Here is a 57,671-nt window from a genome sequence, read left to right as displayed (position 1 = left end):
TCGTCCGAGAAGTGCCGGAAGCGCGCGAGCATGAAGAACGAGCCTTCGCTCGGCAGCAGCTCGAAGCGCGAACCGGCCAGCTCGCGCGCGAGCAGGTCGCGCTTGGCCTGGTAAAACGCCGACAGGCCGAGATAGCTTTCCGGCCGCGCGAGGATTTCCGCGAACGCGACCTGCATCGGCGTATCGGCCGAGAACACCATGAACTGGTGCACCTTGCGGATCTCGTCCATCAGTTCGGCCGGCGCGATGCAATGGCCGACCCGCCAGCCCGTCACGTGGAACGTCTTGCCGAACGACGACACGATCACGCTGCGCCCGGCGAGCTCACGGTGACGCGCGACGCTCTGATGCTGCGCGCCGTCGAACACCACGTGCTCGTAGACCTCGTCCGACAGGACCACGATGTCGGTATCGCGCGTGAGCTGCGCGAGCCGTTCGAGATCGTCGGCAGAGAACACCGTCGCGGTCGGGTTGTGCGGCGTGTTAACGATGATCATTCGCGTGCGCGGCGTGATCGCCGCGGCGACTTCGTCCCAGTTCACGCGGAAATGCTCGGGCGACAGCTTGATCGCGACCGGCGTCGCGCCCTGCAACCGCACGATCGGCGCATAGCTGTCGAACGACGGCTCGAAATAGATCACTTCGTCGCCCGGATGCACGAGCGCGCTGATCGCCGCGTAGAGCCCTTCGCTCGCGCTCGCGATCACCGTGATCTCGGTGCCCGGGTCGTAGCGCGTGCCGTACAGCGCCTCCGTCTTCTCCGCGAGGCGTTCGCGCAGCGACGCGACGCCGGCCATCGGCGCGTACTGGTTGTGGCCGTCGCGCATCGCGCGCGCGACGCCCTCGACGAGCGCCGGATCGGGCGCAAAATTCGGCGCGCCCTGCGACAGGTTCAGCGCATCGTGCTGCGCGGCGAGCTGGCCGATCACCGTGAAGATCGTCGTCCCGACGTCCGGCAGTTTCGAGCGGGGCGTGGTGGCGCTTCGCATGACTCCTCCTTCAGATGTCCTTCGGACCGGCCCGCGCGACGCGCGCGGCCCGGCTCATGACGCATGATTTAGCCCGAGCCAATAAGGGCGGACAATCGAAAGTTCGTCATGGCGGCCATGCATTTTTCTCATGATCGGCCATCCGCAATGCTCGATGCCAAGGCCGTGTGGCCGGCAATGCATGCGCATCCGGCATTTCCCTTAGGCCCAGGTCGCGCTCGCGGCGGGCTTGCGCCGGATGCTCGGCCGCACGGCCGCGCCGCGCGTCACGCGCCCGCGGCCGCCAGATAGGCGGCCAGCACGGCCTGCAACTCGCCGCGCAACGCGGCGAAGTCGAGCGCCGGCCCGAGCGTGAGCAGCGCCTGCGACACGCCGCCGTAGCAGACGGCATGCGCCATCCGCGCGATCCCGTCGAGCCGCGCGGCCGGCGGCGGATCGCTGCACTGCGCAAGCGCGTCGCGCCACAGCGCGACATACGCGTCGTAATGGCGGCGGTATGCGGCGAGCGGCGACACCTGCCGCTCCAGCGCGAAGAACGCGCTCCACGACGCGGCGTCGGCGGCGATCGCATCGACCTGCAGGTCGACGAGCGCGGCCGCGAGCGCGGCGCGCGGCATGCCGCGCAGCCCGTGCGCCGCTTCGCGCAGCCGGTCGGCCAGCGCCAGCACGCGCCGGTGGATGCACAGCGCGGCGAGGCTCTGCTTGTCGCCGAAGTATTCGTAGAAGGTGCCGACGCTCACGCCCGCGACGGCCGCGATTTCGCGGATCGTCGCCTTCGCGTAACCACGCTCGAGCAAAAGCTGAACGAAGGCCTGCTGAAGCGCGTCGGACGTGGCCTGCGCGCGCGACTGGCGCGGCCGGCGGCGCAACGCGGGCGCGGGTTGCGCCGCCGGCTGGCCGGGCGGCGCCGGAACCTGAACATGTCGCGGCGGCATATTTGCTACTCTGAAATTCAGCGGAAACGCGTTTGACCGGCAGACCGCGAAGCACGAGACCGGAGACAGCCCGATGACCGAATCGACCCATGCCGTCACGAACCAGTTCGACGAACTGGTCGACTATAACCTCTTCGCCACCGACGTCGCGCTGCGCGAGGCCATCGCCCGCGCGGGCGCCGGCTGGGCCGTGCCGCAGCTCGACGCGTACGGCGCGCGGCTCGGCAGCGCCGACACCGCGCAGCTCGCCCACGAAGCGAACCGCCACACGCCGGAACTGAACGCGTTCGACCGCCGCGGCCGGCGCATCGACCGCGTCGACTTCCATCCGGCGTGGCACACGCTGCTCGGCATGTACCGCAACGAAGGCTTCGTGTCGCTCGCGTTCCGCGATACGCGCCCGGGCCGCTGGGCCGCGACCGCGGCCGGCTTCTACCTGCACGGCCAGATCGAGGCCGGCACGCTGTGCCCGGCGACCATGACGCAGGCCGCGATTCCGGTGCTGCAGAAGGAACCCGCGCTGTGGGACCTGCTGCGCGACAAGCTGTACAGCGACGACTACGATCCGCGCGACGTGCCGGTCGCCGACAAGCGCTCGATCTGGTTCGGCATGGGCATGACCGAGAAACAGGGCGGCTCCGACGTGCGCGCGAACACGACGCTGGCGAGCGCCGTCGGCGCGGGCGGACGCGGCGGCGAATACCGGCTGCGCGGCCACAAGTGGTTTTTCTCCGCGCCGATGTGCGACGCGCACCTGGTCGTCGCGCGCACCGAAGCGGGCAGCCCGTCGTGCTTCTACGTGCCGCGCTGGCGGCCCGACGGGACGAAGAACGCGGTCGAGATCCAGCGGCTGAAGAACAAGGTCGGCAACCGCAGCAACTCGAGCAGCGAGATCGAGTTGAACGACGCCTGGGGCATCATGCTCGGCGACGAAGGCCGCGGCATTCCGACCATCATCGAGATGGCCACGCACACGCGGCTGAACTGCGTGCTCGGCAGCGCGGCGATGCTGCGCCAGGGCGTCGTGCAGGCGATCGCGTACACGCGCCAGCGCCACGCGTTCGGCCGCGCGCTCGCCGAGCAGCCGTTGATGCGCACCGTGCTCGCCGATCTCGCGCTCGAAAGCGAAGCCGCGCTCGCGCTCGCGATGCGTCTCGCCGATGCGTTCGAGCGCGACGACTCGCCGCGCGAACGCGCGTGGAAGCGGATCGTCACGCCCGCCGCGAAATTCTGGGTGTGCAAGCGCGCGGTCGAGCTGACCGGCGAGGTGATGGAAGTGTTCGGCGGCAACGGCTACGTCGACGACGGTCCGATCGCGCGGCTGTTCCGCGAAGCGCCGGTCAACTCGATCTGGGAAGGCTCCGGCAACGTGATGTGCCTCGACGTGCTGCGCGCGGTGTCGCGCGAGCCCGACGCGGCCGCGGCGCTCTTCGCCGAACTGACCGACCTCGGCGCGGGCGAACCGCGCATCCGCGCGGCGCTCGATGCGCTGCGCGCGATGCTCGCGGCACCGGCCGATACGCTCGAGGCGTCGGCCCGCGTGTTCGCGCAGCGGCTCGCGCTCGTCGCGCAGGCCTGCCTGCTGCGGCGCGACGCGCCCGCGGCCGTCGCCGACGCGTTCATCGCGACGCGGCTTGCCGCGCCCGACTGGGGCCGCATCGCGGGCGGCTTCGATCCGCACGCGCTCGACGTCGCCGCGCTGCTGCAGCGCGCGTACCCGGCCTGACGGGCGCCGAGCCCGCCGCCGACGCCAAAGAAAAAGCCACCGGACCCGACGGCCCGGTGGCTTCTTTGCATGGTGCCCGGCGCGGCGCCCTTCGACGCCGCCGGCGACTCACGCCATGCTTACTTGCCGCCGATGCTCTTCAGCGGCTTCCACTCGCCCTTCTCGACCTTGTACATCGTGATGCCGCCGTTCTTCAGGTCGCCCTTCGCGTCGTACGCGACGTGCGACGACGTGACGCCGGCCATGTCGGTCTTCGCGAGCACCGGCAGGTACTTCGCCGGATCGGTCGAATCGGCCTTCTTCATCGCGTTGAGCATCGCCATCGCGCCGTCGTACGCGTACGGCGAGTACGTCTGCACGTCTTCGCCGAAGCGCTTCTTGTACTTGTCGGCGTAGGTCTTGCCGCCCGGCATTTCCTCGAGCGGCAGGCCTGCCAGCGATGCGATCGTGCCGTCGGCCGCGTTGCCCGCGATCTTCAGGAAGGTCGGCGTCTTCACCATTTCGCCGCTCATCAGCGGTGCGGTGATGCCGAGCGTCTTCATCTGCTTGACCATCGGCGCTGCCTGCGAATCCGCGCCGCCGTAGTAGACGAGATCCGGCTTCGCCGCCTTCAGCTTGGTCAGGATCGCCTTGAAGTCGACGGCCTTGTCGTTCGTGAATTCGCGGTCGACGATCGTCGCGCCGCCGGCCTTCGCGGCCTTCTCGAACTGGTCGGCGAGACCCTGGCCGTAGGCCGTGCGGTCGTCGACGATCGCGATCTTCTTCATGCCGAGATCCTTCGCCGCGAAGGTGCCCGCCACCGAGCCCTGCTGCGTGTCGGACGTCATCATGCGGAAGGTCGTCTTGTAACCCTGCTGCGTGTATTCCGGCGCCGTCGCCATCGCGATTTCCGGAATGCCGGCGTTCGCGTAGATGCGCGAGGCCGGAATCGTCGTGCCCGAGTTGAAGTGACCGAGCATGCCCTTGATGCCGTCGTCGACGAGCTTCTGCGCAACCGTCGTGCCGGTGCGCGGGTCAGCCTGGTCGTCCTGCGTCTCGAGCACGAACTTCACTGCCTTGCCGCCGATCTTCGGGTTCGTCGCGTTGAAGTCTTCCAGCGCGAGCGCGATCCCGTTCTGCATATCCTTGCCGTAGTGAGCCTGGGCGCCCGTCATCGGCCCTGCGTAACCGATCTTCACGTCGTCCGCATGGGCCGTCCCCGCAAGCGACATGACGGCGACGAACGTCGCGCCTGCCAGCTTTTTCATCGTGTGTTGCATAGCATCTCCTTGGTACCAGGGTAAATGGAGCGGCTTCGGGATCGCCTTGCCGCTTCCTTTGTTTGATCCGAACGGCAAGGATGGTCAGCCGATCGTCATCAAATTCGCATTGCCGCCCGCCGCGGCCGTGTTCACGCTCACCGAGCGCTCGGTCAGCAGGCGCTCGAGCGCGTAGTCTTCCGCGTCGCCGTTCTCGAACGCGCCCGCCGACACGCCCTGCACCGACACGATCGGGCCCGGCCGCTGCGCGACGTCCTTCACGAGCGTCTGCAGTTCGTCGCTGTCGCCTTCGAACAGCACCGCGTCGAACGGCGCGTCGGCCTGCTTGCGCACGGCCGCATGCGCCTTCAGCGCAGCCGGCAGCGCGGCGACCAGCGCCTCGCCCGCCGCGCCGACGAACAGCGCGCGGTTGCCCGTCGCCAGCACCGCCGCGAACTGCGCGCGCGCGCCGCCCGGCGTGGCCGCGACACACAGCACCGTGCCGCGCGGGCCGAGTGTATACGTGTTTCGCTCGCCCGTCGGCCCGGTCAGCACCGCGGTCGCACCGGCCGGCACCTGCGCCAGATAGCCGTCGCAACGTGCGGCCAGCGCCGGCTCGCGCTGCTCGATCAGCCAGTCGCGCAGCGCGGTGAGCGCCGCCGCCGGGTTGCTGCGCTGTTCGCCGTCAACCGCGCCGTCCGCGATCAGCGTCTGCGCGAGCGAACGCGGCAGGCCCGACGGACGCGTCGCGAGCAGACGCTGCAGGTACAGCGCGCCGCCTGCCTTCGGACCCGTGCCCGACAGCCCTTCGCCGCCGAACGGCTGCACGCCGACCACCGCGCCGATCACGTTGCGGTTCACGTAGATGTTGCCGACGTGCGCGTTCGAGATCACGTGCGCGATCGTCTCGTCGATCCGCGTGTGGATGCCGAGCGTCAGGCCGTAACCCGTCGCGCGGATCTGCTCGAGCAGCTTGTCGAGCTGGCTGCGGCGATAGCGCACGACGTGCAGCACCGGGCCGAACACTTCACGCTTCAATTCGTCGATGCTGCCGATCTCGATCAGCGTCGGCGGCACGAACGTGCCGTGCGCACAGGCTTCCGGCGACGGCAGCTGCGTGACCGCGTGGCCCTTCTCCTTCATCGCCGCGACGTGCGTGTCGATCGTCTGCTTCGCTTCGGCGTCGATCACCGGGCCGACGTCGGTCGACAGACGGTCCGGGTTGCCGAGCGCCAGCTCGTGCATCGCGCCCTTGAGCATCGTCAGCGTGCGGTCCGCGACGTCGTCCTGCAGACACAGAACGCGCAGCGCCGAACACCGTTGACCGGCCGAGTCGAACGACGACTGCATCACATCGGCGACGACCTGCTCCGCGAGCGCCGACGAGTCGACGATCATCGCGTTCTGGCCGCCCGTTTCCGCGATCAGCGGAATCGGCTTGCCGTCCGGGTCGAGGCGCGCGGACAGCGTCTTGTTGATCAGGCGCGCGACTTCGGTCGAGCCGGTGAACATCACCGCGCGCGTGCGCGGATCGGCGACCAGCGCCGCGCCGACGGTCTCGCCGGTGCCCGGCAGCAGCTGCACCGCGCCGGCCGGCACGCCGGCCTCGCGCAGCAGGCGCACGGCCTGGGCGGCGATCAGCGGCGTCTGTTCGGCCGGCTTCGCGAGCACCGTGTTGCCGGCCGCAAGCGCGGCGGCCACCTGGCCCATGAAGATCGCGAGCGGGAAGTTCCACGGGCTGATACAGACCACGGGGCCGAGCGGACGGTGCGTGTCGTTCGAGAATTCGTCGCGGATCTGCGCCGCGTAGTAGCGCAGGAAGTCGACGGCTTCGCGAATTTCGGCGATCGCGTTCGGCAGCGACTTGCCGGCTTCGCGCACGATCAGGCCCATCAGCGTGTGCATCTGCGCTTCGAGCAGGTCGGCCGCGCGCACCAGGCAGTCGGCGCGCGCATCGACGGGCGTCGCCTGCCAGATCGGCGCGGCAGCCACGGCATGCGCGAGCGCCGCGCTCACGTGTTCGGCCGTCGCTTCGCTGACGGTGCCGACCAGGTCGCGCTGATCGGCCGGGTTGCGCACGTCGCGCGCCGGGGCGTCGGCGAGCGCGTCGTCGGCGAGCATCGGCGCCGCGCGCCACGGATGGTGCGCGCTCGCGAGCAGCGCGGACGACAGCGACGCGAGACGATGTTCGTTCGACAGGTCGAGGCCCATCGAGTTGGGACGCTCGTCGCCGTACAGGTTGCGCGGCAGCGGGATCTTCGCGTGCGGCGCGCCGAGCGGCACGACCTTCGACGCCTCGTCGACCGGATCGGCGACCAGTTCCTTCACCGACACGGTTTTATCCGCGATGCGGTTCACGAACGACGTGTTCGCGCCGTTCTCCAGCAGGCGGCGCACGAGGTACGCGAGCAGCGTTTCATGCGTGCCGACCGGCGCGTACACGCGGCACGGACGGTTCAGCTTGTCGCGGCCCGTGACTTCCTCGTACAGCGGCTCGCCCATCCCGTGCAGGCACTGGAATTCGTACTGGCCGGGGTAGTAGTTCTGGCCGGCCAGGTGATAGATCGCGGCCAGCGTGTACGCGTTGTGCGTCGCGAACTGCGGGTAGACGGCGTCGGGCGCCGCGAGCAGCTTCTTCGCGCACGCGAGGTACGACACGTCCGTGTAGATCTTGCGCGTGTAGACCGGATAGCCTTCGAGGCCGTCGACCTGCGCACGCTTGATTTCGGTATCCCAGTACGCGCCCTTCACCAGACGGATCATCAGGCGGTGACGGCTGCGGCGCGCGAGGTCGATCAGGTAGTCGATCACGAACGGGCAACGCTTCTGATAGCCCTGCACGACGAAGCCGATGCCGTTCCAGCCCGCGAGTTCCGGGTCGAAGCACAGCGCTTCCAGCAGGTCGAGCGACAGCTCGAGACGGTCGGCTTCTTCAGCGTCGATGTTCAGGCCGATGTCGTAGCGGCGCGCGAGCAATGCGAGCGCGCGCACGCGCGGCAGCAGCTCGCTCATCGTGCGGTCCTGCTGCGAGCGCGAGTAGCGCGCGTGCAGCGCCGACAGCTTGATCGAGATGCCCGGGCCTTCGTAGATGCCGCGGCCGCCGGCCGCCTTGCCGATCGCATGGATCGCCTGCTCGTACGATGCGTAGTAGCGTTGCGCGTCCTCTTCGGTCGTCGCCGCTTCGCCGAGCATGTCGTACGAGTAGCGGAAGCCGCGCGCTTCGTACTTGCGGCTGTTCGCGAGCGCTTCGGAAATCGTCTCGCCGGTGACGAACTGCTCGCCCATCAGGCGCATCGCCATGTCGACGCCCTTGCGGATCAGCGGCTCGCCGCCGCGGCCGATCAGGCGCGTGAGCGCCGACGACAGGCCCGCTTCGCTGTTGGTCGTCACGAGCTTGCCGGTGATCATCAGGCCCCAGGTCGCCGCGTTCACGAACAGCGACGGCGCATGGCCGACGTGCGAGCGCCAGTCGCCCTTGCTGATCTTGTCGCGGATCAGCGCATCGCGGGTCGCGCGATCGGGAATGCGCAGCAGCGCTTCGGCGAGACACATCAGCGCGACGCCTTCCTGGCTCGACAGCGAGAACTCGTGGATCAGCCCCTCGACGCCGCCGCCCGAGCTCTTCTCGCGCAGCGCCTCGACGAGCTGCGTCGCGAGCGTCTGCACGTCGGCCTGCAGGTTCGCGGGCAGGCGCGCCTGGCCCAGCAGGAACGGCACGCATTCCGGCTCGGGGCGGCGATACGCGGCCGTGATCGCCGCGCGCAGCACCGATTGCGGCTGCACGTTCTGGGCGAACTCGAGGAACGGATGCGGCGAGTTGTCGTCGTCGCCGTCCACCGCCTGGCCGTCGGCAAGCTCCGTCACGCCGCTGCTGCCCGACAGTTCGGGCGGCAGCTGGCCGTGCTCGATCCGCTCGAGATACGCGAAGATCGCCTGCTTGATCAGCCAGTGGGGAGTGCGCTCGAGACGCGCCGCCGCGTCTTTCAGGCGCGAGCGGAGAAGGTCGTCGACTTTGACGCCGAGAGTCGTGCTTGCCATGGTGGGTTCGTGCGCCGGTGCGAGCCCGGCAATGTGGTGTGAGAGGATGCGCGAAATCCTACGGCACGCAATAAAAAGGTGCAACCGAATTGATGGATTGGTTGCACCCACAAGTTATTCAATATAATCAGCCACTTATGAGGTTGCAACCTAGGGGTTGCCCGTGGTCGGCGGATCGGTGTTTTCCCTGATCGGGTCAAGTTGGCGCACTTGGGCAACCCGTGGCGTGCACCACCAAGGGGAAAAGCGGGTTGCACTGTGCGTGGCGGCGGGTAATGCAGGCGGGTGTGGGACGGGCCGGGAGGAGGATCGCGCGGGTCGGTGGGTCCGGCCGGCTCGATATCGGCATGCGGCACGGCGGCCGCACGCGCACCGCTCAGATATCGAGCGGATCGACCTCGACGCTCCACCGCAGCACGCCCTTCAGCGCGCGCAGTTCCGGCTGCCATGCGCGCAGCGCATGCTGCAGTGCCGCCCGCGACGCGCTTTCCAGCAGCAACTGCGCGCGGTGGACGTTCGCGACCTTGACGATCGTCATCGGCACCGCGTCGTAGACGGTCACGCGATCGGCGCCCGGCAGCCCCGGCAACGCGGCCGCGGCCTGCAGCAGGAACGCGAGCGCCGCGTCGAGCGTGCGTCCTTCGGCGCGCAGCAGCGCCTGGTAGACGAACGGCGGCAGGTGCGCGTCGCGGCGCTCGCCGAGCGTCGAATTCGCGAAGCCGACGTAATCCTGCCGGCCGAGCGCGTGATACAGCGCGTGACGCGGATAGCGCGTCTGCACGAGCACCTCGCCCGGCAGTCCGGCGCGCCCCGCGCGGCCGCTCACCTGCATCAGCTGCGCGAACAGCCGCTCGCTCGCGCGGAAGTCGTGCGAGAACAGCGCGGTGTCGGCATTGAGCACGCCGACGAGCGATACGCGCTGGAAGTCGTGCCCCTTCGCGATCATCTGCGTGCCGACCAGGATGTCGACTTCACCGGCGTGCACATCCGAGAACAGCGCCTGCGCACTGCCCTTGCGTCGCGTGCTGTCCGCGTCGATCCGCAGTATCCGTGCGCCCGGCACGGCCTCGGCGAGCGCCTCCTCGATGCGCTGCGTGCCGCGCCCGAGCGGCGCGATATCGACGTTCCCGCATTCCGGGCACGACCGCGGAATGCGCGCTTCCCAGCCGCAGTGATGACAGCGCAGTGCATGTTCAGGCTTGTGCAGCACGACGTAAGCGCTGCAGCGCGGGCAACCGGCGACCCAGCCGCATGCGTCGCACGCGAGCTGCGGCGCGTAACCGCGCCGGTTCAGGAACACGAGGCTCTGTTCGCCGCGCTCGAGCCGTGCCTTCAACGCCGCGACGAGCGGCCCCGACAGCCCGCCCATCGACGCGCGCCCGCGCCGCCGTTCCTCTTCGAGATCGATGAGCCGCACGGTCGGCAACGTCGCGTCGGCCACCGCGCGGCGCGACAGCGTGAGCCGCGTATAGCGGCCCTGATCGGCCTGCCACCAGCTCTCGAGCGACGGCGTCGCCGAACCGAGCACGACCGGAATGCCAAGATGCTTCGCGCGCCACACGGCAAGATCGCGCGCCGAATAGCGCAGCCCTTCCTGCTGCTTGTACGCGGGTTCGTGCTCCTCGTCGACGACGATCAGTGCGAGCGTCGGCAGCGACGCGAGCACCGCGAGCCGCGTGCCGAGCACGATCCGCGCGCGGCCCGTGTGTGCGGCGAGCCAGTTGCGCGCCCGCTCGCCCTCCGCGAGCCCGCTGTGCAGCGTGACGATCGCGTCGTCGGCGAGCGTGCCCGCGAAGCGTGCGCGAAACGCGGCCTCGAATTGCGGCGTCAGGTTGATTTCGGGCACGAGCACGAGCGCCTGCGCGTCGGGCCGCGCATCGAGCAGCGCGGCGAGCGCATGCAGATAGACCTCGGTCTTGCCGCTCCCGGTCACGCCATGCAGCAGGAACGGCGCGAAACCCTGCGCGGCCCGGATCGCGTCGAGTGCCTCCGCCTGCTGATCGGTGAGCGCCGGCGGCACAGTTCGTCCACTGGTTGTCGACAGGTTATCCACAGCTTTGGGCACAGGCGCGTCGGCCCAGCCGATTTCCTCGACAGCGACCCAGCCGCGCGCCGCCCAGTCGTCGAGCGTGGCGGCGGCCTTCGGATGCAACGCACGCGCATCGGGCAACGTCATCGAATCGGTGTCGGCGAGCGCCTGCGCGAGCCGCCGCAGCGCGGCCCCGCGCGCCGGCAGTGCGTCGGGCAGCGCCGCGCGGCCGGCTTCGGTCAGCCGGTAGCGCACCTCGGGCGCCAGCAGCCGGCCCCAGCGCTCCGCGTCGCGCAGCGCCTGCGGCAACGCCGGCAGCGCAACTTCGCCGCGACCGCGCTGGTAGTAATCGGCCGCGAACGACACCAGCGCGAGCCAATCCGGCGCGAGCGGCGGCAGCTCGGTACAAATCGCGTCGATCGCCCGCAACCGGGACGGCGGCACGTCGGTGTGAGTCGTCACTTCGCAGACGAGACCGACAACCTGCCGCTTGCCGAACGGCACCTGCACCAGGGTGCCGGGCTCGGGCGCCGGCTGGACGTCGCAGCGGTAGTCGAACAGGGTGGCGAGCGGATGGTCGAGGGCGACCCTGAGGTAAGTGCCGTCCATCACCGCGCTCCGGCGACAGCGCGAGGCGCACCGACGGCTTGCACCCGGGCCCGCGCCACGGTGGCGAACTTAAAGTAAAACTTCAGATTCGGCGCTAAGTTTTGGATTCGCATTAGGAATCGCCGTATACCCTGACCAGCCTGTGGATAACTTTGTTGAGAACTCGCCGTTCAACAGCCGCGAAGCGCGCGGGGCCGTGCTTTCCGCTGTTTTCGGCCGCCCTCGACCGCGCCCCGCGGAGCCTTATTCCATAAGGCTGCTATTCAAATTACGAAACCATAGCGAGACAATTCGACCGATACAGAGCTCTACCGCGCTGCAACGTGGAAAATGTGTATAAGTCAAGTCTTGACAAGCCTTGAATCGGCAACCGGTGCGGGGTTGCGCCCTGTTTAGCGCCGACAGCGAAACGCCGTCACCCCGCAGTGCAGCATGACACCACTTGCGCTCAGCCCGCCGCTCCGCTACGGATCTTGCGGCTGTGGGTGTGCACTTCGTCGACGAGTTCGGCGACGTGGTCGGGCGACGTGAACTGCGAAATGCCGTGGCCGAGGTTGAATACGTGCCCCGGATGATTGCCGTAGCTGTCGAGCACCGCGCGCGCCTGCTCGCGCACCACGGCCGGCGGCGCAAACAGGATCGTCGGGTCGAGGTTGCCCTGCAGCGCGACGCGCCCGGCGACGCGTTCGCGCGCGGCGCCGAGATTGACGGTCCAGTCGAGGCCGACCGCGTCGACGCCGGTCGCCGCGATTTCCTCGAGCCACAGCCCGCCGCCCTTCGTGAACGTGATCACCGGCACGCGCTCGCCGTCGTGCTCACGCTTCAGTTGCGCGACCACGCGACGGATGTAGTCCAGCGAGAAGCGCTGGTATGCGCCGTCCGCCAGCGCGCCGCCCCACGTATCGAAAATCATCACGGCCTGCGCGCCGGCTTCGATCTGCGCGTTCAGGTACGCGGCCACGGCCTGCGCGTTCACGTCGAGGATCCGGTGCATCAGGTCGGGGCGCGAATACGCCATCGACTTCACGGTGCGGAAATCGTCCGACCCGCCGCCTTCGACCATGTAGCACGCGAGCGTCCACGGGCTGCCCGAGAAGCCGATCAGCGGCACGCGCTGACGGCCCTGGCCGTCGGTCAGCGCGCGGCGGATCTCGCGCACGGCGCCCGTCACGTAGCCGAGCGTCTCCTCGATGTCCGGCACCGCGAGCTTCGCGACGTCGGCCTCGGTGCGCACCGGATGCGCGAACTTCGGCCCTTCGCCGACCTGGAAGTCGAGGCCGAGACCCATCGCGTCGGGGATCGTCAGGATGTCCGAGAACAGGATCGCGGCGTCGAGCGGGAAGCGCTCGAGCGGCTGCAGCGTCACTTCGGTCGCGTAGTCGGGATTCTTCGCGAGGCCGAGGAAGCTGCCGGCGCGCGCGCGCGTCGCGTTGTATTCGGGCAGATAGCGGCCGGCCTGACGCATCAGCCAGATCGGCGTGTAGTCGGTCGGCTCGCGCAGAAGCGCACGCAGGAAGGTGTCGTTGAGCAGGGTATGGGCCACGGTAGGAGCGACGATGCGAAGGCAAAGCGGCATTTTACCGGAGCGCGGCCGCACGGCCGCGTATGCCGATGCGATGGCGGCCATATGACGCGCGCGATGGCTCCGCTATGATCGGACGCTGATATCGAATCGAACGAAGGAGGAGACCGATGAAGACATTCGCCACGCTGGCCACGCTCACCGCTGCGATGCTTTGCTGCGCCGCCGCGCACGCGCAGGGTACGACCGCGACGGCGGCCCCGACCGCCGCAGCCGTCGGCTCGCGGCTCGACGACGTGGTCGCACGCGGCACGCTGCGCGTGTGCACGACGGGCGACTACAAGCCGTATTCGTACCACCGGACGGACGGCCGTTTCGAGGGCATCGACATCGACATGGCCGAGTCGCTCGCGAAATCGCTCGGCGTGAAGGCCGACTTCGTGAAGACGAGCTGGTCGAACCTCACCAACGACTTCGTCGCGAAGTGCGATATCGCGGTGGGCGGCGTGTCGACGACACTCGAGCGCCAGAAGCGCGTGTTCTTCACGCAGCCGTACGTGGTCGACGGCAAGACGCCGATCGTGCGCTGCGCGGATGCCGACAAGTACCAGACCGTCGCGCAGATCGACCGGCCCGAGACCCGCGTGATCGTGAACCCGGGCGGCACCAACGAGCGCTTCGCGAAGCAGTTCTTCACGCATGCGAACCTGAGCGTCTATCCGGACAACGTGACGATCTTCAAGCAGATCCTCGCGGGCAAGGCGGACGTCATGGTGACGGATGCGTCCGAGACGCTGCTGCAGCAAAAGCTGAATCCGGGCCTGTGCTCCGTGCATCCGGACAAGCCGTTCCAGTTCGGCGAAAAGGCGTACATGGTGCCGCGCGACGACGTCGTGTTCCAGCAGTACGTCGACCAGTGGCTGCACCTGGCGCTGTCGTCCGGCGAATACCAGGCGATCTCCGACAAGTGGCTGAAGTGAGCACGAGCGCTCGCCCAACAAGCGGCCGATAACCGGCAGGGACGCCGTCATTGCCGCCGGCCGGGCGCACCGCCGTTACACATCGGCGTGGCGCCCGGCCGGCGCGAAATCGCGAAAACCGGCCGAATGGCCGACTATCGCGTGCCCCAATCACGTTTCAAAATCTTTCCGACGAATGATTCGTCGGATGCGGTATCTGCCGCGCGATGCGCATTCCAGCGTGTAAATCGGCAATTCATCGACTTCGATACGCATGAAAAACGCATTACGCGCACCCGATGAAAACTCTGCGGAAAAGATGGGTAAATATGACCTTTTTCAGGACCCCGAAAACAGCAAAAAATCCCGGAAAGCCTTATCTGGCGGGCGTTACAACCTGAAACACTTTGTTACCGCGAGGGGTCATTAATTCGCCCACAATGGCCTCAACGGTTTCAACACGGATGCGGTCTCGTGTGCCAAGTGTGAGCGGACGCGAAGCGCTGCGAGCCAGTCGGTCACGTACCGAAGCCCTTCCGAGGGGCATCCCTGTTGGAGTCGTTTCCGGCCCCCGCCGGACTCGGTTTCATCTTTGGTCTCCTCGCGCTAACCCCGTAGCGTGTGGTTTTTAGCGGGCTAATAAGCCCGCTTTTTTTCGTCCATCGAAAACGCAACGGCCCGCAGGCCGTCGCGTTCGTCCCGCCGCCGGGCCGCTCGGTCGTTTCAAGCGGTCTTCTGCACGTCGAGCTTCAGTTCGTCGATCATCCGTTCGCGCATCACGAACTTCTGCACCTTGCCCGTCACCGTCATCGGCAGCTCGTCGACGAAGCGGATGTAGCGCGGAATCTTGTAGTGCGCGATCTGGCCGCTGCAGAACGCGCGCACGTCGTCCTCGGTCATCTGCTCGTCCGCGCGCAGCACGATCCACGCGCACAGCTCCTCGCCGTATTTCGCGTCGGGCACGCCGAACACCTGCGCGCTCTGAATCTTCGGATGCCTGAACAGGAATTCCTCGATCTCGCGCGGATACACGTTCTCGCCGCCGCGAATCACCATGTCCTTCAGCCGGCCGACGATGTTGCAATAGCCGTCGGCGTCGAGCGTCGCGAGGTCGCCCGTATGCATCCAGCCGTCGACCAGCACCTCGCGTGTCTTCGCGTCGTCGTCCCAGTAGCCGAGCATCACCGAATAGCCCTTCGTGCACAGCTCGCCGGTCGCGCCGACCGGCACGATCTCGCCGTTCGGGTCGACGATCTTCACCTCCAGGTGCGGCTGGATGCGGCCGACCGTCGTCGTGCGCTTTTCGAGCGGGTCGTCTGTCGAGCTCTGGAACGACACGGGGCTCGTCTCCGTCATCCCGTATGCGATCGTGATCTCGGACAAATGCATCTGCGACACGACGCGCTTCATCGTCTCGATCGGGCACGGCGAGCCGGCCATGATCCCGGTGCGCAGCGTCGACAGGTCGAACTTCGCGAAGTCCGGATGATCGAGCTCCGCGATGAACATCGTCGGCACGCCGTGCAGCGCGGTGCAGCGCTCGTCGGCGACGGCCGCGAGCGTCGCGACCGGATCGAACGCCTCGCCGGGGAACACCATCGCCGCGCCCTTCGACACGCACGCGAGCACGGCCAGCACCATCCCGAAGCAGTGATACAGCGGCACCGGGATGCAGAGCGAATCCTGCTCGGTGAAGCGCATCGCCATCGCGATCGAGCGCGCGTTGTTGACGACGTTGCGGTGCGTGAGCGTCGCGCCCTTCGGGCTGCCGGTCGTGCCGCTGGTGAACTGGATGTTGATCGGATCGGTGGCCGCGAGCGTCGCGCCGATCGCGTCGAACCGCGCGACATCGAGCGTGCCGCGGCCGCGCGCCATCACGTCCGCGAAGCGGAACATGCCGGCCGGCGCGACCTCGCCCATCGACACGACCGTGCGCAGGCTCGGCACGCGCGCCGCATGCAGGTCGCCCGGCGTCGCGCTCGCGAGTTCCGGCGCGATGGTCTGCAGCATCTCGACGTACGCCGATGTCTTGAAGCGCTCGGCCGCGATCACGGCCTTGCAGCCGACCTTGTTCAGCGCGTATTCGAGTTCCGCGAGCCGGTAGGCCGGGTTGATGTTGACGAGGACCGCGCCGATGCGCGCGGTCGCGAACTGCGTGAGCAGCCATTCGCTGCGGTTCGGCGACCAGATGCCGACGCAATCGCCCTTCACGATCCCGAGCGCGGCGAGGCCCGCCGCGAGCACGTCGACCTCGTGCGCGAACGCGCGCCAGGTCCAGCGCACCTGCTGTTCGCGGAACACGACGGCCGGGCGATCGGGAAAGCGGCCCGCCGTGTCGAGCAGGAACCGGCTGATCGTCGCGTCGGATAGCGGCACGTCGGTCGCGCCGCGCACGTACGACAGTCCGTTTTCGGGCGCGATCAGCGCCCCCTTGCCAAGGTCTGCTGCCATCGATGTCTCCGTCCGTTTTTGTCTGATCGGCCCGGCACGCGGCTGACGCGCGCGCCTGCTCCGCCGCGATCGCGGCGGACTGCCTCTGCCCGGATGATGCCGCGCTCTGCTGACGCCACTCTGACATCAAATCGCGGCGGGCGGATGAAATAGCACGACCGGACGATACAATGCGGCCCGCAAAAAAACAGACGAAAACGACGGACGAAAAAAAAGCAGCCCGCAGGCTGCTTTCTTTCGCGGGATACGCGCGCGCGGCTCAGTGCCGGCTGCGAATCTTCGCCAGACGCTGGATCGCTTCGAGCTGCGCCATCGCGGTCGCGAGCTCGGATTGCGCCTTTGCGAGGTCGAGGTCCGACTTCGCGTTCTGCAGCGTTTCCTCGGCACGCTTGCGCGCTTCCTCGGCTTTCGCCGCGTCGAGGTCCTTGCCGCGGATCGCGGTATCGGCGAGCACCGTCACGGCGCCCGGCTGCACTTCGAGAATGCCGCCTGCGACGAACACGAATTCGTCGTTGCCGCCCTCGACTTCGATGCGCACCGCACCCGGACGAATCCGCGTGATCAGCGGCGTGTGACCCGGCAGAATACCCAGCTCACCCGTTTCGCCCGGCAGCGCGACGAATTTCGCCTCGCCCGAGAAGATCTGCTCTTCCGCGCTGACGACGTCTACTTTGATGGTTGCCATATCGACTCCTGGTTGAGCGTATTACGTGGGCGCCCGCCCGTGAAAAGATGCCGTCGAGACATCCTTCACGAACGCACGGGCGCCCGCTGCGTTACACCCGACCTTTACTGGATCTTCTTGGCCTTTTCGAAGGCTTCGTCGATCGTGCCGACCATGTAGAACGCCTGTTCCGGCAGGTGGTCGCACTCGCCGTCGACGATCATCTTGAAGCCACGGATCGTTTCCTTCAGCGGCACGTACTTGCCCGGCGAGCCCGTGAACACTTCAGCGACGTGGAACGGCTGCGACAGGAAACGCTGGATCTTACGAGCGCGCGCGACCGACAGCTTGTCTTCCGGCGACAGTTCGTCCATGCCCAGAATCGCGATGATGTCGCGCAGTTCCTTGTAGCGCTGCAGCGTCTGCTGAACGCGACGGGTGATCGAGTAGTGCTCTTCACCGATCACGTTCGGGTCGATCTGGCGCGACGTCGAGTCGAGCGGGTCGACCGCCGGGTAGATACCCAGCGAAGCGATGTCACGCGACAGAACGACGGTTGCGTCCAGGTGGCCGAAGGTGGTTGCCGGCGACGGGTCGGTCAAGTCGTCCGCAGGGACGTACACGGCCTGGACCGACGTAATCGAGCCCTTCTTGGTCGACGTGATGCGTTCCTGCAGCTTGCCCATTTCTTCAGCCAGCGTCGGCTGATAGCCCACTGCCGACGGCATACGGCCGAGCAGTGCCGACACTTCGGTACCGGCCAGCGTGAAACGGTAGATGTTGTCGACGAAGAACAGCACGTCGAGGCCTTCGTCACGGAAGTGCTCGGCCATCGTCAGGCCGGTCAGCGCGACGCGCAGACGGTTGCCCGGCGGCTCGTTCATCTGGCCGTACACCAGCGCGACCTTGTCGAGAACGTTCGAGTCCTTCATTTCGTGGTAGAAGTCGTTCCCTTCACGGGTACGCTCGCCCACGCCCGCGAACACGGAGTAACCGCCGTGTTCCTTCGCGATGTTGTTGATGAGCTCCATCATGTTGACGGTCTTGCCCACGCCAGCACCGCCGAACAGGCCAACCTTGCCGCCCTTCGCGAACGGGCAGATCAGGTCGATGACCTTGATACCCGTTTCGAGCAGTTCGGTCGACGGCGACAGTTCGTCGAACGCCGGAGCCTTCTGGTGGATCGAACGCGTGTGTTCGCTTTCGATCGGGCCGGCTTCGTCGATCGGACGGCCGAGCACGTCCATGATACGACCGAGGGTCGGCTTGCCGACCGGCACCGAAATCGGCTTGCTCGTGTTCTTCACGGTCAGGCCGCGGCGCAGGCCGTCGGATGCACCCAGACAAATGGTACGGACCACGCCGTCGCCCAGCTGCTGCTGGACTTCGAGCGTCAGTTCCGAGCCATCGAGAATGAGCGCGTCGTAGATCTTCGGCATGCTGTCGCGCGGGAATTCCACGTCGATAACGGCGCCGATGCACTGTACGATCTTGCCTTCTACCAAAGCAGCAGTACTCATCGCTTTTCCTTTAAATACCTGATTCTTTACTCGCGCAAAGGCGCAGTTGTCGTCCCGGGCGCGCGCTTAAACAGCGGCTGCGCCGCCGACGATCTCCGACAGTTCTTTCGTAATCGCGGCCTGGCGGCTCTTGTTGTACACGAGCTGCAGTTCGCTGATCACCGTCTTCGCGTTGTCGGACGCGGCCTTCATCGCGACCATCCGCGCCGATTGCTCGGACGCCATGTTCTCCGCGACGGCCTGGTACACCAGCGCCTCGACGTAACGCACGAGCAGTTCGTCGACGACTGCCTGCGCGTCCGGCTCGTAGATGTAGTCCCACGACGTGGCCGGCGTACCGTCATCGGCTTCGAAGTGTTCCGACGACAGCGGCAGCAGCTGCTCGATCACGGCTTCCTGCTTCATCGTGTTGACGAAGCGCGTGTAAGCGATATAAACCGCCGACAGCTTGCCTTCCGAGTACAGATCGAGCTGCGTCTTCACGGCGCCGATCAGCTTGTCCAGATGCGGGGTGTCGCCGAGGTGCACGACCTGCGACATCACCTTCGCGCCGAAGCGGTTCAGGAACCCGAGGCCCTTGCCGCCGATCGCGGTGGCTTCGACCTTCTGGCCCTTCTCTTCCAGCTCCTTGAACTTCTGCACCGTCGCACGCAGCACGTTGGTGTTCAGACCGCCGCAAAGACCCTTGTCCGTCGTGACGAGGATGATGCCGGCCGTCTTCGCGCCGTCGTTTGCCACCATGAACGGGTGGCGGTACTCCGGGTTCGCGCGGCTCATGTGCGCGGCGATGGCACGGACCTTGTCTGCATACGGACGAGCGGCGCGCATGCGTTCCTGCGCGCGACGCATCTTCGATGCGGCCACCATCTCCATCGCCTTCGTGATCTTGCGCGTGTTCTGCACGCTCTTGATCTTGCCGCGAATTTCCTTCATTCCAGCCATAGCTTGCTCCTTGACCGAAGCGGCGCGGGCGCATCAGCACCCGCGCGGCCTCAGTGTGTCACTCGCGGATCAATAGGCACCGGACTTCTTGAAGGATTCGATCGCCGAGCGCAGTGCGCCTTCGTCGTCCTTCGAGAGATCCTTGGTGTCTTCGATGCGCTTGATGAGGTCAGCGTGGCTGGTCTTCAGGTTGTCGCGCAGGCCCTTCTCGAACGACAGCACTTGCTTGACGTCGAGATCGTCGAGGTAGCCGTTGTTCGCGGCGTACAGCGACACGGCCAGTTCCCACACCTGCAGCGGCTGGTACTGCGGCTGCTTCAGCAGTTCCGTCACGCGGCGGCCGCGCTCGAGCTGCTTGCGGGTCGCTTCGTCGAGGTCCGATGCGAACTGCGCGAATGCGGCCAGTTCACGGTACTGCGCGAGGTCGGTACGGATACCGCCCGACAGCTTCTTCACGACCTTCGTCTGAGCGGCGCCACCGACTCGCGACACCGACACGCCGGCGTTGATTGCCGGGCGGATGCCTGCGTTGAACAGGTCGGTTTCCAGGAAGATCTGGCCGTCGGTAATCGAGATCACGTTCGTCGGAACGAACGCGGTCACGTCGCCAGCCTGCGTTTCGATGACCGGCAGTGCCGTCAGCGAGCCGCTCTTGCCCTTCACTTCGCCGTTCGTGAACTTCTCGACGTACTCTTCCGACACGCGAGCAGCACGCTCGAGCAGACGCGAGTGCAGATAGAACACGTCACCCGGATATGCTTCACGGCCCGGCGGGCGGCGCAGCAGCAGCGAGATCTGACGGTATGCCCATGCTTGCTTGGTCAAGTCGTCATAGATGATCAGCGCGTCCTGGCCGCGGTCGCGGAAGTATTCGCCCATCGTGCAGCCGGCGTACGGTGCGAGGTACTGCATCGCTGCCGAATCCGAAGCCGAAGCGGCGACGACGATCGTGTATTCCATCGCGCCCGTTTCTTCGAGCTTGCGAACCACGTTCATGATCGACGAAGCCTTCTGGCCGATCGCGACGTAGATACAGATCAGGTCTTTGCCCTTCTGGTTGATGATCGCGTCGAGCGCCACCGCGGTCTTGCCGCACTGACGGTCGCCGATGATCAGCTCACGCTGGCCACGGCCGATCGGCACCATCGCGTCGATCGACTTGATGCCCGTCTGCACCGGCTGCGACACCGACTTACGCCAGATCACGCCCGGGGCGATCTTTTCGATCGCGTCGGTCAGCTTCGCGTTGACCGGGCCCTTGCCGTCGATCGGGTTGCCGAGCGCGTCGACCACGCGGCCGACGAGTTCCGGACCGACCGGGACTTCCAGAATGCGGCCCGTCGTCTTGACGATGTCGCCTTCCGAGATGTGTTCGTATTCGCCGAGAATCACCGCGCCGACCGAGTCGCGCTCGAGGTTCAGCGCGAGGCCGAACGTGTTGCCCGGAAACTCGAGCATTTCGCCCTGCATCACGTCCGACAGGCCGTGGATGCGCACGATACCGTCGGTCACGGAGATCACGGTGCCCTGGTTGCGAACGTCTGCGCTCGCTTCAAGGCCCTGGATCCGGCTCTTGATCAGCTCGCTGATCTCAGAGGGATTGAGTTGCATTATTCGCTCCTGATAGTCAATTCTGTTGCGTGCCGGCGTGGCGCTCAGGCGGTCAAGGCAGCCTGCATCGATGCGAGGCGCGCGCGAACCGAGGTGTCGAGCACTTCGTCGCCGACCGTCACGCGCACGCCGCCGATCAGCGACGAATCGACTTCGACCGTCGGCTTCAGCTTGCGCTTGAACTTGCGTTCGAGGCCAGAGACGAGGCTTTCGAGATCCGCGCCGTTCAGCGGGAACGCGCTCACGATCTCGGCGTCGGCTGCACCTTCGCGTTCGTTCTTGAGCGCCTCGAACTGCTCGGCGATTTCCGGCAGCAGCGCGATGCGATGATTGTCGACCAGCATCTGCACGAAGTTCTTCGCTTCGGCGCCAGCCGCGACCGGCGACTTCACCGCAGCAAGCAGCAGCTCGGCCACTTGCGTGCGCGTCACCTTCGGGCTCGACGCGACCGACAGCACTTCCGGCAGACGCGCAACCTGGGCCAGCTCTTGCACGAGCGTGGACCAGGCGGCGATGTCACCTCCCTCGGCCACGCGGAACAGCGCTTCTGCGTAAGGGCGGGCGATGGTTGCAAGTTCGGCCATGATCAGAGCTCGGCTTTCAGTTGATTCAGCAGTTGGGCGTGGGCCGTTTGATCGACTTCGCGCTTCAGGATCTGCTCGGCGCCCTTCACGGCCAGCGCGGCGACTTCGCCACGCAGCGCTTCGCGCGCCTTCACGATTTGCTGTTCTGCTTCCGCTTTCGCCTGGGCGACGATGCGGGCGGCTTCAGCCTGGGCGTTGGCCTTGATTTCCTCGGCGACCGCCTGGGCACGCTTTTCAGCGTCGGCGATGCGCTGCTGGCCGTCGTTGCGGGCCTGCGCGAGTTCCTGGTCCACGCGCTTGTGCGCTGCGTCGAGTTCCGCCTTGCCCTTCTCCGCGGCGGCGAGGCCGTCGGCGATCTTCTTCGAACGTTCGTCGAGGGCGTTGATCAACGGCGGCCACACGAACTTCATCGTGAACCACGCGAGGACCAGGAACACGACCATTTGCGCAAACAGAGTTGCGTTGAGATTCACGGTGTTTCCTTATCTGCTATTCCGGAAAAATGAAACGGTAAGGCGCTCATCGAGTTGCATTCGATCAGCGCCCCAAGTCTCCGTTCCGCCCTGCGCCGGCTTACGCCGGGCGCATATTTCCGAGGAACCTTAGCCTGCGAGCTTCGACAGGAGCGGGTTCGCGAACGCGAACAGCATTGCGACACCAACGCCGATCAGGAATGCAGCGTCGATCAGGCCGGCCAGCAGGAACATCTTCGTTTGCAGCGGGTTGATGAGTTCCGGCTGACGTGCGCAGGCTTCGATGTACTTGCCACCCATCAGCGCGATACCGATACAGGCGCCGATTGCACCCAGGCCGATGATGATGCCGATACCGATGGCGGTCAGACCCTGGATGTTGGCGATGTAAGCTTGCATGATCACTCCTTTGTGAAAAGACTTGGAACTGAGATTTAAAAAACTAAAACGGAAACTCTTTTTTGCACGCCGCGCTTAGTGCTTGTCGTGCGCCTGGCCGAGATACACCAGCGTCAGCATCATGAAAATGAATGCCTGCAACAGAACAATCAGGATGTGGAAGATTGCCCAGACGCTACCCGCGATCACGTGACCAATGAAGCCGAGGAACGTTGCGTCGCCACCGAAGCTCCACATGCTGCCGAGCAGGGCGATCAACAGGAACAACAGCTCACCCGCGTACATGTTGCCGAACAGCCGCATGCCGAGGGAAACGGTCTTTGCGAGATATTCGACGATGTTCAGCGCGAGGTTCGGGATCCACAGCAGCGGGTGGGCGCCGAACGGGGCCGACAGCAGCTCATGCACAAAGCCGCCCGCGCCCTTGATCTTGATGCTGTAGTAAATCATCAGGACGAACACGCCGAGCGCGATGCCGAGCGTGCCGTTCAGGTCGGCCGTCGGGACGATGCGATGGTGGGAAATCACGTCCGACAGACCGAGCAGGCCGATGACGCGGCCCGGCAGGTCGACGGGGAGGAAGTCGAGGGAGTTCATCAGCGCGACCCACACGAACACCGTGAGGGCGAGCGGAGCGATGAAGGTGCGGTTGCCGTGGACGATGGCCTTCGATTGATCCTCGACCATTTCGACGAGCATCTCGATCGCACACTGGAAACGGCCCGGCACGCCCGAGGTCGCCTTGCGGGCGGCCAGACGCAGCAGGACGATCGTCACGATACCGCACACGATCGACCAGAACAGCGTGTCGAGGTTCCAGACGTGGATGTCGAAAATCGACGTCTGATGCGAGGTGGAGAAATTCTGCAAGTGGTGCGCAATGTACTCGGACGGATCCGGACCGCGCGTGCCTTCGCTAGCTGCCATATCGTTAATGCCACCCAAATTGTCGAAAATCGTTTTGCCCCGTTCCGCAATACGCTATTGCGGGAACGGGCCGGTGCGGTTCGTTGTCGAAACCGCACGCTGCTTGTTGCTTACCGCCAGGCCAGCGCGATCCAGTACGTCTTCAGCACGACGAGGTAGGTGACGAGGAGCGCCGGCCAGTGCACGCCGGCATAGCCGTACGCCACTGCGGCGAACATCCCGATCGTCACGCCGAGCTTCAGGGCTTCGCCCATCACCCAGCTCATCACGGTGGCCGAACCACCTGCCTTCAGTCGTGCCACGAACAACGCGCTTGGCACCCAGCCGATCGCCCCGCCCAGAAACGCGGATTGCGCAGCGGCGCCCGGCGACTTTGAAAACAGCCACCACGCCAGCGTTGCAACCAGGGACAAGACCACCTGCGCGATCACCACCTTGTAGGGGGTCACGCGCGACGGCTTGCTCACGTTCGGACCGAACAGCCTCTCGGCTTCCGTCCGCGTGAGCGGAACGATGTTGTTATCTTGCAGCTCGGCATCCCAGTCGTCGTCATCGGACTCGCGCCGCTCGCCGGCCGCTGAAGCGGTGCGTTGCGCTCGGTGATCATCGTGCCTGTCGTTCGGCGCCTGACCCGCCATCGCAATCTTCCGCAAAATCCTTGAACCCGGCCCCAAGCTTTCCGAAAGCTTTCAGGGGTGCCTAGCTAACAAATCCGGGCGATTGTAAGCGATAGTTGCAGGTGATTCAAGGCTTTAGACGCGACAAAAACCAGCGTAAAACGACGCCTCATCATGTGAAAAACGCGCGCGTCGATGACGTACGATGACAGTTGTAAGGTCGGTTTTTCGTACCGGCATTTCTCGCCCAAAAAATGCGGACGCAACGAAATGACGTGACGGCGACGTGCGGTGCGGGCGCCGCCGACGTGGCGCGATGGCAGCAGGAATTCTGCTGTGACGCGAACACGGGAAACGATCCGACGCAGCGATGGGCAATAGAGGAAACACTGTGGCCACAGCGTCGAGCGCGATGCGCGAAATACGCTCGAACCTAGCGCGCCGATGCCCGCAATCAGTTGTTGCGCCGCCACAGTCGAACGACTGTGGCGGCGCAACACTTATCAACAGGCCCGGCCTCGCAACGACAAGGAACGCTGTGCGCCCTCCCCGCCAGGCTTGCGGCACGCGTGCGCCGCACTGATCCGCATCGCTCAGCCGTGAACGAGCAACCACGCACCCAGCGCCGCGCTCACGAGCGCGAACGGAATCGACACGAGGTGAAACGGCAGCCACATGCGCGGCTCCTTCGCGAGACGCACCGCGATCAGGTTCGCGAGCGAACCGATCGCGAAACCGAAGCCGCCGACCGATACGCCGAACGCGAGCGCCCGCCAGTCGCGCGTGAATTCCGACAGCAGGATCGCCGCCGGCACGTTGCTGATTCCCTGTGACACCACCGCGCCCGCCGCGAACACACGCAGCGGCGAATCGAGATGGGTTCGCGCGATCGCATCGTGGACGACGGGCAGCGCGGCCGCGCTGCGCAGCACAACGAACATCAGCACGAAGATCAGCAGCAGCAGCCAGTCGATCTTCAGGACTGCGTCACGTCTCGCCAGCAGCAGCGCGATCACGACGCCGATCAGGCCCGGCACGGGATTGTGCGCATCGGCGAGCAGCACGAACGCACCGAACAGCACCGCCGCAAGCAACGCATGCATGCGCTGCACGGGAACGGCCTGGACGTCTCCCGACAGATCGAGCGGCTTCGCGCGAAATGCGCACGCCGTCAGCACGAGCAGCAGCGCCATCAACGCCAGTGCAAGCGGCCCGAGCGTGACGACGAAGCGGCCGAACGACACGCCGCTCAATTGCCACAGGAAAAGGTTCTGGGGATTGCCGAGCGGGGTCGCGACGGACCCCGCGTTGACGGCCAGCGCGACCACGATCACGAGCCGCCGGAACGGCAGCGGCGTCAACGTGCGCAGCGATACCATCAGCGGCACGACGACGAACAACGCGACATCGTTGGTGAGCCACATCGCGAGCGCCGCCGCGAACACGACGAGCAGCATCGCGAGCCCGCGCTCGGAATGCACGTGATGCACGATGCGATGCGCGAGCCACATCAGGCACCCGGACAGCTCGAGCGCCTTGGTCAGCATCAGCAGACCCGCGAGCGTCGCGACGGTCTGCCAGTCGACGAGACCGACCAGTGCGCCAACTGGTTGCGGACGCAACCACTGCAGCACAATCAGCGCAAGCGCCAGCACCGTCAGTACGGGTTCCTGCAAAAGCCAGCCAAGCCACCGGCGCGGCGCCGGCGCGCCCGTGTTTTCCATCGATCGTGCCTCGTTATTCTTCGGTCGCGACGTTGCCGCGCAGACGCGCAAGAATACCCTCGAGCGCGTCGAGGTTGCCGAAGTCGATCATCACCTGCCCTCGCCCGCGGCGGCCGAGCTTGATCTTCACCGTCGACGCGAGCAGGTCGGACAACTCCTCCTCGAGACGACGCGTGTCGCGGCCGCCATCGTCCTTCGCGCGCGCCTTCACCGCCGGCGCTTCCTTCGTCGTATGCGCGACCAGCTTCTCGGTCTCGCGCACCGACATGCGCTTGTTGACCACCTGGTGCGCGAGCGTGATCTGCGTGGCGGCATCGACCGCAAGCAGCGCACGCGCATGGCCCATGTCGAGGTCGCCGGCCAGCAGCATCGTCTGCACCGGCGCCGCGAGGTTCAGCAGGCGCAGCAGGTTCGATACCGCGCTGCGCGAGCGGCCGACCGATTCGGCCGCCTGTTCGTGCGTGAAACCGAACTCATCGAGCAGGCGCTGGATACCGTGCGCCTCTTCCAGCGGATTCAGATCCTCGCGCTGGATGTTCTCGATCAGTGCCATCGCGGCGGCAGCCTGATCGGACACGTCCTTCACGAGCACCGGCACTTCGTCGAGGCCGGCCAGGCGTGCCGCGCGGAAACGCCGCTCGCCCGCGATGATTTCGTATTTGTCAGATGAAATAGGTCGTACCAGGATCGGCTGCATCACGCCTTGCGCGCGAATGCTGGCCGCCAGCTCCTGCAGGCTGCCCTCGTCCATCCGCGTCCGCGGCTGGTACTTGCCGGCCTGCAGCTTGCCGAGCGCGAGCGTGTTCGGCGCCCCTTCTATCTTCACCGCTTCGGTGATGTCCGCACTGCCGCCGAGCAGCGCTTCGAGGCCACGTCCCAAGCCCTTCTTCTTTGGTACCGCGTTCATGTCTTTCTTCCTCGCTTCGCTCATGTCCGGATCACGACACCTCGAACGCGCGCACGCGATCGATCATCTCGGCACCAAACTGGAGATACGCCTGCGCACCGCGCGAGTTACGGTCGAATACGACGCCCGGCAACCCGTAACTCGGCGCTTCCGCCAAGCGCACGTTGCGCGGAATCACCGCGTCGAACACCTTGTCGCCGAAGTGCGCTTTCAGTTGATCGGAAACTTGCTGCTGCAGCGTGATGCGCGGATCGAACATCACGCGCAGCAAGCCAATGATCTTCAGATCGCGGTTCATGTTCGCGTGAACCTGCTTGATCGTATTGACGAGATCCGACAGCCCCTCCAGCGCGAAGTATTCGCACTGCATCGGGATCACGACGCCATGCGCCGCGCACAGCCCGTTCAGCGTCAGCAGCGACAGCGTCGGCGGGCAATCGATCAACACGAAGTCGTAGTCGTCGGCCACGTGTTCGAGCGCTGCCTTCAACCGTCGCTCGCGGTTATCGATGCTGATCAGCTCGATCTCCGCACCGGACAGTTCACGGTTGGCCGGCAGCACGTCGTACGTGACACCTTCCGGACGCACGCGCGCGTCCGTCACCGAGACGCCGTCGACCAGCACTTCGTACACGGTCGACTCGCAGGCGGCCTTGTCGATCCCGCTGCCCATCGTCGCGTTGCCCTGCGGGTCGAGATCGATCAGCAGGACTCGTTGCTCCTGCGCTGCAAGGCTTGCGGCGAGATTGACCGATGTCGTCGTCTTGCCGACGCCCCCCTTCTGGTTCGCAACGCAGAAGATCTTTGCCATCGTTGGTGTGTTCCCTTTACCTTCAAACAAACGGCGCGCTACCGCGCACCTTCAATTCGCCTCGTCGACGGTGACCTCGATCAGATGCCGTTCGGCATCGAGCATCGGTACCGCCAGCCGCATCGTCTGCTTTACGTGACTGCCTTCCGGCAGCCGTGCAATTTCGTCGTCCGGATGGACACCCTTCATTGCCCAGATCGATCCGCCGGGCGCGACGAGATGTCGAGCAAGTTTAACGAAGTCGGATAGATCCGCGAAAGCGCGGGATACGATCATGTCGAATTTTTCCGGCACTTCGACACCCGGCTGCAGCGATTCGACCCGCCCGGTGACGACAGACAGGTTCGCGAGCTTCAGCTCGGCGCGCATCTGCGTCTGGAATGCAGACTTCTTCTGCACGATATCGTTCAGCGTGACCCGCCAGTCCGGCTGGACGATCGCCAGCACGATACCGGGCAATCCGCCGCCCGAACCCACGTCGAGCACGCGCGCCGATGTACGGGCGCGCAGATGCGGAACGATGGAGAGCGAATCGAGAATGTGCTGGATCAGCATCTGCTTCGGGTCGCGGATCGCGGTCAGGTTGTAGACCGCGTTCCACTTGCCGAGCAGCGCGACATAGTCGAGCAGCTGGTTGCGTTGTGCATCCGTCAACGTGATGTCGAGCGCGGCCGTGCCGTCGACGAGCATCTGTTCAAGTACGTCCCGATTAACCGCCGGCGCGCGACGCGCCGTCATTGTTGCGTCGGGACGGTGCCGTCCCCCTGTTCCGTCACTTCCGCGGCGGCGCCGTTACGACGGCCGAGGCCGCGGCGTTTCAGGTGCACCATCAGCAGCGAGATCGCAGCCGGCGTGACGCCCGAAATCCGCGATGCCTGGCCGATCGTTTCCGGGCGGAACTCGTTCAGCTTCTGGCTCACTTCGAACGACAGGCCGCGCACCTCGCGGTAGTCGATACCGTCCGGCAGGCGTGTGTTCTCGTTCGCATCGTTGCGCTCAATCTCGCTGGCCTGCCGCTCGATATAGCCCTGATATTTGATGCCAATCTCGACCTGCTCCTTGATCTGCTCGAGCAGCACCGGATCGTCGGCCAGCGGCTCCACAGGCGCACATTCACCGCCCTTCAGGCCGCACACACCGTCGTAGCTGATACCGGGGCGGCGCAGCAGTTCGGCGAGGCTGTACTCGTGATCGATCGCCTTGCCGAGCAACGCAGTCGCCTCTTCAGGCGGCAGCGTCTTCGGCGTGACCCACGTCGACTTCAGTCGTTCGGTTTCACGTGAAACAGCGTCGCGCTTCCGACTGAACGCATCCCAGCGCACGTCGTCGACGAGGCCCAGCTCGCGGCCAATCTCGGTCAGGCGCATGTCCGCATTGTCTTCACGCAGGCTCAGACGGTATTCGGCACGACTCGTGAACATCCGGTACGGCTCGGCCACGCCACGCGTGACGAGGTCGTCGACCAGCACGCCAAGATAGGCCTGATCGCGACGCGGGCACCATGCGTCCTTCTCCTGCACGTAGCGGCCTGCATTCAGGCCGGCCAGCAGCCCTTGTGCGGCCGCTTCTTCGTAGCCGGTCGTGCCGTTGATCTGGCCCGCAAAAAACAGCCCGTTGATCGCCTTCGTCTCGAGCGACGCCTTCAGCGCGCGCGGGTCGAAGTAGTCGTATTCGATCGCGTAGCCGGGGCGCAGGATGTGCGCGTTCTCGAGGCCGCGCATCGAGTGCACGAGATCGAGCTGCACGTCGAACGGCAGGCTCGTCGAAATCCCGTTCGGATAGAACTCGTTGGTCGTCAGCCCTTCCGGCTCAAGGAAGATCTGGTGCGATTCCTTCGATGCGAATCGGTGGATCTTGTCCTCGATCGACGGGCAGTAACGCGGGCCGACACCTTCGATCACGCCTGTATACATGGGCGAACGGTCGAGGCCGCCGCGAATGATGTCGTGCGTGCGCTCGTTCGTGTGCGTCACCCAGCACGGCAGCTGCTGCGGATGCTGCTCCGCACGGCCCAGAAACGAGAATACGGGGATCGGATCGAGGTCCCCCGGCTGCTCGTCCAGCTTCGAAAAATCGATCGAGCGGCCATCGATACGCGGCGGCGTACCGGTCTTCAGGCGGCCCTGCGGCAGCTTCAGCTCCTTCAGGCGGGCCGACAGCGACACCGCCGCCGGATCGCCCGCGCGACCGCCCGTATAGTTGTTCAGGCCGACGTGAATCTTGCCGTCGAGGAACGTACCGGCCGTCAGCACGACCGCACGTGCGCGGAAGCGGATGCCGATCTGCGTGACGGCGCCGACCACGCGGTCGCCTTCGACCATCAGGTCGTCGACAGCCTGCTGGAACAGCCACAGGTTCGGTTGGTTCTCGAGCCGATGGCGGATTGCGGCCTTGTACAGGATGCGGTCAGCCTGCGCACGCGTCGCGCGCACGGCCGGGCCCTTCGACGAGTTGAGGATCCGGAACTGAATACCGCTCTCGTCCGTCGCGGCGGCCATCGCGCCGCCGAGCGCATCGACTTCTTTGACCAGATGGCCCTTGCCAATGCCGCCGATCGACGGATTGCAACTCATCTGGCCGAGCGTTTCGATGTTATGGGTCAGGAGCAGCGTCTTCGCACCCATACGGGCCGATGCCAACGCGGCTTCCGTGCCGGCGTGCCCGCCACCGACGACGATGACGTCAAATTCTGTGGGAAAAAGCATGGTGGATTCCGTGCGCAGGACTGCGCACGAACCTATCTGAGAAATGTATGGGCCGAATTATAGCGGGTTCGCTTTTCACCCGAAGACCGTCCGAATGGTAGGGCCGGTTCATTTGGTCGTTTTTTTCGCCCGATCGTGCAAACTGTGCCGTGCGGCCTGCTTCGGCCGGCGCTGCCGCAGCCTCAGCGCACATCGTCAGGCTGTGCAAAATCGCACACCCGGCAGTTGTTTGCGAAACCCGCAGTCGCTGCGCCATCACAGCATTTCGGATCGACCTTCCTGCGCTTATCCCCTGTGCCGTTTGGCCCGTGTCGATAGAACACCGTCGCGCGTACCGCGCTTACTACCCTGTGCAACCCGACGTGATGGGGTCTCACTCGTCACAGGGCTTCCGCTTGTTGCTCCGGCACTTATCCCCACGCCCGACTCACCGACGTATCGCCCTCTTCCAGAAAACAAAAGCGGCGTGTTTCACGTGAAACACGCCGCCCGTTTCCCGCCGACCGCTCCACCGATCAAGCCGTTTTTTTCACCAACCCCAGGTATGTTTCGATCACGCGCGGATTTTGCGCCAGCTCGGCCGCCGGCCCTTCCAACGCAAACTCCCCCGTCTCCAGTACATAGCCGTAGTCCGAGATCTGCAGCGCGGCCCGGGCATTTTGCTCGATCAGCAGCGTCGCGACGCCTGTGCCGCGTAACGCGCTGATGATATGAAAAATCTCCTTCACGATCAGCGGCGCCAAACCGAGGCTCGGCTCGTCGAGCATCAGCAGGTCGGGCTTGCCCATCAGCGCGCGGCCCACCGCGAGCATCTGCCGCTCACCACCCGACAGCGTGCCGGCTGCCTGCTTGCGCCGCTCCTTGAGCCGCGGAAACAGCGCAAACACATGATCGAGCTGGTCGAGGAAGTTCGACTCGCCTGCGAGCTTGCGGCGATACGCGCCCAGCACAAGGTTATCCTCGACCGTCATCGTGCTGAACAGCTCGCGCTTTTCCGGCACCAGGCACATTCCCCGCGCGACACGCTGTTCGACCGGCAGTGCGCCCACGTCCTTGCCGCGGTACACCACTGCCCCTGACGCATGCCCGGTCACCGGCAACGCGCCCATGATTGCGTTCAGCAGCGTCGACTTGCCGGCCCCGTTGGGGCCGATCACGCTGACGATCTGCCCGGCACCGACCTTGATCGCCGCGCCGTGCAGCGCCTCGACCTTCCCGTAACGCACCGCCAGACCGCGCACGTCGAGAATCGGCATCGTCGTATCCGTCATCACTCCACCCCGCCCAGATATGCTTCGAGCACCGCCGGATCCTGCTGCACGTCCTGCGGCAGCCCTTCCGCGATCCGCGTGCCGAATTCCATCACCACCAGCCGGTCGGTGAGGTTCATCACGAAATCCATGTCATGTTCCACGAGCAACACGCTCATCCCTTCCGCCTTCAGGCGCCGCAGCAAGTGGGCGAGTTGCTGCTTCTCCTGGTAGCGCAGCCCGGCGGCCGGCTCGTCGAGCAGCAGCAGCGTCGGATCGCAGCACAGCGCGCGCGCGATTTCGAGAATCCGCTGCTGGCCGAGCGCGAGGCTGCCTGCTTCGTCGTACATGTGCCGCTCCAGGCCGACGCGGCGGATCTGGCGTGCCGCCTCGGCCAGCAGCTGCGCTTCCTCGTGCGCATTGAGCCGCGCGATGCTGCGCCACACGCCCGTATGGCCGCGCAGGTGCGCGCCGATCGCGACGTTCTCGAGCACCGTCATCGTCGGCAGCAGCTTCACGTGCTGGAACGTACGACCGATCCCCCGCCGGACGATCTGGCGCGACGTGAGCCCGTCGATCCGCTCGCCGCGGAACGTGATCGTGCCGGCGGTTGGCTGCAGCACGCCGGTCACGAGGTTGAACGTGGTCGACTTGCCGGCGCCATTCGGGCCGATCAGGCCGATGATCTGCCCCGCTTTCACGTCGAAGCTGACGTCATTGACGGCCACCAGGCCGCCGAACTGCTTGCGCGCGTTATCGACGACGAGCAGCGCTTCGCCCGCCACCGGCTTCGCGCGCTGCGACAACGGATCGGCATGGTCCGGCACATGTGCGCGCGGCCCGCGCGGAAACAGCTTCGCGACGAACGGCCACACGCCCTGGCGTGCGTACTGCAGCAGGAGCACCATCAGCACGCCGAACACGATGATCTCGAAGTTGCCTTCCGAGCCGAGCAGCTTCGGCAACAGCGTCTGCAGATAGTCCTGCAGCACCGTGAGGATCGCCGCCCCGAGCACCGCGCCCCACACGTGCGACACGCCGCCGACCACGGCCATGAACAGGAATTCGATCCCGTGGTTCAGGCCGAACGGGGTCGGGTTCACCGCGCGCTGCAGGTGCGCATACAGGAAGCCCGAAACCGCCGCGAGCACGGCCGCATAGACGAAGATCACGACGCGCATCCACGCGGTGTTCACGCCCATCGCCTCGGCCATCACGCCGCCGCCGCGCAATGCGCGGATCGCGCGGCCCGGCCGGCTGTTGAGCAGGTTCTGCACCGACACGATCGCGGCCAGCACGACGGCCCAGATCAGGAAGTACAGGCTTCGGCCGCTTCCCAGCTCGATGCCGAACAGGTTCAGTGCCGGAATCCCGTTGATCCCGTCGTACTTGCCGAGCAGTTCGAGGTTGCCGAACAGGTAGAACAGCGCGAGGCCCCACGCGATCGTGCCGAGCGGCAGGAAGTGCCCGGACAGGCGCATCGTGACCGCACCGAGCACGAGCGCGACGAGCGCCGTCAGCACGACGCCGACGATCAGGGCGAGCCACGGCGACACGCCGTAGCGCGTCGTCAGGAACGCGGTCGCATACGCGCCGATGCCGACGAATGCGGCCTGCCCGAAGCTCGTCATCCCGCCGACGCCCGTCAGCAGCACGAGTCCGATCGCGACGATCGCGTAGAGGCCGATGTAGTTCAGCAGCGTGATCCAGTATTCGGGCACCTGCAGCGCGCCGGGCAGCACCGGCAGCGCGAACAGCGCCACGAGGAACACCCAGAAGGTCTTGTTGCGTACCATCGTCTTCATCGCGTCACTCCTCTTCCTCTTCCGTGTGCGGCGTCGCGAAACTGCGCCACAGCAGCACCGGGATGATCAGCGTGAACACGATCACTTCCTTGTACGCGCTCGCCCAGAACGACGAATACGATTCGAGCACGCCGACCAGCAGCGAGCCGGCGGCCGCGAGCGGATAGCTGACCAGCCCGCCGATGATCGCGCCGACGAAACCCTTCAGGCCGATCAGGAAGCCGGAGTCGTAATAGATCGTCGTCAGCGGACCGACGAGGATGCCGGACAGCACACCGAGCCCGGCCGCCAGCGTGAACGCGAGCCGCCCGGCTTCGGTCGTGCCGATACCGACGAGCCGCGCGCCGAGCCGGTTCACCGACGTCGCACGCAGCGCCTTACCGGCGATCGTGCGGCCGAAGTACACGTAGAGCGCACCGATCAGCACCAGCGCGGTCACGACCACGAGGATGCTCTGCACCGACACCGTCATGCTGCCGACCGACAGCGACGCATCCGCGAAGCCGTTGGTGCGCGAACCTTCCGCCCCGAACATCACGAGCCCGAGGCCGACCATCGCGAAATGGACGGCGACGGACACGATCAGCAGCAGCAGCGTCGTGCCTTCGGCGATCGGCTGATAAACGAGCCGGTAGACGAACGGCCCCATCGGCACGACGATCGCGAGCGTCAGCGCGATCTGCGCAAGCATCGGCATCGGCTGCGCGGCGAAGCTGCGCGTGATCGCGAACACTGCGAGCGGCAGCAGCACGTAGCGGCTAGCGAGCGTCGCGAGCGTGCGGCCGAGCTGATGGCGGCGTTCGCGATGGCGGATCAGGCCGCCGACTTCCAGCAGGAAGCACGCGATGCCCATCACGAACAGCAGCCAGCAGGTGGCGGGAAATTTCTGCGCCTGCAGCGCTGCAAGCGTGAGCGCACCGTAAGCGACGAATTCGCCCTGGGGAATGAAGATCACCCGCGTGACGGAAAACACCAGCACGAGCGCCAGCGACAGCAATGCATAAATGGCGCCGGTCGTGATGCCGTCTTGCGCGAGGATCGCCGCAATCGAGAGATCCATACGTTTCGTGTATCGAGAATGCTGCGGAGAAACGAAAGACGGGAATGGCCGCGGCGCACGAACGGCAAGATCGGCGCGTCGGGTGCCACGCGGCGGGCCCCGGTGATTCCATGCGGCACGGGAGCGGCCCGTCAGGCCCGCTCCGCTGCCGACGGCGCGCACGACGCCGTTCGCGCCGCGCCCGCCGGTTTCACGTGGTGCTTATTCGGCCTGCAGCTTCCACTTGCCGTCGACGATCTGCACCATCACGCGCGCACGCGTGTCGAAGCCGTTGTGATCGGTCGGCGTCGTGTTGATCACGCCGTGCGACACGGGCAAATCCTTCACGCTCTCGAGCGACGCGCGCAGCGCCTCGCGGAACGCCTCGGTGCCCGGCTGGCCCTTCTTCAGCGCGTCGGGAATCGCACGCTGCAGCAACAGCCCCGCATCCCATGCGTGGCCGCCGAAGGTCGACAGCGAACCCGCGCCGTACGCCTTCTCGTACGCGGCCTTGTAGCCGAGCGCCGGCTTCTTCACCGGGTTCGAATCGGGCAGCTGGTCGGTCACGAGCACCGGGCCGGCCGGCAGGATCTCGCCTTCGCAATCCTTGCCGCACACGCGCAGGAAGTCGTTGTTCGCGACGCCGTGCGTCTGATACACCTTGCCCTTGTAGCCACGCTCCTTCAGCGTCTTGGCGGGCAGCGCGGCCGGCGTGCCGGACCCGGCGATGAGCATCGCGTCGGGATTCGAGCCCATCAGCTTCAGCACCTGCCCCATCACCGACGCGTCGGTGCGGTTGTAACGCTCGTTCGACACGAGCTTCAGCCCGTTCTTCTCGGCCGCCGCGCTGAACGTCTTGTACCAGCTGTCGCCGTACGCATCGGCGAAGCCGATGAAGCCGACCGTCTTCACGCCGTGCTTCGCCATGTAGCCGGCGATCGCATCGGCCATCAGCTGGTCGTTCTGCGGCACCTTGAACATCCATGCGCGCTTCGCGTCCATCGGCGAGATGATCTGCGCGCTCGCCGCGAGCGAGATCGTCGGCGTCTTGCCCTGCGATACCGGGTCGAGCATCGCGAGCGAGTTCGGCGTGACGGACGAACCGATGATCGCGTCGACGTGATCCTCGTCGATCAGCTTGCGCACGTTCTGCACCGCGCGGCTCGTGTCGGACGCATCGTCAAGCACGATGTACTGGACGCTCTTGCCCGCGATTTCCTTCGGCAGCAGCGCGATCGTGTTCTTTTCCGGAATCCCGAGCGATGCGGCCGGCCCGGTGGCCGACAGCGTCACACCGATCTTCACCTGCGCCGACGCCGTGGCCGCCGCGCACACGAGGCCCGCGGCAAGCAGAACCTCCATCCATCGATTCATCTTCATTTACGTTGTCTCCAAACGCTGCTCGAAAAATCCGCGGGTCGCTCGGGCGGCTCCCGGTCCTCAAACAAGTTAATAATTTAACTATCTCGCCGTACCGCGCCTACGCTCGTTTTCCCGTGACACGCCGGCACCGCCATCAAGCCCCGGCGAGACCGCGCGCACACGCGCCGCGGCGCGTGCCGACACGGTCGTGCGACCGCCACGATGCGCGGCGGCAATGTCGTCAGGATGAACAAAACGGAGAAATGCGACGTTGCGCGAGACGCGATCGATGCGGACGCAACGATCGTCGGAAGGTCGGCCGGCCGGGCCGGGTTCGGCTCCACGAGCGAGCGGCGCAGAATCGAAAAATCGGCCGTTCATGCGAATGCGAACGACACGTCGGATGCGAACGCAACGACCGCGGAGACCGTCGTGCCGGCAAATCGCACCGGAACGCGCATGCCGGCCGCAGGAGGGCTCGTGAACGCCGGGGCATACCCGTGCACCGCCGACCCCGAACGAGCGGCGCCAGCCGCCCCTCGCACCCCGATCCATCGTCCCGCGCTTCTCATCCAACCGCACTCCCTCTTCTGCATTTTGCTTGTAGGAGAACTGCCGACCGTTTTCCCGACCGCTCGGTCGGCGAAAGCTGAGTGTAACGGACGCTTTTTGCGCACGCCAACCGGGTAAGCCCGAACGGCAATGCTCGCGGCTGCGCGCCGGCGGCGATCGACCGGCAGGAATGGATGAAAACGGGGAGACGGGATGAGGCGAGCGAGGTGGGGCAGAATGCGGCGCCACTGCCCTGCACCAGCAATGGAAATTCGCGCACCAAATGAAAAAGCGCTGTTGGATTCCGTCCAACAGCGCTTTGGGGTCCGGGCACTTTGTGCCTCGATTGTCTCCTCGTTCTCCACCTGCAAATTCGTTTCGCGGTGCATCAGAACTGAAACGAAGATTAAAGGACCTTTCACCCTGCGACAACTTAGCATTTACCCCTATGGTGCATCGCCGCACGAAAATGGGGCACCAGTCTCGCCGCGCGGCACCGGCACGAGGCCGCCGAAACGCCCTTCCCGGCCGGCCCGGATGGTGCTTCGCATCAACGCGCCGCGCCGGCCGCCGCGCTGCAATCAGGACGGCCTCAGCGTCTTGACCCGCGCGACCATCTCGCCGACGATCCCGCGCCTGAATGCAAGCACGCATGCGATGAAGATCAGCCCCGTGACGATCGTCGTCGATTCGCCGAGCGAGTGGAACCAGCCGATGCCGGTCGCCGACGCGAGCCACTCGCCGATGTCGCCGAGCCGGTCCTCCAGCGCGACGATCAGCGCCGCGCCGAGCAACGGCCCGAACAGCGTGCCCATCCCGCCGACGAGCGTCATCAGCACGACGAGGCCCGACATCGTCCAGTACGCGTCGGACAGCGTTTCGAAACCGAGCACCAGCACCTTCAGCGAACCGGCCAGCCCCGCGAGCCCGGCCGACAGGATGAACGCGAGCAGCTTGAAGCGGTCGGTGTCGTAGCCGAGCGAGATCGCGCGCGCCTCGTTCTCCTTGATCGCGACGAGCACCTGGCCGAACGGCGAGTGCACGATCCGCACGATGAACGCGCACGCCGCGACGATCACCGCGAGCACGACGTAGTAGAGCGCGACGTCGTTCGACAGGTCGACGAGCCCGAACAGGTGCCCGCGCGGCACGCCCTGCAGGCCGTCCTCGCCGTGCGTGAACGGCGCCTGCAGGTAGATGAAGTAGACCATCTGCGCGAACGCGAGCGTGATCATCGCGAAGTAGATGCCCTGCCGGCGGATCGCGAACAGGCCGACCACGAGCCCCAGCAGCGTCGCGGCGAACGTGCCCACGAGCACGCCGAGCTCGGGCGTGAAGCCGAGCGTCTGGATCGCATAACCGGTCGCATAGCCGGCGGTCGCGAGGAACATCGCGTGGCCGAACGACAGCAGCCCCGTATAGCCGATCAGCAGATTGAACGCGGCCGCGAACAACGCGAACGTGAGCACCTTCATCACGAACACCGGATACGCACCGATGAACGGCGCGGCGAGCAGTGCCGCGAGCAGCACGCCGTAGAGCACTTTTCTCTGCATCATTTTTCCTTGCCGAACAGGCCCGCCGGGCGAATCAGCAGCACGATCGCCATGATCACGAACACGACCGTGGCCGATGCTTCCGGATAGAACACGCGCGTGAAGCCCTCGATCACGCCGAGCAGCAGCCCCGTGATGATCGAGCCGAGGATCGAGCCCATCCCTCCGATCACGACCACCGCGAACACGGTGATGATCATCGGCTGGCCCATCAGCGGCGACACCTGGATCACCGGCGCCGCGAGCACGCCCGCGAACGCCGCGAGCGCGACGCCGAAGCCGTAGGTGAGCGTGATCATCATCGGCACGTTCACGCCGAACGCCTCGACGAGCTTCGGGTTCTCGGTGCCGGCGCGCAGATAGGCGCCCAGGCGCGTCTTCTCGATCACGAACCAGGTCGCGAGACACACCGCGAGCGACGCGAGGACCACCCACGCGCGGTAGTTCGGCAGGAACATGAAGCCGAGATTGGTCGCGCCGGACAGCTGCGACGGCACGTCGTACGGCTGGCCGGACGCCCCGTAGATCGAGCGGAACACGCCTTCGACGACGAGCGTGAGGCCGAACGTGAGCAGCAGCCCGTACAGGTGATCGAGCTTGTACAGCCAGCGCAGCATCGAACGCTCGATCAGGATCCCGAACGCACCGACGATCAGCGGCGCGAGCACGAGCATCGCCCAGTACGGCAACGCGAAGTACGACAACCCCATCCACGCGAGCATCGCGCCCAGCATGAACAGCGCGCCGTGCGCGAAGTTGATCACGTTGAGCAGCCCGAAGATCACCGCGAGGCCGAGGCTCAGGATCGCGTAGAACGAGCCGTTGACGAGCCCGAGCAGCAACTGGCTCAGCATCGCCGGCAACGGAATGCCAAAGATTTCCATCGACTTAGCCGTCAGTATGAGTTTCGTTGCGTGCGCAACGTTCAAGCCGTCGCGCGCACGGGCGGCGCAGCGGGCACATCGCTGCGCCCGCCACCGCGCGGCGCTACGTCGCGCTTACTTCCACAGCGCGCAGCGCGATTCCTGCTTGGTGCCGAATGCCTGATCGCCCGGAATCGTCGCGAGCACCTTGTAGTAGTCCCACGGCTCCTTCGATTCCGACGGCTTCTTCACTTCCATCAGGTACATGTCGTGAATCATGCTGCCGTCCTGGCGAATGAAGCCCTTCGCGTAGAAGTCGTTGATCTTCATCTTCTTCAGCTCGGCCATCACCTTGTCGGAGTCGGTCGTGCCGGCCGCCTGCACAGCCTTCAGGTAGGTCGTCACCGACGAATAGTCGGCCGCCTGCAGGCTCGACGGCATCTTCTTCATCTTGCCGAAGTAGCGCTGCGCCCACTGGCGCGACGCCGCGTCGCGGTTCCAGTACCAGCTGTCGGTCAGCACGAGGCCCTGTGTCGTCTCGAGGCCGAGGCTGTGCACGTCGTTGATGAACATCAGCAGCCCGGCGAGCTTCATCGTCTTCGTGATGCCGAATTCCTTCGCGGCCTTGATCGCGTTGATCGTGTCGCCGCCCGCGTTCGCGAGGCCGAGGATCTGCGCCTTCGACGACTGCGCCTGCAGCAGGAACGACGAGAAATCCGACGCGGACAGCGGATGCCGCACCGCGCCGAGCACCTGACCGCCGTTCGCCTTCACGACGTCCGACGTGTTCTTCTCGAGCGCCTTGCCGAACGCGTAGTCGGCGGTCAGGAAGAACCAGCTCTTGCCGCCCTGCTTCACCACCGCCGAGCCGGTGCCCTTCGCGAGCGCCATCGTGTCGTACGCATAGTGCACCGTGTACGGCGTGCACTCCTCGTTCGTCAGCGTGTCCGCGCCCGCACCGATGTTGATGTAGACCTTCTTCTTCTCCGCGGCGAGCTTGGCCATCGCCAGCGCCGTCCCCGAATTCGTGCCGCCGACGAGCAGGTCGAGCCCGCCGCGGTCCATCCACTCGCGCGCCTTCGACGCGGCGATGTCCGCCTTGTTCTGGTGATCGGCATAGACGACCTCGATCGGCTTGCCGAGCACCTTGCCGCCGAAATCGGCGACGGCCATGCGGATCGCCTCGAGGCCGCCCTGCCCGTCGATGTCCGCGTAAAGCCCCGACATGTCGGTGACGAAACCGATCTTCACGCTATCCGCGGCGTGTGCGGTGCCGGCGGTGAACGCTGCGGTCGCGACCGCGAGACACGCGTGTGCGAGGGTCTTCATTTTCATTGACGTCTCCTGTTCTTCTGATGCGTTGTGGTTGTTCGAAGGCCGCCACGGCTAGCGGCAAGGGAAACGGGGCGGCGTCACACCCCGAGCAGGTCGTGAAGGATCGGCATCTTGCCTTCCAGTTCGGATGAGCGGAAATGCTCGACGATGCGGCCATGTTCCATCACGTAGAAGCGGTCGGCGAGCGGCGCGGCGAAGCGGAAATTCTGTTCGACCATCACGACCGTATAGCCGCGCGCCTTCAGCGCGACGATCATTCGCGCGAGCGCCTGCACGATCACCGGCGCGAGGCCTTCGGAAATCTCGTCGAGCAGCAGCAGGTTCGCGCCGGTGCGCAGGATCCGCGCCACCGCGAGCATCTGCTGCTCGCCGCCGGAAAGCCGCGTGCCCTGGCTCTGCCGGCGCGACGCGAGGTTCGGGAACATCGCGTAGATCTCGTCGAGCGACATCGCGTGCTCGCGCGGCCCGATCGGCGGCGGCAGCATCAGGTTCTCCTCGCACGACAGGCTCGAGAAGATCCCGCGCTCCTCCGGGCAATAACCGACGCCGAAATGCGCGATGCGATGCGTCGCGAGGCCGATCGTCTCGTTGCCCGCGACCTTGATCGAGCCGCTGCGCCGGCCGGTGAGGCCCATGATCGCGCGCAGCGTCGTGGTGCGGCCCGCGCCGTTGCGGCCGAGCAGCGTGACGACCTCGCCGCGATGAACGCTCAGGTCGACACCATGCAATATGTGGGATTCCCCGTACCAGGCCTCGAGGCCCGTGATCTCCAGCGCGGGCGTGCCGCTTTCGACGCCGCTCAATTCGCGTTCCTCCCGTTCGCTGTGCTTCATGCGTGCGCCCCCGCGAGCGCCGCATCGGCGCTGCCCATGTAGGCCTCGATCACCAGCGGATTCTTCGACACTTCCGCATACGACCCTTCGGCCAGCACCTCGCCGCGCTGCAGGACGGTGATCGTGTCGGAGATGCCCGCGATCACGTTCATGTTGTGCTCGACCATCAGGATCGTGCGGCCGCTCGCGACCTTCTTGATCAGCGCGGTCACGCGGTCGACGTCCTCGTGGCCCATCCCTTGCGTGGGCTCGTCGAGCAGCATCAGTTCGGGTTCCATCGCGAGCGTCGTCGCGATCTCGAGCGCGCGCTTGCGGCCGTACGCGAGCTCGACCGTCGGCACGTGCGCGAAATCGGTGAGGCCGACCTGCGTGAGCAGGTCCATCGCGCGATCGTCGAGGCGCCGCAACGTGCGCTCGCTGCGCCAGAAGTGGAATTCGGTGCCGAGCGCGCGCTGCAGGCCGATGCGCACGTTCTGCAATGCGGTCAGGTGCGGGAATACCGCCGAGATCTGGAAGGAACGGATGATGCCGCGACGTGCGACCTGAGCGGGCCGCTCGTCGGTGATGTCGATGCCGTTGAAGACGATCTGGCCGGCCGTCGGGGTCAGGAATTTGGTGAGCAGGTTGAAGCAGGTGGTCTTGCCCGCGCCGTTCGGTCCGATCAACGCATGGATCGCACCGCGGCGCACACGCAGGTTGACGCCGTTCACGGCGGTGAAGCCCCTGAATTCCTTCGTCAGTCCGCGTGTTTCGAGAATCGTGTCGCCGAGAATCATGTTCCCTTCCGTACGAAGTCAGGCGAAGCACCGGGAAGATTCGCGCAAGCGACCGCGAACAGAACCGCGGATCAGCGGGCTGCCCCCGGGGCGCCGTATTACGCCTCGAGGGTGGTCTCCCGCGCCGACGCGTATGCACACTGCGCAACATTGTCGCGCCGTTGGTGCAGTGCAATCATCGGGATTTGCACTTATAGGGCTGGCCGCCATACAGGACGCGGCTGAGCGCGGATTTCGACGCGTTTTTTTTGACACGCGCATCATCGACGGTCGCGCGCTCGCACGACGCGTGCCTGCGCGAACGCGGGCACGTTACGCTGCGCGTCATGTCGTCGCGCAACAGGAAGACTGCGAACAATGCGCGGCGTGCGCGTCGTCGATCGGTTGCGATCCGGACGCGCGAGCTTGTTTCGCATAGCGAATCAGCGGGCACCGGGATGACGGCCCGCTGTCGCGCGTGTCAGCGTGGCGTCATGCTGCCGTCACGGCCGCTTCCGTTCGCACTTGTGTCGCGTCGTGCGCAGCACGTCGATCGGCGCGGATCATGTCGCTCGCGCGCTCGGCGATCATCAGCGTCGGCGAATTCGTGTTGCCCGACGTGATGAACGGCATCACCGATGCATCGACGATCCGCAGCCCCGCGATGCCGCGCACGCGCAGCCGGCTGTCGACGACGGCGCGCGCGTCGCCCGCACGCCCCATCCGGCACGTACCGACCGGATGGAAGATCGTCGTGCCGACCGCACCCGCCGCTTCGATCAGTTCGGCTTCGGTCTGGTACCGCGTGCCGGGCAGGATCTCCTCGGGGCGGTAGCGCGCGAGCGCCGGCGCGGACGCGATCCGGCGCGTGAGGCGCAGCGCATTCGCCGCGACATGACGATCGTGGTCGGTCGACAGATAGTTCGGCGCGATCGACGGCGCCGCGCCCGCATCGGGGCTCGCGATATGCACGCTGCCGCGCGAGCTCGGACGCAGATGGCAGACGGACGCCGTGAAGGCGTTGAAGCCGTGCAGCGGCTCGCCGAAACGCTCCAGCGACAGCGGTTGCACGTGGTATTCGAGATCGGGGCGCGTGAGCGCGGGATCGTCCGGATCGGACTTCGCGAACGCGCCGAGCTGCGACGGCGCCATCGACATCGGCCCGCGCTGCAGCAGCGCATATCCGGCGCCGATCATCAGCTTGCCCCACCAGTGCGCGGACAGCGTGTTCAGCGTGCGTACGCCTTCGACGCGAAATGCCATCCGCAACTGCAGGTGATCCTGCAGGTTCTCGCCGACACCCGGCAGATCCTGCACGACGTCGATGCCGAGGGCCTGCAGTCGCGCGCCCGCACCGATGCCCGACAGTTCGAGCAGCTGCGGCGAATTCACCGCGCCAGCGGTGAGCAGCACTTCGGCGCGCGCGCGCGCGACGTAGTCGGTGCCGCCGCCGCGATACTCGACGCCGACCGCGCGCCGCCCCTCGAAGATCACGCGCTGCGCTTGCGCGCCGGTGATCACGGTGAGGTTCGGGCGGGTCATCGCGGGCCGCAGGAACGCCTTCGACGTATTCCAGCGCACGCCGCGCTTCTGGTTCACTTCGAAATAGCCGACCCCGGTGTTGTCGCCGCGGTTGAAATCGTCGGTCGCCGGGATGCCCGTCTGCTGCGCGGCCTGCGCGAACGATTCGAGGATTTCCCAGCGCAGCCGCTGCTTCTCGACGCGCCAGTAGCCGCCCGCGCCGTGCGCATCGCTCGCGCCCGCGTGGTGGTCCTCGCTGCGCTTGAAGATGGGCAGCACGCTGTCCCACGACCAGCCGGCGTCGCCGGTTTCCTGCGCCCAGCCGTCGTAATCCTCGCGCTGGCCGCGCATGTAGATCATCCCGTTGATCGACGAGCAGCCGCCGAGCACGCGGCCGCGCGGATACGACAGCGCGCGGCCGTTGAGCGCCGCCTCGGGCTGCGTCTTGTACAGCCAGTCGGTGCGCGGATTGCCGATGCAATACAAATAGCCGACCGGGATGTGGATCCAGTGATAGTCGTCCTTGCCGCCGGCTTCGAGCAGCAGCACGCGGATTTCGGGATCCTCGGTCAGGCGGTTCGCGAGCACGCAGCCCGCGGTGCCCGCGCCGACGATCACGTAATCGAATTCGCCCTCGAGCGTGCGTTGAGTACTCACGAGTGTCTCCATGGATTGTTGTGTATCGCGCATGCGATTCCGCGCGTCGTTTTCAGCATAGTGCGTCGCGGGCGATGCGGTCGATGAAGCGTACTCCGGCCGCCCGCCGCCGATCCAATGAGTTATGCTGAACCGCGTTATAAGCTGCGCTCATATCACGACGATGGATCTCGCCCTGCTCCGTGCGTTCGCGACGGTCGCCCGCGAAGGCAACCTGACGCGCGCCGCCGTGCATTTGCACCTGACGCAGCCGGCCGTCAGCCTGCAGATCAAGCATTTGCAGGAAACGCTCGGCGTCACGCTGTTCACGCGCACGTCGCGCGGGCTTGCGCTCACGCGCGACGGCCAGACCCTGCTGCCGCATGCGGAGCGCGCGTTGGCCGCGGCCGCGGACGTGCAGCGCGCCGCTGCCGCGCTGCGCCACGAGGTGCGCGGCCGGCTGCGGATCGGCACCATCCTCGATCCCGGCTTCCTGCGGCTCGGCGGCTTCCTGCGCGCGCTGGTCGAAACCCATCCGCAGATAGAAACCGCGTTGCGGCACGGGATGTCCGGCTGGGTGCTCGAACAGGTGCGCGCGCAGGCGCTCGACGTCGGCTATTACATCGGCCGGCCCGGCGAGGACGATCCGCGCGACGACGCGCTGTTCCACACGGTCACGCTCACGCACTTCCAGTACCGCGTGCTCGCGCCGGCCGGCTGGAAGGAGCGCGTGCAGCGCGCGCACGACTGGCGCGCGCTCGCCGCGCTGCCGTGGATCTGGACGCCGCCGGCGTCCGCTCATCACCGGCTGCTGTCGCGGCTGTTCGCGGCGGCCGGCGCGCAGCCGGTGAAGGTCGCCGAGGTCGACCAGGAGCAATCGATGCTCGATCTCGTGAAATCGGGGATCGGGTTGACGCTCGCGCGCGACTCGACCGCGCTGGCCGAAGCGCACGCGCATGCGCTGACGATCGTCGAACGCGTGACGGTGCCGACCGAACTGACTTTCGTGACGCTCGCCGAGCGGCGCGCCGAACCGGCGATCGCGGCCGCCCTGCGGCTGATCGAGACCCAATGGGCGATATGAGCGCCGCTGATGCCGGTGCGAACTTCGGCGTCCGACGCGCATCAGGTGCCCGATCGGCGCCCGTACATGATGGGTGTTATCGCGAACGGGCGCGAATCGCCGCCCCCGCGGCGCGTCGCCGCGTCCCGCCTTCCCGTCACGCCGCCATCGCAGGCTTTTTGCTAGATTGTGCCTTCGCACACCGCGAGACCCCTGATTGAAGGAGACCCGCATGGCCCGCAACATCGAGATCAAAGCCCGCGCCCGTGAATTCGACCGGCTGCGCGAACAGGCGGCCAAGCTCGCCGCTGAAGCACCGCTCTTCTACCGCCAGCAGGATTTCTTCTACGACGTGCCGCGCGGCCGGCTGAAGCTGCGCCGCTTCGAGGACGGCACGCCGGCCGAACTGATCTTCTACCAGCGCGACGACCGTGACGGCCCGAAGGCGTCGTACTACACGCGCAGCCCGGTGACGAACCCGGACGCGATGCACTCGCTGCTCGCGACCGCGCTCACCACGCGCGGAATCGTGACGAAGGAACGGCACGTATACCTCGTCGGCCGCACGCGGATCCACCTCGACCGCGTCGACGGCCTCGGCGACTTCATCGAACTGGAAGTGGTGCTCGGCCCCGACGACGACGAAGCCGGCGGCGAAGCCGAAGCCCATGACGTGTTCGCAAAGCTCGGCGTGGCGCAGGAGGATCTCGTCGCGGTCGCGTACGTCGACCTGCTGAACGCCGACGCACGATCCGAAGCGGCCTGATCCGGCCCTGTCCGCGGCGGCGCCTCGCGCCCAGCCGCCGGCCCGGCCACCGCGTCAGGCGGCGCCGGGCGCCAGGTGCGCGAGCGGCAGCGCGCCGTTGCGCTTGAAGGTCGTCAGCACGATGTTCGAGCGCACGCTGTCGACGCCCGGCACACGCATCAGCTTCTTCATCACGAACTGCGAAAGCGCGTTGAGATCCGGCGCGACGATCCGCAGCAGATAGTCGGCGTCGCCGACCACCGCATGACATTCGAGCACTTCGGGCAGCACGTCGATCTGTTGCTGGAACTGCTCGATGATCGAATCGCCGTGGTGCTTGAGCTTCAGGCTCGTGAACGCCGTGACGCCGAGCCCGAGCTTTTCGGGGCGCAGCATCACGCGGTAGCCTTCGATCACGCCGGCCGCCTCCAGCCGCTGCAGCCGCCGGCCGATCTGCGACGGCGACAGCGGCACCTCCTCGCCGAGCTGCTGGTGCGTCGCGCGGCCGAAGCGCTGCAGCACATCGAGAAGCGCGAGATCGAAGTGATCGAGTTCCAGCATGAGCATTCTCCGCATTGATTCCCATTTTGATGCGCGATTATCGCATCAATAAGCGAATCTACGCCATCTTTGCGCCCATTTCGCATGTCGCCCGCTCTACACTTGCATGGTTCCCAACCACAGCGTGCAGAGCCTCACCATGTCCACCGTCGTCACCGCGAAACTGCAGGAGCAGTTCGACGCGGGCCTCGAAACCCGCGCCGATTTCACCATCGACCAGCCGCTCGAACGCTACGGCCAGGTCGACCACGCGGTGTGGCGGCAGCTCTATGCGCGCCAGTCGGCGCTGCTGCGCGGACGCGCATGCGACGCGTTCGTCGCGGGGCTCGGGAAGATCGAGCTGCCGGCCGATCGCGTGCCGTCGTTCGCCGACGTGAATCGCCAGCTGAAACCGGCCACCGGCTGGGAAATCGTCGCCGTGCCGGGCCTCGTGCCCGATCGCGTGTTCTTCGAGCACCTCGCGAACCGGCGGTTTCCGGTCACCTGGTGGATGCGGCGCCCCGATCAGCTCGACTACCTGCAGGAACCCGACTGCTTCCACGACCTGTTCGGCCACGTGCCGCTCTTGATCGAGCCGGTGTTCGCCGACTACATGCAGGCATACGGCCGCACCGCCCTCGCGGTGGCGGACGACGAAGCGGCGCTCGCGCGGCTGGCGCGTCTCTATTGGTATACGGTGGAGTTCGGGCTGATCCGCGACCCGAACGGCACGAACGGGCTGTCGATTTACGGCGCCGGGATCGTGTCGAGCAAGGGAGAGAGCCTGTACAGCCTCGAAAGCGCGGCGCCGAACCGGCTCGGTTTCGACCTCGAGCGCGTGATGCGCACGCGCTACCGAATCGACACGTTCCAGAAGACCTACTTCGTGATCGACGATTTCGCGCAATTGTTCGCGCTGGCCGACGTCGACGGCCGTGCGCTGGCCGACCGGCTGGCCGCGCTGCCCGAATTCCCGGCCGGCGCGGTGGTCGACGGCGATCTCGTGCTGCATCGCGGCACGGGCGAAGGCTGGCCGGACGACGCCGACTCGTAAGTCCGCGGGCCATGCCGGCGCGGTTCGCGCGCCGGCGCGCGCCCCCCTCCCGATGTCCGTCTCCGGATGGCCGTCCCGCAACTATGAAACAATGACCGGTACCGGCTTTGCCGCGTGGCCCTTGCCCGCGTGCGGGCGCTGTTACCGAACGAGGTGCAACATGATCCACAAGCTCACATCAGAAGAACGCAAGACCCGGCTCGAAGGCCTGCCGCACTGGACGGCCGTGCCGGGCCGCGACGCGATCCAGCGCAGCCTGCGCTTCGCCGATTTCAACGAGGCCTTCGGCTTCATGACGCGTGTCGCGATCAAGGCGCAGGAAATGAACCACCATCCGGAATGGTTCAACGTGTACAACCGCGTCGACGTGACGCTGTCGACCCACGACGCGGACGGCCTGACCGAACGCGACATCGCGCTCGCGACGTTCATCGACCAGGTGTGCGCCCACACGGAACCAGCCGCCTGAGATGTTCCTCTACCGCCGCGCGTCTTTCGACGCGCGGCGCGTCAACTTTTCATTTCGATGAACGTTTTCTAGGATGTACTCAGCGAAAGCCTTCAGCTTTCCAAGCCATCCTTAAGGCGCACGTAAGTCTCGTACGCTTTCCGCGCCTTGGGGTCCAAACCTTCCAGTTGCAGCGCGCCTTCGCGCTGTACAATCAGCAGCGCATACGGCTTGGAGAGCGCGCTGGCCTCTTCGCAGAGTTTGAGTTCGTCGCCGCTCGACGGCGAGCGGGCGCGCCAGAAATTGATCGCGGCTTCGAGGTCGTGAATCGAAATATCGGACATGATTGGATTTAATCGTTCGCTGGCCGCCATGCTTGATTGTCAGGCGATGCGGCGCCCCTGTGGAAACGGCGTCGTGCTGTCCGCGTGCCTGAACCGCCAACCCATTGTACTTGAGCGAACTTCATGCGACTCCTTCTGATCGAAGACGACCGCCCCATCGCACGCGGTATCCAGAGCAGCCTCGAGCAGGCTGGCTTCACCGTCGACATGGTGCATGACGGCATCTTTGCCGAACAGGCGCTGGCACAAAACCGCCACGAACTCGTGATCCTCGACCTCGGCCTGCCGGGCATCGACGGAATGACGCTGCTCACACGTTTCCGCCAGACCAATCGCCACACGCCGGTCATCGTGCTGACCGCGCGCGACGAATTGAACGACCGGATTCAGGGCCTGAACTCCGGCGCCGACGATTACATGCTCAAGCCGTTCGAGCCGGCCGAGCTCGAAGCGCGCATCCGCGCGGTGATGCGCCGCAGCGGCCCGCACAGCGACATGCCGCGTCCGGAAGTGTCGCTCGGCGGTGTCCGCCTGTCGGGCGTCGATCGCCGCATCTTCAACGACGACAAGCCGCTGGAACTGTCGCCGCGCGAATTCGCGGTGCTCGAAATGCTGCTGCTGCGTCACGGCCGCGTGGTCAGCAAGGCCCAGCTGCAGGATCACCTCACGCATTTCGGCGGCGATCTCGGCGACACCGCGATCGAAGTCTACGTGCACCGGGTGCGCAAGAAACTCGAGCAGTGCCGTGTCGAAATCGTCACGGTGCGCGGCTTCGGCTACCTGCTGCAGGAAATCCGCCAGACCGCGAGCGTCTGAGCGGCGCCGCACGCCGGCCGGCCGCGTGCCGCCGGCAAGCCGCCCTGCCCGCGTCGCCGTCCGACGCACGTCCGCGCCGCTCCCCGTGAGCGGCGCTTATCCATTTGCCCGTCGAAATGTCTTCTGATCCGGCTGTCACCACCAGCCTGCGCCGCTCGCTGCTTCGACGCCTCGCTGCGCCGCTGTCGATGCTCGCGCTGATGAGCGGCCTGATTGCCTACTGGCTCGCGTGGCAATACACGCAACACGTGATCGACCGCTCGCTCGCCGATCTCGCCACCGCCATCTCCAAACAGATCCAGATCGCCGGGCCGGACGCGCCGTTCACGGTGCCGCCGCTCGCGCAGGCGATGTTCTCCGATCCGGCGGAGGCGCTGATCTACCGGATCAGCGACGGGGAACAGGAACTCGCCGGCGACCCGAAGCTGCCGCTGCGCGGCATCAACGTGCGCCGCATGCATCACGCGTACGTATTCGAGGCCGAGTACGACAATCGCGCGGTGCGCGTCGCGCAGGTGCGCGTCGACGATGTCGAAGGCGGCAAGCCGATGGTGGTCGAGGTCGCGCAGCCGGTGCGGCACCGCTACCGGATCGCGGCCGAATTCCTCGTCGCGATCATGATGCCGCTGCTGCTGTTGCTGCTCGCGGGCTGGGGCATCGTGTGGCGGGTCGTGAACCAGCAGCTCGGCCCGCTCACGCATCTCGCCGATTCGCTGAACCGGCAGACCCACACATCCCTGGAGCCGGTCGACGAGACCGACGTGCCGCTCGAGATCCGGCCGCTGACGAGCGCGATGAATGCGCTGCTCGGCCGCCTGAAGACCGCGCTCGACGCGCAGCGCAAGTTCATCGCCGATGCCGCGCACCAGTTGCGCACGCCGCTCACGGCCGTGAAGCTGCATGCCGAGCAGGCCGCCGTCGCGCGCGACCCGCAGCAGACCTACGCCGCGGTGCGCGAACTGCGCGCGGCCGCCGACCGCGCGGTGCGGCTGTCGAATCAGCTGCTGTCGCTCGCGCGTGCGGAGCCGGGCGAACAGGCCGCGCGCTTCGTCGACGTCGACCTGGCCGCGATGGCGTTCGAGACGGGCGCCGAGTGGGTGCCGCGCGCGCTCGCATCGCATGTCGACCTCGGCTTCCAGCGCAGCGACGATCCCGGCGAAGACGAGACGCTGAACGTGCGCGGCAACCCCGTGCTGCTGCGCGAAGTGATCGCGAACCTGCTCGACAATGCGCTGAAATACGTGCCGCTCGCACGGCCGGCCGGCGCGCGGATCACGGTGAACGTCGCTCGCGGCGCGCTCGAGGACGGCCAGCCGGCCGCCGAGATCGTCGTCGAGGACAACGGCCCGGGCGTGCCGGCCGGCCAGCAGGCCGACCTGTTCAAGCGCTTCTTCCGCGGCGATGCGCAGAGCGGCAACGGCGTCGAGACCGGCGCCGGGCTCGGGCTCGCGATCGTGCACGACATCATCGCGATGCACGGCGGCACGGTCTCGTACGAGGATGCAGCGGAAGGTGGTTCGCGTTTCGTGGTGCGGGTGCCGCTCGCCAAGCGCACCGCGAAGCCGGCAAGCGAGACGCCGGCCGCCGCGCCGACGCACTGAAGCGCGCTGGCCGTATCGGGCGGGACGGACGGCCGCGCGGCGGCCATCCGGTGAAGGTGAAGCAGCCGCGCACGATGCGAGGCCGCGCCGGTCACTTCTTCTTTTTCTTGTCCTTCGCGCCGGACTCCGACTTCCGGTCCTTCTTCTTTTTCTTCTTGCCGTCGTCGTCAGGCGTGGCGAGCAGCGTGCCGCGACACGCGACCGCGCCGCAATGGCACGCGTATTCGCGCTTGAGCTTCTTCGTCAGCTTCTCGTCGATCACGAGGCCGTAGTCGTAGAACAGCTCTTCTTCCGGCCCGATATCGCGCAGCGCGTGGATGAACACGCGGCCCTTGATCTCCTCGGCCTCGCAGTTCGGCGCGCACGAATGGTTGATCCAGCGCGCGCTGTTGCCGTCGATCTTGCCGTCGATCACGCCGCCCTCTTCCAGTGCGAAGTAGAACGTATGATTCGGCTCGTTCGGGTCGTGCGGATGGCGGCGCAGCGCTTCCTTCCACGAAATTCGCTCGCCCTTGTATTCCACTACGCGTTCGCCGGCCTTGATCGGCTCCACCGCGAACACGCCCTTGCCGTGTACTCCCGAGCGGCGTACCGCGATCCTGCGTGAACTCATCGAACGAATCCTTTGAAGACGACTTGAATGGAAGACGGCCGCGTTTGCGTCCTGCGCGGCCCTGCGTCGCGCGAAACGAAAACGCGGCACCGGTCGGTGCCGCGTCGGGGCATGCGGCGAATCACCCGCATCCTACACGTTCACGATTGCTTCGTTCAACATCGCGCGCAATATCGCGCGCATGACGCTCAACGCTGGCCGAATGCGATGTCGCCGAACAACGTCTTGTGCTCGCGCGGCTGCGAGCGCCAGTACTGCGGCGGCGCCGAAACCTGCGCGCCGAGCTCGGCGGCCGCATGCCACGGCCAGCGCGGGTCGTACAGCATCGCGCGCGCCATCGCGACGAAATCGGCGTCGCCGGACTCGATCAGCCGGTTCGCATGCGCGGGCTCGTTGATGAGGCCGACCGCGATCGTCGGCATCCCGACCGCGCGCTTCACCGCCTGCGCGAACGGCACCTGGTAACCGGGCGACAGCGGAATCTTCTGCAGCGGCGACACGCCGCCGGACGACACGTCGATCCAGTCGCAGCCGCGTTGCTTCAGTTCGTGCGCGAACGCGATCGTATCCTCGAGTTCCCAGCCGCCCTCGACCCAGTCGGTCGCCGACACGCGCACGCCGACCGGCCGGTCCGCCGGGAACGCCGCGCGCACGATCTCGAAGATCTCGAGCGGAAAGCGCATCCGGTTGTCTCGCGAGCCGCCGTATTCGTCGGTGCGCTGGTTCGAAAGCGGCGACAGGAACTGATGCAGCAGATAGCCGTGCGCCGCGTGCACCTCGATCGCATCGATGCCGAGGCGCGCCGCACGCTTCGCGGCCGCAGCGAACGCTTCGCGGATCCGGTTCAGGCCGGCCGCGTCGAGCGCGAGCGGCGGCGTCTCGCCGTCCTTGTGCGGTAACGCCGACGGCGCATGCGGCAGCCAGCCGCCATCGGCGACGGACACGAGCTGGCCGCCCTTCCACGGCACCTCGCTCGACGCCTTGCGCCCCGCATGCGAGAGCTGCATCGCGACACGGACCGGCGAATGCTTGCGGATCGCCGCCAGCACGGGCTTGAGCGCCGCTTCGGTCACGTCGTCCCACAGGCCGAGGTCGCCGGCCGTGATGCGCCCGTCGGGTTCGACGGCGGTCGCTTCGATGCACAGCAGGCCCGCGCCGGACAGCGCGAGATGGCCGAGGTGAATCATGTGCCAGTCGGTCGCCTCGCCGCGCTCGGCCGAGTACTGGCACATCGGGGAGATCACGATCCGGTTCGGAAGGGTCACGCCGCGCAGCGTGAACGGAGAAAACAGCGCAGTCATGGATGCCGCTCGCCAGGAAAGGGAAAGAGCGGATCAGCGTAGCATGCGGGCTCGAAGCCTGCTGGCAGCCGGTTCGGCAGTAAGCGGATGGTCAGGCAGGGCCGGCGTGCAGCCGGCAGCGAGGCAGCACGCACGCGGCGTGCGGCGGTGCACCGGCCGCAATGCCCGCGGGCCGGTCACGCGCGATGCCGCTCGCCCGGGATCAAAGCCCGACGCTGTCGAGCCACTCGCCGAACATGCGTCGCGCGGCCGTCTCCAGCACAGGACCGTGCTGAACGGTGTCGGCGCGCAACTGGCGCGCGTCGATGCCGGGCGTCGACGCGATTTCGCCGGCGTTGCCGATCAGCCAGGGTTCGAAGCGGTCGGCGCGGATTTCAGGATGACATTGCAGCGCCAGCACGTGCTGCCCCCACGCGAACGCCTGGTGGCGGCACGCCGCGGTCGAGGCGAGATGGATCGCGCCGCCCGGCAGGTCGAACGTATCGCCATGCCAGTGCAGCATCGAGGTCGCCGCGCCGTCGAGATGGCGCAGCGGCGACGCGCGGCCCGCGTCGGTGAGCGTCAGCGGCGCCCAGCCGAGTTCCTTCTGCGCAGCCGGATAGACGCGCGCACCGAGCGCGCGGGCGATGAACTGCGCGCCGAGGCAGATGCCGAGGATCGGCAGTCCGGCGTCGATGCGCTGGCGCACGAGTGCCTCGAGCGGCGCGATCGACGGATACTGCGCATCCTCGTACACGCTGAGTGGCCCGCCGAGCATCACGAGCAGCGCCGGCTTGAGCGCGTCGAGCGCCTCGACGCGCGACGATCCGACGTCGACGTAGCGTACCCGCCGCCCGCGCTCTCCGAGCACCTGCTCGAAGCTGCCGAGGTCCTCGAAATGCACGTGGCGGATCGCCACCACTTCAGCGTTCATCATCGGCCTCCCGGTCGATCGACGGACGTCAGCCGGCGAATACCTTCCAGGTCTTCTTTTGCGTCGCCGCGTCGGCTTCTTCGTGCACCGAACAGTCGAGACGCAGATCGCTGTCGGCCATCGACAGATCGAGCGCCGCGCAGTGATGCACGGTCTTCTTCGACTGCTTGCCCGGCTGGAAATGCGCGCACGTCAGGCACATGCGCTGCGGCGGCGTCGCACCGGCCACCTGCAGTTCGCGCAGCGTCTTCAGCAGCGCACGGTACAGCGTGCCCTGCTCGTCCGCGCCGAGCTTGCCGACCGCTTTCGTCAGGAATTCAGGCCATTGAAGCGCCTTCTTCGCCGCGGTACGGCCGCGGGCCGACAGGCGCACGGCGAGCGCACGGCCGTCGTCCAGTGCGCGACGCTTCTCGACGAGACCCTTCGTCTCGAGCGTGCTGACCGCATCGCTGGTGGTCGCAGCCGTGAGCTGCGTCTCGCGTGCGATCTCGCCGAGCCGCATCGGGCCCTTGCGTTGCAGCAGCAGCACGAGGATCTCGCCCTGCGTCGGCGTGAGGCCTGCGCCTTCCGCCCAATCCCATGCCTGGCTTCGCATGGCCGTACTCAACCGCAGCAAGCTGTGGGTCACACGTCCCGAAGCCTGATTCCCGTAAACGCCTTCGCTCATAGTCTTTTCGCTTTGCCGCCGCCCGGATCGCCGAGCAGCCGTAGTGTGGAGATCGAATGTCATCTCAAAACAGACGCTCGTTGAAGAGCGTCGACACGGCCGTCGCGAGGCACACGCGGCGGTCGCGTTCGCGGCGACCGGTGAGACACGGGTCGTTCCGGTGTCCGCAAAGCCGACATTCTAAGCGAGAGCGGAAAATCGCACAGCTAAGTTATCCCCTGCATTCTGTGGAAAATCGCTGGATAACCGGATTTTTTCGTTGTGCCGGCAATCTCTGCCGACCCCACAACCGAACGCGCAAACATTTTCCTGTTCGAATCGGCCATCGTGCCGACGGCATCGGTCCACCGGGTTATCCATCTCGCAGAGCGTTGACTTTGAAGCGGAATATCGGGTTATCCACAGATTTTCAGGACGACTGGCGACGCGCTGCGCACGAATCGGCGCCGAACGGCGTTCAGCGAATCGCCGCGCGGTCGAGCCTGTAATCTGCAAAACATTTTTTCATTCACGCCAGCGCAGGCACTGCTGACGAACCGTCTCGTTCAGCGATTTTTCCTGTTTGAAAACGGTTCTCAACCACGACGCGTCATTCACGCGCGCCTTCGCGAGCGCGCCGATCTCGTCGAGCGCCGCGCGCGAGCCGAGCGCGGCCGCATGCGGCGCGATCCGGTCGAGCGTGTCGAGGATGTCTTCCGCGATCGTGCGGCGCTCACCTGTCTGAGGATTGACGCAGGTGCCCTCGAGCCCGAAGCGGCACGCTTCGAAACGGTTGAATGTGTAGACGAGATAGTCGTCCTCCGACAGCTTCAGCGGCCGGTCGGTCAGCAGGTAGCGCGCGAGCGTCTGGATGTAGCAAGCAATCGCGGCCGCGCGATCGACCGACAGCGGCGTGTCCATCACGCGCACTTCGATCGTCCCGTAGCCGGGCTTCGGCCGGATGTCCCAGTAAAAGTCCTTCATCGAGTTGACGACGCCCGTGTTGACCATCTTCATGAAGTACTCCTCGAAGCTGTCCCAGGTCAGCACGAACGGCGCGCGGCCCGACAGCGGGAACGCGAACACCGAATTCAGGCGCGCCGAATGGAAGCCGGTGTCGACGTTCTGCACGAACGGCGACGACGCGGACAGCGCGATGAAGTGCGGAATGAAGCGCGACATCGAGTGCAGCAGGAACAGCGCGCTGTCCGGATCGGGACAGCCGATGTGCACGTGCTGGCCGAACACGGTGAACTGCTTCGCGAGATAGCCGTACAGCTCGGAGATGTACTGGAAGCGCGGCGCGTCGTAGATCTGCCGGTCGCTCCACTGCTGGAACGCGTGCGTGCCGCCGCCGGCGAGCCCGACGTTGAGCTGGTCGGCCGCCTTCACGAGCACGTCGCGGATCGCGTGCAGCTCGCTGACCGCCTGCTCGTGCGAATGGCAGATGCCGGTCGACAGCTCGATCATGCTCTCGGTGATTTCGGGCGTGATGTTGCCGGGGAAGGTCTCGCCCTGGATCAGGCGCATCAGGTCGGATGCCGCCTTGGTCAGGTCGTAGTTGTGCGTGTTGACGACCTGGATCTCCAGTTCGACGCCGAACGTGAACGGTTCGGAATTGACGAAAGTTTCGAGTGCCATGGCAGGTTCCGGAAATCAGTTGCCGTCGCTGCGTTCGCTGACCGCCGACAGGCAGCGGTAGACGACGAACGGGCTGACGAGCTGCAGGATCACGATCGTGCACATCACGATCGCGCGCAGGTGCGGGTCGAAATTCGGATAGAGCTGGTAGGTGTCGTCGACAAGCAGGTACGACAGCGCGGACATCGGCGTGAGCGCGATACCGAGCGCGATGCCCTGCTTCATCCCGATGCCGCTCGGCTTCGCGAACGCGACGACGCCGGCCAGCTTCGCCACGAGCCGCGTGACGATCAGCGCGATCGCGAGCAGCCCGCCGAGTGCGATGTCGCCCCACGTGAACGACGTGAGCGTCAGCACGAACAGCACCACCGTCAGCAGCCAGCCGGCCGTGCCGAAATGCTCGGGCCACAGCTGCGGCCGCGCTTCGAGGTTCTTCACGATGATGCCGGCGAGCAGCAGCGTGAGCAGCGTCGACAGCTTCAGCGCCTGCGCCACCGCGATCGCGAGCATCACGAGGCCGAACAGCGCGACGAACGAATGCTCGTCGCGCATCGTCGAGGTCATGTGGCGGAACAGGTAATTGCATGCGCGCGCGACCAGGTACGCGACGATGAACGAACCGGCGATCAGGTAGACGGGCTGCAGGATCGTCGCGAAAACGTTCCCGTACGCCTCCTGGTGGAGCCAGCTCGTGACGAGCTTGGTCAGCACGATCGCGTACACGCTGTTCAGCGCGGTCAGCGTGATGAGGCGCTGCGACACCTGCCCTTCCGCGCGCAGTTCGGTCTTGAGCTGGATCACCATCGACGGCGACGTCGCGATCGCGATCGCCGACAGCACGAGCGCGACCATGCCCGACACGCCGAGCGCGAGCATCACGAACAGCACGAGCACGAACGTCAGCGTCGCCTCGGCAAGGCTCGACGCAATGAGCCACGGATTGCGGCGAATCCACTTCAGGTCGAGACGGCTGCCGAGCTCGAACAGCAGCAGGCCGAGCGCGACGTCGATCAGCAGCCGCGAGGTTTCGTCGGTGCTCGCGTCGATCACGCCGAATCCGAACGAACCGGCGACGAGACCGATCACCGCATAGCCGGTGATGCGCGGCAACCGCCATGCGCGGTAGCACAGCTCGCCGCACAGACCGGCCGCGAACAACGCGAGCCCGGCCCAGAACACGGCATCCGGCGCGAGCGGCCAGTTGGGCAGGAATGAGAACGCCGACTTCATCGTGGTGACTTCTCCTTTGGAAGCAATCGCCAGCGGCGCGGGGTCAAGCGTCAGAAATGAGATGCGCGCCGGCTGGGTATCGCCCCGAATGTGATTGTTGTGGTCGACGACGGCGGGACATGGGATCCGCCTTTTTCCGCCGTCCGGCGGAACTGTCGTTCAGGCTGCCGATCTGGATTGTCGGCCTGGTGTGTGAACGGACTGCGCAGTCTCGAAGATTCAGATTCGAAATCGTGCCGACCGTTCCATTGAAGCATGTCCGGCGCCTGGCCGAACGAACGCGAAGGAAACCGATTGTGCCACAGCTTTTTCGCTCCGGAACCGATCGAATCGACTCGCGGCCCTGTGAGGCACCACAGGTCTTTGGTTTCAATGGTTTACTTGTATATATACGTAGTAGAAGTTAACAAGACGCGCACAGTTCTGTGGATAACTTCGGTTTACGCAACAAGATCAAGGTGTTGGCACAGCGATAACCCGTTGCACAGGCTGTTTGCTCACAGCGGTTTGAGTTGAGCAACTTTCGAGCCGTTCGACGACTGTGCCGAGTTGCCCAGTTTACGTCCACTGTGATTGCACACGAACCGCGCGTGGATTCCGCGCGGTTATCCACAGCGTCGAGTGGATAACCTTGCGCGAAAAAATCGAAGAACTGTGAGATTTCGGCTGACGAGATCAGCCGATCTGGCGGCCGCGCAGCGCACGGATCAGGAATCGGGCCGGGTCGACGGCATCGGCGAGTTCGCGCTCGAGCGGCAGCGGCTCGCCCTCGAGTTGCGACGCGATCAGCTCGGCGCCGAGCGCCGCCCACACCAGGCCGCGGGAGCCG

The 57,671-nt window shown here is 66.0% G+C and carries 49 protein-coding genes (2 of these 49 running past the window's edge); 8 read left to right on the top strand and 41 right to left on the bottom strand.

Translation table 11 applies throughout. From position 1 onward, the window contains the following. Positions 1 to 989, bottom strand: partial view of a pyridoxal phosphate-dependent aminotransferase gene (locus WS45_RS09855; RefSeq protein WP_059699600.1) — the 5' portion only. 166 nt of this gene lie to the left of the window's left edge; the window shows 989 of its 1,155 coding nt (coding positions 1-989); the start codon lies at positions 987 to 989; its stop codon lies off the left edge, out of view. Positions 990 to 1,255: 266 nt separating this feature from the next. Continuing rightward, complete coding sequence (locus WS45_RS09850; RefSeq protein ID WP_059699598.1) at positions 1,256 to 1,924, bottom strand: TetR/AcrR family transcriptional regulator; 669 nt, start codon at positions 1,922 to 1,924, stop codon at positions 1,256 to 1,258. A 73-nt stretch (positions 1,925 to 1,997) separates the two neighbouring features. Here WS45_RS09850 and WS45_RS09845 point away from each other — a divergent pair, with 73 nt between their 5' ends. Next, positions 1,998 to 3,650, top strand: a complete 1,653-nt coding sequence (locus WS45_RS09845; protein WP_059699596.1) for an acyl-CoA dehydrogenase family protein — start codon at positions 1,998 to 2,000, stop codon at positions 3,648 to 3,650. Between the two features lie 119 nt (positions 3,651 to 3,769). Here the strand turns inward: WS45_RS09845 and WS45_RS09840 are convergent, their stop codons facing one another. The 4 genes from WS45_RS09840 to hemE all read right to left on the bottom strand — a co-directional run bounded on the left by WS45_RS09840 (position 3,770) and on the right by hemE (position 13,107). Beyond that, positions 3,770 to 4,909 (bottom strand): branched-chain amino acid ABC transporter substrate-binding protein, encoded by a 1,140-nt coding sequence (locus tag WS45_RS09840; RefSeq protein ID WP_059531190.1) that lies wholly within the window; start codon positions 4,907 to 4,909, stop codon positions 3,770 to 3,772. Between the two features lie 84 nt (positions 4,910 to 4,993). After that, on the bottom strand, positions 4,994 to 8,926 hold the full coding sequence (gene putA / locus WS45_RS09835; RefSeq protein WP_059699594.1) for a trifunctional transcriptional regulator/proline dehydrogenase/L-glutamate gamma-semialdehyde dehydrogenase: 3,933 nt from the start codon (positions 8,924 to 8,926) through the stop codon (positions 4,994 to 4,996). 376 nt (positions 8,927 to 9,302) lie between these two features. Further along, entirely contained in the window at positions 9,303 to 11,564 is a 2,262-nt protein-coding gene (locus tag WS45_RS09830; protein ID WP_059691504.1) for a primosomal protein N', read from the bottom strand. Between the two features lie 448 nt (positions 11,565 to 12,012). Continuing rightward, the gene (gene hemE, locus WS45_RS09825; protein WP_279610106.1) at positions 12,013 to 13,107 is read right to left on the bottom strand and encodes a uroporphyrinogen decarboxylase; all 1,095 of its coding nucleotides are present in this window, start codon (positions 13,105 to 13,107) and stop codon (positions 12,013 to 12,015) included. 149 nt (positions 13,108 to 13,256) lie between these two features. Between hemE and WS45_RS09820 the strand changes: the two genes are divergently transcribed. Then, a complete protein-coding gene (locus WS45_RS09820; protein WP_059699592.1) occupies positions 13,257 to 14,066 on the top strand; it encodes a transporter substrate-binding domain-containing protein in 810 nt (269 codons plus the stop codon). A 702-nt stretch (positions 14,067 to 14,768) separates the two neighbouring features. Here WS45_RS09820 and WS45_RS09815 read toward each other — a convergent pair. The 26 genes from WS45_RS09815 to WS45_RS09695 form a co-directional block, all read right to left on the bottom strand. Beyond that, complete coding sequence (locus tag WS45_RS09815; RefSeq protein ID WP_059699590.1) at positions 14,769 to 16,496, bottom strand: AMP-binding protein; 1,728 nt, start codon at positions 16,494 to 16,496, stop codon at positions 14,769 to 14,771. A gap of 259 nt (positions 16,497 to 16,755) precedes the next feature. Further along, the gene (locus tag WS45_RS09810) at positions 16,756 to 17,181 is read right to left on the bottom strand and encodes a F0F1 ATP synthase subunit epsilon (RefSeq protein WP_006477288.1); all 426 of its coding nucleotides are present in this window, start codon (positions 17,179 to 17,181) and stop codon (positions 16,756 to 16,758) included. 104 nt (positions 17,182 to 17,285) lie between these two features. Beyond that, positions 17,286 to 18,680, bottom strand: a complete 1,395-nt coding sequence (atpD, locus tag WS45_RS09805; RefSeq protein ID WP_059531206.1) for a F0F1 ATP synthase subunit beta — start codon at positions 18,678 to 18,680, stop codon at positions 17,286 to 17,288. 66 nt (positions 18,681 to 18,746) lie between these two features. Continuing rightward, on the bottom strand, positions 18,747 to 19,622 hold the full coding sequence (atpG, locus tag WS45_RS09800) for a F0F1 ATP synthase subunit gamma (RefSeq protein ID WP_034188170.1): 876 nt from the start codon (positions 19,620 to 19,622) through the stop codon (positions 18,747 to 18,749). A gap of 69 nt (positions 19,623 to 19,691) precedes the next feature. Next, entirely contained in the window at positions 19,692 to 21,233 is a 1,542-nt protein-coding gene (atpA, locus tag WS45_RS09795; RefSeq protein ID WP_014895499.1) for a F0F1 ATP synthase subunit alpha, read from the bottom strand. Between the two features lie 44 nt (positions 21,234 to 21,277). Beyond that, positions 21,278 to 21,817, bottom strand: coding sequence for a F0F1 ATP synthase subunit delta (locus WS45_RS09790; RefSeq protein WP_014895498.1), 540 nt, complete (start codon positions 21,815 to 21,817; stop codon positions 21,278 to 21,280). 2 nt (positions 21,818 to 21,819) lie between these two features. Then, complete coding sequence (locus WS45_RS09785) at positions 21,820 to 22,290, bottom strand: F0F1 ATP synthase subunit B (protein WP_006477283.1); 471 nt, start codon at positions 22,288 to 22,290, stop codon at positions 21,820 to 21,822. A gap of 129 nt (positions 22,291 to 22,419) precedes the next feature. Further along, entirely contained in the window at positions 22,420 to 22,689 is a 270-nt protein-coding gene (gene atpE / locus WS45_RS09780; protein WP_006482730.1) for a F0F1 ATP synthase subunit C, read from the bottom strand. Positions 22,690 to 22,764: 75 nt separating this feature from the next. Further along, a complete protein-coding gene (gene atpB, locus WS45_RS09775) occupies positions 22,765 to 23,616 on the bottom strand; it encodes a F0F1 ATP synthase subunit A (RefSeq protein ID WP_059531209.1) in 852 nt (283 codons plus the stop codon). Positions 23,617 to 23,726: 110 nt separating this feature from the next. Further along, entirely contained in the window at positions 23,727 to 24,254 is a 528-nt protein-coding gene (locus WS45_RS09770; RefSeq protein WP_059531211.1) for an ATP synthase subunit I, read from the bottom strand. A gap of 65 nt (positions 24,255 to 24,319) precedes the next feature. Further along, a complete protein-coding gene (locus WS45_RS35625; protein WP_179950361.1) occupies positions 24,320 to 24,706 on the bottom strand; it encodes a hypothetical protein in 387 nt (128 codons plus the stop codon). A gap of 120 nt (positions 24,707 to 24,826) precedes the next feature. Continuing rightward, a complete protein-coding gene (locus tag WS45_RS09765; protein ID WP_059699588.1) occupies positions 24,827 to 25,957 on the bottom strand; it encodes an SLC13 family permease in 1,131 nt (376 codons plus the stop codon). Positions 25,958 to 25,970: 13 nt separating this feature from the next. Next, on the bottom strand, positions 25,971 to 26,864 hold the full coding sequence (locus WS45_RS09760; RefSeq protein WP_059531410.1) for a ParB/RepB/Spo0J family partition protein: 894 nt from the start codon (positions 26,862 to 26,864) through the stop codon (positions 25,971 to 25,973). Positions 26,865 to 26,895: 31 nt separating this feature from the next. After that, positions 26,896 to 27,675 carry a ParA family protein gene (locus tag WS45_RS09755; RefSeq protein ID WP_044845234.1) on the bottom strand — a complete coding sequence of 260 codons (780 nt, stop codon included), beginning with the start codon at positions 27,673 to 27,675 and terminating at the stop codon, positions 26,896 to 26,898. Between the two features lie 51 nt (positions 27,676 to 27,726). Beyond that, the gene (gene rsmG, locus WS45_RS09750; protein ID WP_059699586.1) at positions 27,727 to 28,413 is read right to left on the bottom strand and encodes a 16S rRNA (guanine(527)-N(7))-methyltransferase RsmG; all 687 of its coding nucleotides are present in this window, start codon (positions 28,411 to 28,413) and stop codon (positions 27,727 to 27,729) included. Beyond that, on the bottom strand, positions 28,410 to 30,380 hold the full coding sequence (mnmG, locus tag WS45_RS09745) for a tRNA uridine-5-carboxymethylaminomethyl(34) synthesis enzyme MnmG (protein ID WP_059699584.1): 1,971 nt from the start codon (positions 30,378 to 30,380) through the stop codon (positions 28,410 to 28,412). Before mnmG ends, rsmG begins: the two co-directional genes overlap by 4 nt. Before the next feature lie 515 nt (positions 30,381 to 30,895). After that, the gene (locus WS45_RS09740; RefSeq protein ID WP_059531413.1) at positions 30,896 to 31,651 is read right to left on the bottom strand and encodes an ABC transporter ATP-binding protein; all 756 of its coding nucleotides are present in this window, start codon (positions 31,649 to 31,651) and stop codon (positions 30,896 to 30,898) included. Further along, complete coding sequence (locus WS45_RS09735) at positions 31,651 to 33,435, bottom strand: branched-chain amino acid ABC transporter ATP-binding protein/permease (protein WP_059699582.1); 1,785 nt, start codon at positions 33,433 to 33,435, stop codon at positions 31,651 to 31,653. The genes WS45_RS09740 and WS45_RS09735 overlap by 1 nt, the downstream gene beginning before the upstream one ends. Positions 33,436 to 33,439: 4 nt before the next feature. Beyond that, a complete protein-coding gene (locus tag WS45_RS09730; protein ID WP_059699580.1) occupies positions 33,440 to 34,495 on the bottom strand; it encodes a branched-chain amino acid ABC transporter permease in 1,056 nt (351 codons plus the stop codon). 201 nt (positions 34,496 to 34,696) lie between these two features. Beyond that, a complete protein-coding gene (locus WS45_RS09725) occupies positions 34,697 to 35,854 on the bottom strand; it encodes an ABC transporter substrate-binding protein (protein WP_059531229.1) in 1,158 nt (385 codons plus the stop codon). Positions 35,855 to 36,969: 1,115 nt separating this feature from the next. After that, positions 36,970 to 37,944: a branched-chain amino acid ABC transporter permease gene (locus tag WS45_RS09720; protein ID WP_059699721.1), complete on the bottom strand. Its 975-nt coding sequence runs from the start codon at positions 37,942 to 37,944 to the stop codon at positions 36,970 to 36,972. After that, positions 37,944 to 38,828: a branched-chain amino acid ABC transporter permease gene (locus WS45_RS09715; protein ID WP_059691495.1), complete on the bottom strand. Its 885-nt coding sequence runs from the start codon at positions 38,826 to 38,828 to the stop codon at positions 37,944 to 37,946. The genes WS45_RS09720 and WS45_RS09715 overlap by 1 nt, the downstream gene beginning before the upstream one ends. Before the next feature lie 114 nt (positions 38,829 to 38,942). After that, positions 38,943 to 40,142, bottom strand: coding sequence for an ABC transporter substrate-binding protein (locus WS45_RS09710; protein WP_059699578.1), 1,200 nt, complete (start codon positions 40,140 to 40,142; stop codon positions 38,943 to 38,945). A gap of 77 nt (positions 40,143 to 40,219) precedes the next feature. After that, positions 40,220 to 40,975, bottom strand: coding sequence for an ABC transporter ATP-binding protein (locus WS45_RS09705; RefSeq protein ID WP_059465973.1), 756 nt, complete (start codon positions 40,973 to 40,975; stop codon positions 40,220 to 40,222). After that, positions 40,972 to 41,751 carry an ABC transporter ATP-binding protein gene (locus tag WS45_RS09700; protein WP_040142748.1) on the bottom strand — a complete coding sequence of 260 codons (780 nt, stop codon included), beginning with the start codon at positions 41,749 to 41,751 and terminating at the stop codon, positions 40,972 to 40,974. The genes WS45_RS09705 and WS45_RS09700 overlap by 4 nt, the downstream gene beginning before the upstream one ends. 471 nt (positions 41,752 to 42,222) lie before the next feature. After that, positions 42,223 to 43,908: a GMC family oxidoreductase gene (locus tag WS45_RS09695; protein WP_059699719.1), complete on the bottom strand. Its 1,686-nt coding sequence runs from the start codon at positions 43,906 to 43,908 to the stop codon at positions 42,223 to 42,225. A gap of 163 nt (positions 43,909 to 44,071) precedes the next feature. On the opposite strand from WS45_RS09695, the gene WS45_RS09690 reads away from it, so the two are divergent. Both WS45_RS09690 and WS45_RS09685 read left to right on the top strand, forming a co-directional pair. Then, the gene (locus tag WS45_RS09690) at positions 44,072 to 44,971 is read left to right on the top strand and encodes a LysR family transcriptional regulator (protein WP_059699576.1); all 900 of its coding nucleotides are present in this window, start codon (positions 44,072 to 44,074) and stop codon (positions 44,969 to 44,971) included. 211 nt (positions 44,972 to 45,182) lie between these two features. Continuing rightward, positions 45,183 to 45,716, top strand: coding sequence for a class IV adenylate cyclase (locus WS45_RS09685; RefSeq protein WP_059531241.1), 534 nt, complete (start codon positions 45,183 to 45,185; stop codon positions 45,714 to 45,716). 54 nt (positions 45,717 to 45,770) lie between these two features. On the opposite strand, the gene WS45_RS09680 is transcribed toward WS45_RS09685, so the two are convergent. Next, the gene (locus WS45_RS09680) at positions 45,771 to 46,256 is read right to left on the bottom strand and encodes an Lrp/AsnC family transcriptional regulator (protein ID WP_006408082.1); all 486 of its coding nucleotides are present in this window, start codon (positions 46,254 to 46,256) and stop codon (positions 45,771 to 45,773) included. A gap of 106 nt (positions 46,257 to 46,362) precedes the next feature. Here WS45_RS09680 and phhA point away from each other — a divergent pair, with 106 nt between their 5' ends. Both phhA and WS45_RS09670 read left to right on the top strand, forming a co-directional pair. Beyond that, positions 46,363 to 47,289, top strand: a complete 927-nt coding sequence (gene phhA, locus WS45_RS09675) for a phenylalanine 4-monooxygenase (protein WP_082721887.1) — start codon at positions 46,363 to 46,365, stop codon at positions 47,287 to 47,289. A 160-nt stretch (positions 47,290 to 47,449) separates the two neighbouring features. After that, the gene (locus WS45_RS09670; protein WP_059531247.1) at positions 47,450 to 47,758 is read left to right on the top strand and encodes a 4a-hydroxytetrahydrobiopterin dehydratase; all 309 of its coding nucleotides are present in this window, start codon (positions 47,450 to 47,452) and stop codon (positions 47,756 to 47,758) included. A 92-nt stretch (positions 47,759 to 47,850) separates the two neighbouring features. On the opposite strand, the gene WS45_RS09665 is transcribed toward WS45_RS09670, so the two are convergent. Next, positions 47,851 to 48,081: a DUF3717 domain-containing protein gene (locus tag WS45_RS09665; protein ID WP_006756491.1), complete on the bottom strand. Its 231-nt coding sequence runs from the start codon at positions 48,079 to 48,081 to the stop codon at positions 47,851 to 47,853. Between the two features lie 123 nt (positions 48,082 to 48,204). Here WS45_RS09665 and WS45_RS09660 point away from each other — a divergent pair, with 123 nt between their 5' ends. Both WS45_RS09660 and WS45_RS09655 read left to right on the top strand, forming a co-directional pair. After that, entirely contained in the window at positions 48,205 to 48,897 is a 693-nt protein-coding gene (locus tag WS45_RS09660; RefSeq protein WP_006401494.1) for a response regulator, read from the top strand. A gap of 116 nt (positions 48,898 to 49,013) precedes the next feature. Beyond that, entirely contained in the window at positions 49,014 to 50,498 is a 1,485-nt protein-coding gene (locus tag WS45_RS09655; protein ID WP_059531258.1) for a sensor histidine kinase, read from the top strand. A gap of 91 nt (positions 50,499 to 50,589) precedes the next feature. Here WS45_RS09655 and WS45_RS09650 read toward each other — a convergent pair whose 3' ends face one another. The 7 genes from WS45_RS09650 to mnmC form a co-directional block, all read right to left on the bottom strand. Further along, complete coding sequence (locus WS45_RS09650) at positions 50,590 to 51,111, bottom strand: SET domain-containing protein (RefSeq protein WP_059691492.1); 522 nt, start codon at positions 51,109 to 51,111, stop codon at positions 50,590 to 50,592. Between the two features lie 188 nt (positions 51,112 to 51,299). Then, positions 51,300 to 52,412 carry an NADH:flavin oxidoreductase/NADH oxidase gene (locus WS45_RS09645; protein ID WP_059699574.1) on the bottom strand — a complete coding sequence of 371 codons (1,113 nt, stop codon included), beginning with the start codon at positions 52,410 to 52,412 and terminating at the stop codon, positions 51,300 to 51,302. Between the two features lie 202 nt (positions 52,413 to 52,614). Next, positions 52,615 to 53,325, bottom strand: a complete 711-nt coding sequence (locus tag WS45_RS09640) for a glutamine amidotransferase (protein ID WP_059699714.1) — start codon at positions 53,323 to 53,325, stop codon at positions 52,615 to 52,617. Between the two features lie 28 nt (positions 53,326 to 53,353). Beyond that, entirely contained in the window at positions 53,354 to 53,992 is a 639-nt protein-coding gene (locus WS45_RS09635) for a MarR family winged helix-turn-helix transcriptional regulator (RefSeq protein WP_059531266.1), read from the bottom strand. A 504-nt stretch (positions 53,993 to 54,496) separates the two neighbouring features. Continuing rightward, on the bottom strand, positions 54,497 to 55,612 hold the full coding sequence (locus WS45_RS09630) for a YbdK family carboxylate-amine ligase (protein ID WP_034183814.1): 1,116 nt from the start codon (positions 55,610 to 55,612) through the stop codon (positions 54,497 to 54,499). 15 nt (positions 55,613 to 55,627) lie between these two features. Further along, positions 55,628 to 56,842: a cation:proton antiporter gene (locus WS45_RS09625; RefSeq protein ID WP_059531269.1), complete on the bottom strand. Its 1,215-nt coding sequence runs from the start codon at positions 56,840 to 56,842 to the stop codon at positions 55,628 to 55,630. Between the two features lie 675 nt (positions 56,843 to 57,517). Further along, positions 57,518 to 57,671, bottom strand: partial view of a bifunctional tRNA (5-methylaminomethyl-2-thiouridine)(34)-methyltransferase MnmD/FAD-dependent 5-carboxymethylaminomethyl-2-thiouridine(34) oxidoreductase MnmC gene (gene mnmC / locus WS45_RS09620; RefSeq protein ID WP_059699572.1) — the 3' portion only. 1,808 nt of this gene lie beyond the right edge of the window; 154 of the gene's 1,962 nt are visible here — the last part of the coding sequence; the start codon falls outside the window, past its right edge; its stop codon occupies positions 57,518 to 57,520.

Source organism: Burkholderia sp. RF2-non_BP3, from assembly GCF_001522185.1.
Taxonomy (GTDB): Bacteria; Pseudomonadota; Gammaproteobacteria; order Burkholderiales; family Burkholderiaceae; genus Burkholderia; species Burkholderia diffusa.
Note: the sequence above shows the minus strand (reverse complement) of the source record. Positions and strands in the feature narration are given on the sequence as shown.

What these genes read in the sequence shown, in the direction of transcription:
- WS45_RS09740 (WP_059531413.1), bottom strand. Translation starts at nt 31,651, where the DNA reads ATGACGGATACGACGATGCCGATTCTCGACGTGCGCGGTCTGGCGGTG.
- WS45_RS09840 (WP_059531190.1), bottom strand. Translation starts at nt 4,909, where the DNA reads ATGCAACACACGATGAAAAAGCTGGCAGGCGCGACGTTCGTCGCCGTC.
- WS45_RS09685 (WP_059531241.1), top strand. Translation starts at nt 45,183, where the DNA reads ATGGCCCGCAACATCGAGATCAAAGCCCGCGCCCGTGAATTCGACCGG.
- WS45_RS09700 (WP_040142748.1), bottom strand. Translation starts at nt 41,751, where the DNA reads ATGATTCTCGGCGACACGATTCTCGAAACACGCGGACTGACGAAGGAA.
- WS45_RS09625 (WP_059531269.1), bottom strand. Translation starts at nt 56,842, where the DNA reads ATGAAGTCGGCGTTCTCATTCCTGCCCAACTGGCCGCTCGCGCCGGAT.
- WS45_RS09680 (WP_006408082.1), bottom strand. Translation starts at nt 46,256, where the DNA reads ATGCTGGAACTCGATCACTTCGATCTCGCGCTTCTCGATGTGCTGCAG.
- WS45_RS09735 (WP_059699582.1), bottom strand. Translation starts at nt 33,435, where the DNA reads ATGAAGACGATGGTACGCAACAAGACCTTCTGGGTGTTCCTCGTGGCG.
- WS45_RS09630 (WP_034183814.1), bottom strand. Translation starts at nt 55,612, where the DNA reads ATGGCACTCGAAACTTTCGTCAATTCCGAACCGTTCACGTTCGGCGTC.
- atpA (WP_014895499.1), bottom strand. Translation starts at nt 21,233, where the DNA reads ATGCAACTCAATCCCTCTGAGATCAGCGAGCTGATCAAGAGCCGGATC.
- WS45_RS09650 (WP_059691492.1), bottom strand. Translation starts at nt 51,111, where the DNA reads ATGAGTTCACGCAGGATCGCGGTACGCCGCTCGGGAGTACACGGCAAG.
- WS45_RS09725 (WP_059531229.1), bottom strand. Translation starts at nt 35,854, where the DNA reads ATGAAGATGAATCGATGGATGGAGGTTCTGCTTGCCGCGGGCCTCGTG.
- atpD (WP_059531206.1), bottom strand. Translation starts at nt 18,680, where the DNA reads ATGAGTACTGCTGCTTTGGTAGAAGGCAAGATCGTACAGTGCATCGGC.
- WS45_RS09810 (WP_006477288.1), bottom strand. Translation starts at nt 17,181, where the DNA reads ATGGCAACCATCAAAGTAGACGTCGTCAGCGCGGAAGAGCAGATCTTC.
- WS45_RS09850 (WP_059699598.1), bottom strand. Translation starts at nt 1,924, where the DNA reads ATGCCGCCGCGACATGTTCAGGTTCCGGCGCCGCCCGGCCAGCCGGCG.
- WS45_RS09670 (WP_059531247.1), top strand. Translation starts at nt 47,450, where the DNA reads ATGATCCACAAGCTCACATCAGAAGAACGCAAGACCCGGCTCGAAGGC.
- atpB (WP_059531209.1), bottom strand. Translation starts at nt 23,616, where the DNA reads ATGGCAGCTAGCGAAGGCACGCGCGGTCCGGATCCGTCCGAGTACATT.
- WS45_RS09655 (WP_059531258.1), top strand. Translation starts at nt 49,014, where the DNA reads ATGTCTTCTGATCCGGCTGTCACCACCAGCCTGCGCCGCTCGCTGCTT.
- rsmG (WP_059699586.1), bottom strand. Translation starts at nt 28,413, where the DNA reads ATGACGGCGCGTCGCGCGCCGGCGGTTAATCGGGACGTACTTGAACAG.
- WS45_RS09665 (WP_006756491.1), bottom strand. Translation starts at nt 48,081, where the DNA reads ATGTCCGATATTTCGATTCACGACCTCGAAGCCGCGATCAATTTCTGG.
- WS45_RS09760 (WP_059531410.1), bottom strand. Translation starts at nt 26,864, where the DNA reads ATGAACGCGGTACCAAAGAAGAAGGGCTTGGGACGTGGCCTCGAAGCG.
- mnmG (WP_059699584.1), bottom strand. Translation starts at nt 30,380, where the DNA reads ATGCTTTTTCCCACAGAATTTGACGTCATCGTCGTCGGTGGCGGGCAC.
- WS45_RS09660 (WP_006401494.1), top strand. Translation starts at nt 48,205, where the DNA reads ATGCGACTCCTTCTGATCGAAGACGACCGCCCCATCGCACGCGGTATC.
- WS45_RS09845 (WP_059699596.1), top strand. Translation starts at nt 1,998, where the DNA reads ATGACCGAATCGACCCATGCCGTCACGAACCAGTTCGACGAACTGGTC.
- WS45_RS09640 (WP_059699714.1), bottom strand. Translation starts at nt 53,325, where the DNA reads ATGAACGCTGAAGTGGTGGCGATCCGCCACGTGCATTTCGAGGACCTC.
- WS45_RS09730 (WP_059699580.1), bottom strand. Translation starts at nt 34,495, where the DNA reads ATGGATCTCTCGATTGCGGCGATCCTCGCGCAAGACGGCATCACGACC.
- WS45_RS09710 (WP_059699578.1), bottom strand. Translation starts at nt 40,142, where the DNA reads ATGAAAATGAAGACCCTCGCACACGCGTGTCTCGCGGTCGCGACCGCA.
- phhA (WP_082721887.1), top strand. Translation starts at nt 46,363, where the DNA reads ATGGTTCCCAACCACAGCGTGCAGAGCCTCACCATGTCCACCGTCGTC.
- WS45_RS09645 (WP_059699574.1), bottom strand. Translation starts at nt 52,412, where the DNA reads ATGACTGCGCTGTTTTCTCCGTTCACGCTGCGCGGCGTGACCCTTCCG.
- WS45_RS09720 (WP_059699721.1), bottom strand. Translation starts at nt 37,944, where the DNA reads ATGCAGAGAAAAGTGCTCTACGGCGTGCTGCTCGCGGCACTGCTCGCC.
- WS45_RS09790 (WP_014895498.1), bottom strand. Translation starts at nt 21,817, where the DNA reads ATGGCCGAACTTGCAACCATCGCCCGCCCTTACGCAGAAGCGCTGTTC.
- WS45_RS09815 (WP_059699590.1), bottom strand. Translation starts at nt 16,496, where the DNA reads ATGGCAGCAGACCTTGGCAAGGGGGCGCTGATCGCGCCCGAAAACGGA.
- WS45_RS09770 (WP_059531211.1), bottom strand. Translation starts at nt 24,254, where the DNA reads ATGGCGGGTCAGGCGCCGAACGACAGGCACGATGATCACCGAGCGCAA.
- atpG (WP_034188170.1), bottom strand. Translation starts at nt 19,622, where the DNA reads ATGGCTGGAATGAAGGAAATTCGCGGCAAGATCAAGAGCGTGCAGAAC.
- WS45_RS09755 (WP_044845234.1), bottom strand. Translation starts at nt 27,675, where the DNA reads ATGGCAAAGATCTTCTGCGTTGCGAACCAGAAGGGGGGCGTCGGCAAG.
- WS45_RS09715 (WP_059691495.1), bottom strand. Translation starts at nt 38,828, where the DNA reads ATGGAAATCTTTGGCATTCCGTTGCCGGCGATGCTGAGCCAGTTGCTG.
- WS45_RS09820 (WP_059699592.1), top strand. Translation starts at nt 13,257, where the DNA reads ATGAAGACATTCGCCACGCTGGCCACGCTCACCGCTGCGATGCTTTGC.
- WS45_RS09635 (WP_059531266.1), bottom strand. Translation starts at nt 53,992, where the DNA reads ATGAGCGAAGGCGTTTACGGGAATCAGGCTTCGGGACGTGTGACCCAC.
- WS45_RS09690 (WP_059699576.1), top strand. Translation starts at nt 44,072, where the DNA reads ATGGATCTCGCCCTGCTCCGTGCGTTCGCGACGGTCGCCCGCGAAGGC.
- WS45_RS09830 (WP_059691504.1), bottom strand. Translation starts at nt 11,564, where the DNA reads ATGGACGGCACTTACCTCAGGGTCGCCCTCGACCATCCGCTCGCCACC.
- WS45_RS09705 (WP_059465973.1), bottom strand. Translation starts at nt 40,975, where the DNA reads ATGAAGCACAGCGAACGGGAGGAACGCGAATTGAGCGGCGTCGAAAGC.
- WS45_RS09765 (WP_059699588.1), bottom strand. Translation starts at nt 25,957, where the DNA reads ATGGAAAACACGGGCGCGCCGGCGCCGCGCCGGTGGCTTGGCTGGCTT.
- atpE (WP_006482730.1), bottom strand. Translation starts at nt 22,689, where the DNA reads ATGCAAGCTTACATCGCCAACATCCAGGGTCTGACCGCCATCGGTATC.
- putA (WP_059699594.1), bottom strand. Translation starts at nt 8,926, where the DNA reads ATGGCAAGCACGACTCTCGGCGTCAAAGTCGACGACCTTCTCCGCTCG.